Source organism: Azotobacter armeniacus, from assembly GCF_054779355.1.
This window is the reverse complement of the sequence record NZ_BAAGYK010000116.1, coordinates 1-57238: the sequence shown is the minus strand read 5'-3', so window position 1 is coordinate 57238 and position 57238 is coordinate 1. Positions and strand designations below refer to the sequence as shown.

Sequence of the window (57238 nt, the reverse complement as noted above, 5' to 3'; positions counted from 1 at the left end):
AAACGCCCGCTGGTGATGTCCAGCACCGCCAGACCGAACAGCCGCTCGTCACCGAGCACCGCAGCCAGCAGGTTGTCGCGGCGCTCGTCGAGTAGCGCCTCGTCGCTGACTGTACCGGGGGTGATGATGCGCACCACCTGGCGTTCCACCGGGCCCTTGGTGGTGGCTGGATCGCCGATCTGCTCGCAGATCACCACGGACTCACCGAGCTTGACCAGCTTGGCCAGATAGCCCTCGACCGAATGGAAGGGAATCCCGGCCATGGGAATCGACTTGCCGGCCGACTGGCCGCGGGCGGTGAGGGTGATGTCAAGCAGCTTGGCGGCCTTCCTGGCGTCCTCGTAGAACAGCTCGTAGAAGTCGCCCATGCGGTAGAACATCAGTTGGTCCGGATGCTCGCGCTTGAGCTTCCAGTATTGCTGCATCATTGGGGTGTGCGCGGAGAGGTCTAATTTATCCATTAAAATCAATAAGTTACAATGGTGTCTGATTTCGGGGTAGGGTAGGTTCTGGAGGTTTGCGCCATCTGCCGGTGTGTTCCCGGCTGTTCCCGGCTGTTCCGGGCAGCTCCGGGGCCAGCCGCGGCCAGGGGGCTCCCGGACCGGCAGGATGGGTTGGCGGATCCTCGTGCTCGGGGGGCGTATTCAAGCACGGTTTCACCCATCCTGGCGCGAGCGGTACGGGCTTCGTTGTGGAGACGGTTCAAGGCACTCGCTCTCGGGGAGGCCATGCATGCCGCCGGGCGCTGCCCTTCACGGCATGTTGCGGCTTCGTCGATCCTCTGCCGGCCCGCCTGCAGCCTGCCTTCAGCCCAGCATCCGCCAGAAGGAGGTGCCCACGCCGACGAGGCTTTCCCCGGCGATCAGTCCTGCCGCCGCGGCGATCACGAAGCGTTCGGCGAGCGTGCGCCAGCGAGCCATCAGCAGCCAGGCGAGCAGGGCACCGCAGGCCATCATCAGTGACAGCGAGGCGGGAATCATGAAGGCCAGGCCAAGGGCTGCGCTGCTGGGCAGGAGGCGGCCTCGCCCGGCCCCGTCGAGGCCTTCGCAGATGCCCATCAGGCTGCCGGCCAGGACGGCGACGAGCATGGCCCAGAGTGCGCTCGGCGGAATCGAGTCCAGGCCATGACCCAGCGCTTCGGCCACCGCTTTCCAGGTGGCCACCGCCGGCGCTGGCCACTCCTCGGTCAGCAGCATGCCTTGCGGGTCGGGAATCAGCGCCTGGTAGGCCAAGACGCCGACGATGCTGCCGGTGAGAATGCCGAAGCACTGCGCGACCAGCTGCCGTTTCGGTTCGGCGCCGATGGCGTGCCCGGCCTTGAAGTCGTTCAGCAGGTCGGCGCATTGCCCGGCGGCGCCACCCGCGGTATTGGCGCTCATCAGGTTGAGCGTGGTCTCCCCGGGCGCGGCCAGGCCGAAGCCCAGCTGCGAGAGCTTGCCGAGGGCGCCGATCGGTGGGATGGCCGTCTCGCCCACCACCCGCGCCGCGACCGATGCCAGCACCAAGGCCAGCGGCAGGGTCAGGACGGCCATCAGCGGGGCGATGTCGAACAGCAGGATCTGCAGCGTCACCACCAGCCCCCCGGAAAGCGCCAGGCCCAGCAGTGGCAGCACGTCCGGTCGCGGACCCAGGCTGTCGGGCAGGCGCATGCCGCCATGGCGCATCCGGGATAGCAGTCGCGTCAGCAGGCTGGCGAGGGTCGCGCTGACCATCAGGCTGACGCCGGGCCAGAGCAGCCACTCCACCAGAAGCCCGAACTGCGGGCCGGAGCTGCCGGGCGGCAGCTCGATCCGGCCGCTGATGAGCAGCCAGGGCGCCAGGGCACCCCAGGCCAGAAGGGCGCCGAGCAACAGCGAAAGGCCTACGCGCAAGCCGATGATGCCGCCAAAGCCGACCAGCAGCAGGGAGGGATCGAGGGTGAAGGTCAGGCGCTCGAGAAGGGGCGTTGGCGCCCAGCGCGGCAGCTGCCAGAGAAAGCCGTCGATCCATTTCAGCCCGCCCGAGAGCAGCGCGGCGGAGGACAGCATGGCGATGCGTTTCACCGCCTCGCCGCCGTGGCTGAAGATGTCCTGCATGGTTTCCAGAGTCGCCATGCCGGCTGGAAAGCGTAGCGGCGAGTCGAGGATCAGCGGGCGACGCAGATACCAGGCGACCCAGATGCCGAGCAGGCTCACCGAGAAAACCCAGACGATCAGGGGCAGGGTGTCGATCTGCTGGCCGCTGATCAGGGTGTAGGCGGGGATGGGCGCGACCAGCCCGCCGGAGATGATCGACGCGGCGGAGGAGGCAGAGGTCTGGCTGATGTTGCTCTCGCGCAGTGTCCAGGGCTCGCCATGGCGAGCCCGGAGGCGCCAGAAGCTGAAGCCGAGCAGCAGAGCGATGATCGACATATTGAACGACCAGCCGATCTTCAGCCCGGAGTAGATGTTCGAAGGGGTCAGGAGGGCGCCGAGCAGGATGCCGGTGAGGAGCGAGCGGAGGGTCAGTTCGCGTTCGGCGGGCATGACGGGACTCTCTTGGCCGGGGCGGCGCGGGAGCCGCCGGTACATGAGTCCGGCCGATCATGCATGGCTTTCGGCAGCGCGTCGACCGCGAGAGTCGCTTCATCGCCAAAAAGCAGACGGGCTTTTCCGGGCGAGTGGCGGTCGCGGGATGCCGATGGTGCCTCATCAGGGGGTGGGGTAGACCGCACGTTGCCGCGCCGGCTCTTGCCTGCGGAGGGCACTGGTGTAGGGTATTGCCCTGCTGCGATTCAGCCCGGAGGCTACCTACCATGGATGAAATCACCCACTTGGCCCGTGAGCTTGGCGAAAGGCTGCTCGTACAGGGCGAGCAGGCGAGTACTGCCGAGTCCTGCACCGGCGGCGGCATCGCCGAGGCGATCACCCGCATCCCCGGCAGTTCGGCCTGGTTCGAGGCCGGCTACGTCACCTATTCGAACCGCCAGAAGACTGCCCAGTTGGGCGTACCGATCGATCTGCTCGAGCGGTTCGGTGCGGTCAGCCGGGAGATCGTCGAAGCCATGGCGCGCGGTGCTCAGGCGCGGAGCGGTGCCCGCTACGCTGTGGCGGTGAGCGGCGTTGCCGGGCCCGATGGCGGTTCGCCGGAGAGGCCGGTCGGCACCGTCTGGCTGGCCTGGGCCGACGGCAAGCGGCTGTTTGCGATGTGCCGGCGATTTCCCGGCGACCGCGACGAGGTGCGCCGACGAACGGTGCAGGCCGCCCTGGCCGGCTTGATTCGCCTGGTTGCCGGCGAGGCGCCCGAAGGAAGTGCTCGGCATCACGGAAATGGGCTGGCGTTGGGGTAGGCGAGCGGACTTTTCCTGTGCTCTAATACTGTCTACTTATACAGTCTGAGGTGGCCGCAAGGCTCTCCTGAACACGCGAGGTCTCTGATGGACGAGAACAAGAAGCGCGCCTTGGCTGCGGCCCTGGGCCAGATCGAAAAGCAGTTCGGCAAGGGCGCGGTGATGCGCATGGGCGACCACGAGCGCCAGGCGATTCCGGCCATTTCCACCGGCTCTCTGGGGCTGGATATCGCACTCGGCATCGGCGGCCTGCCCAAGGGGCGGATCGTCGAGATCTACGGCCCCGAATCCTCCGGCAAGACCACCCTGACCCTGTCGGTGATCGCCGAGGCACAGAAGCAGGGTGCCACCTGTGCTTTCGTCGACGCCGAGCACGCACTGGACCCGGACTACGCCGCCAAGCTCGGGGTGAATGTCGATGACCTGCTGGTTTCCCAGCCGGACACTGGCGAGCAGGCCCTGGAGATCACCGACATGCTGGTGCGCTCCAACGCGGTGGACGTGATCATTGTCGACTCCGTGGCGGCGCTGGTGCCCAAGGCGGAGATCGAGGGCGAGATGGGCGATGCCCACGTCGGCCTGCAGGCGCGCCTGATGTCCCAGGCGCTTCGCAAGATCACCGGCAACATCAAGAACGCCAACTGCCTGGTGATCTTCATCAATCAGATCCGCATGAAGATCGGCGTGATGTTCGGCAATCCGGAAACCACCACCGGTGGCAATGCCTTGAAGTTCTACGCCTCCGTGCGTCTGGACATCCGCCGTACCGGTGCGGTGAAGGAAGGCGACGAGGTGGTGGGCAGCGAAACCCGCGTCAAGGTGGTGAAGAACAAGGTGGCACCGCCGTTCCGCCAGGCCGAATTCCAGATCCTCTACGGCAAGGGCATTTACCGCAACGGCGAGATCATCGACCTCGGCGTACAGCTCGGTCTGGTGGAGAAGTCCGGCGCCTGGTACAGCTACCAAGGCAACAAGATCGGCCAGGGCAAGGCCAACGCGGCCAAGTTCCTTGAGGACAATCCGGAGGCTGGTGCGGCCATCGAGAAGAGCATTCGCGACCAGCTGCTTGCCGTATCCAATGCCCGGCCGGCGGCGGTGGCCGACGAACCGGCCGACGCGGACCTCGACTACTGATGAGTTCGTCGATGAGCCTGCTCGACAGCCCCGCCGCGGTGCGGCGAGCCGCCATGGATCTGCTGGCACGTCGCGAGCACGGCCGGGTCGAGCTGGCCCGCAAGCTGGGCCGGCGCGGTGCCCCGGCGGAACTGGTCGAGGCTGCCCTCGACCGTCTGGCGGACGAGGGGCTGCTCAGCGAGTCCCGCTATCTGGACGCCTTCGTGGCCAGCCGTGCCCGGGCCGGCTACGGTCCCCTGTGGATTCGCGAGGAGTTGGCCCGGCGCGGCCTGCCGCGGCAGGCGATCGAGCAAGCGCTGCTCGAGAGTGGGTTGGACTGGGCCGAGCTGCTGACCGATACCTGGCGACGCAAGTTCGCCGGCTGCCAGCCTGGCGATGCCCGCGAGCGTGCCCGCCAGGGGCGCTTCCTCGGTTACCGCGGTTTTTCCCCCGAGATGATCGGCCGCCTGCTGCGTGGCGGCGCATCCGACGACTGCTGAGCTTCGGCGCTTCCCTGGGGCGTTTGGCTGTGTCGCATCGGCGCTGCACAGGCTGAGGCGCAGCATCCCTCCTCTTTCCGCGCAAATGGCCGAAAGCTTTCTTCAGCAATTCGAGACGAGACGGCGCGAGGCTGTTCTATGCCGCGCGCCGATTGTCGATGGAATGAGTCGCTGCGTCTGTGCAGCGGCGGTGTAGACGCCTGCGGCCTGGCTGTCCGGGCCTGGCGGCGTCGTGCGGGTCAGACCTTGACGGCCCAGTTCTGCGAAAGGTTGATGAAGTTGAGCAGTTCGCGCAGCCGGCCGTGGTCACGGGCGTTGAAGACGAAGGCCAGGCGTACCAGGTGGAGGAGTTCTGGTTCGTCCTGTTCGGTGTCGCAATCGACTTGCTGTTCGAAGGTGCCGCTCAGGCAGAGGTCGGTGAACTCGCTGCGCAGGTGCTCCAGTGCCTCTTCGTTCAGAGCGTGATGCAGGCGGATGACGAAGCGGTCCTTGATCCAGCGGCTGGAGTGGTAGTTGCGGTAGAACTGGGCGATTTCCTCGGCCGCGTCTTCGGCGCAGTTGGCCAAGTGGAGTAGGTGCATGTCGCTGGGCAGGATGTAGCGGTTGTTTTCCAGCTGCTTGCGGATGAACTGCAGGGCGTCTGCCCAGTAGGTGCCGCCCGGTTCGTCCAGCAGAACCACCGGAACCAGCGGGCTCTTGCCGGTCTGGATCAGGGTCAGCACTTCCAGCGCCTCGTCCAGGGTACCGAAGCCGCCCGGGCAAAGGATCAGCGCGTCGGCTTCCTTGACGAAGAACAGCTTGCGCACGAAGAAGAAGTGGAAAGACATCAGATTCGGCGTGCCTTCGACCGTGGCGTTGGCATGCTGTTCGAAGGGCAGGGTGATGTTGAAGCCGAGGCTATTCTCCAGCCCGGCACCTTCGTGGGCGGCGGCCATGATGCCGCCGCCGGCCCCGGTGATGACCATCAGGTTGTGGCGGGCCAGGGTGCGGCCGAGCTCGCGGGCCTGGGCGTACAGCGGGTGCTCGGACGGCGTGCGAGCCGAGCCGAACACGGTGACCTTGCGACGGCGCTTGAACTGCTCGAGGCGGCTGAAGGCCAGCTCCATTTCCCGCAGGGTCTGCAGCATGATCTTGGCGTCCCAGCGGTTGCGATCGGCCTGGGCCATGCGGATGACGGTGTAGAGCATCTCCCGATAGAGCGGGAGGTTGGGACTGGTCTCGGGAACGGTTTCATCGACCAGGGTATCGACGAGGGCATTGATATCAACGCCACTGGTCTGGAAATGACGAGAGAGGAACTCGTCCGGTTCAAAAGGCATGGACTTCTCCTTGGGCGCGGAATCTTGGCGATGCCGTGGACGGCATCGCTCCGATGACGGGCCTGGTCGTCATGACGGCCCGGTGTGGCGGCGGTCGGTCCATTAATTATTCCGGCTCGCGCAGCCATCTTACTGCCGCTTTGCCTCAGATTGCTATTTGCTCGCCGCGCTCGGGAATATTGGCCGTCCAGTTCAGGCGTTCGTGCAGGACTTGCTGCAGGACCTGCATTTTCTCCAGCTCCCCGTGGACCAGATAGAGCTCGGGGCGGTGGTCGAAATGCCTCACCCAGTCGAGCAGCTGCGACTGGCCGGCGTGGGCGGAGAAGCCGCCGAGGGTGTGCACCTGGGCGCGCACGGCGATGCGCTGGTGAAGAACCTTGACGCTGCCGGCGCCGTCAACGATGCGCCGCCCGAGGGTGCCCCGCGCCTGGAAGCCGGGGAACACCAGGTGGCATTCCTTGCGCCAGAGGTTGTGCTTGAAGTGGTGGACGATGCGTCCGCCGGTGCACATGCCACTGCCGGCAATGATGATGGCGCCGCTCTTGATCCGGTTGATCGCCATCGACTCCTCGGGGGTGGGCGTGCTGTGCAGGATCGGCAACCAGTCCTCGGCGCGCTTGACGCCTTTGGCTTGCAGCAGGCTGCGGTCCACCGGATCGAACTGTTCGGCGAAGCGCGAATAGATGGCATTGGCGCGGATCGCCATGGGGCTGTCGAGGAACACTGCCTGCTGGGGCAGGCGACCCTCCTGGTAGAAGCGGCCCAGGTAGAAGAGCAGATCCTGGGTGCGGCCCACGGCGAAGGCAGGAATCATCACGTTGCCGCCGTCGCGGTGGGCGGTCTGCAGGATTTCGGCGAATTCCTCGAGGGTTTCCTCGCTGCGGCGGTGCTCGCGGTCGCCGTAGGTGGATTCGAGTAGCACCACATCGGCCCGGGACAGCGGCGTCGGGTCGCGCATCAGCGGCGTGCAAGTGTTGCCGAGGTCGCCGGAAAACACCAAATGGCGGGTCAGGTGGTGATCGTGCAGCTCCATCTCGACGATGGCCGAGCCGAGGATGTGTCCGGCCTCGTGGAAGGTGACGATCACCCCGGGGGCCACCTCCAGAGCGCTGCCATAGGGCTGCGGGCGGCACAGGGAGAGTGCCTTCTCGGCGTCAGCAGTGGTGTAGAGCGGCTGCACCGGCGGCTTGCCGAGGCGTGCCCGCCACTTGTTTTCCCATTCGGCGTCGTTTTCCTGCAGGTGGGCCGAGTCCAGCAGCATCAGGTTCATCAACTCGCAGGTGGCCTCGGTGGCGAAGATCGGCCCGCGGTAGCCGCAGGCGGCCAGGCGCGGCAACAGTCCGCTGTGGTCGATGTGCGCATGGGAGATGACCACGGCGTCGAGGCTGCCAGGATCGAAGGGAAAAGGCCGGGCGTTGCCTTCCTCCTCCTCGCGGCGTCCCCCCTGGCGCATGCCGCATTCGAGCAGCACACGGCTGCCATCGCGCGTCTCGATCAGGTAGCAGGAACCGGTCACTTCTTGAATCGCGCCGAGAAAGCTGAGCAGAGCCATGATATTTCCTTGACTGCGGATGGTGCGGGCAGAATGTCGGCGATGGCCATCGGCCTGCCCTGATGTGAGTCATCATAGACGCCGACGAACTAATCGATATATGCACCGCTCCTTGCTCCTGATCGGTCTGAGATCTGTGGCCGAGGCGAAGCAGGGAGGGCCGCAGCCTCACCCCTGTGCTCCAGGCGCCTGACGGAGCCCTCGGGCCTCGCGCCGCTCGACGACGGCGCGGATCAGCACATAGAACACCGGGGTCAGCAGCAGGCCGAAGACCGTCACCCCGATCATCCCGGAGAACACCGCCACGCCCATGGCATGGCGCATCTCGGCGCCGGCGCCGGAGGACAGCACCAGCGGCACCACGCCCATGATGAAGGCGACGGAGGTCATCAGGATCGGCCGCAGGCGCAGGCGGCAGGCCTCCAGTACGGCGGCGACGCGGTCCAGACCCTCCTCCTGCTTGTCCTTGGCGAACTCGACGATGAGGATGGCGTTCTTGCACGCCAGGCCGACCAGCACGATCAGGCCGATCTGGGTGAAGATATTGTTGTCGCTGCCGGCCAGGATCACCCCGGCGATGGCCGAGAGCAGAGTCATGGGCACGATCAGGATCACCGCCAGCGGCAGGCTCCAGCTCTCGTACTGGGCGGCCAGCACCAGGAAGGCCAGCAGCACGCAGAGCGGGAAGACGAAGAGCGCGGTGTTGCCGGCGAGGATCTGCTGGTAGGTCAGCTCGGTCCACTCGAAGCTCATGCCGACCGGCAGCTCCGCGTGCAGCAGCCGCTCCATCGCCGCCTCGGCCTGGCCGGAGCTGTAGCCGGGGGCAGCGGCGCCGTTGATCTCGGCGGTGAGGAAGCCGTTGTAGTGCATCACCCGGTCGGGACCGGCGCTGCCTTCGATCCGGACGAAGGTCGACAGCGGTACCATCTCGCCGCGGTTGTTGCGCACCTTGAGCTGGCCGATCTGCGACGGCTCCAGGCGGAACCGCTGCTCGGCCTGGACGTTGACCTGGTAGGTGCGGCCGAAGCGGTTGAAGTCGTTGGCATACAGCGAGCCCAGGTACACCTGCAGGGTGTCGAAGATGTCGCTGATGGCCACGCCATGGGTCTTGGCCTTCTCGCGGTCGATGTCGGCGCCGACCTGGGGCACGTTCACCTGGTAGCTGGTGAACAGGCCGGCCAGCTCCGGCACCTCGCGGCTCCTGGCGATGACGTTTTGCACCTGGCGGTACAGCTCCTCGTAGCCGAGACTGCCGCGGTCCTGGATCTGCACGCGGAAGCCGCCGATGGTGCCGAGGCCCTGCACCGGCGGTGGCGGGAAGATGGCGATGTAGGCATCCTGGATTTCGGTGAACTGGGCGTTCAGCTCGGCGGCGATGGCGCCGGCGGAAAGTGACGGATCCTTGCGCTCGTCGAAGGACTTCAGCGGGGTGAAGACGATGCCGCTGTTGGGGCTGTTGGTGAAGCCGTTGATCGACAGGCCGGGGAAGGCCACGGTGTCGGCCACGCCCGGATGCCGGCCGGCGATGGCCGACATGCGCTGGATCACCGCCTCGGTGCGGTCGAGGGTGGCGGCGTCCGGCAGCTTGGCGAAGGCCACCAGATACTGCTTGTCCTGCGGCGGCACGAAACCGGTCGGGGTGCTGGAGAAGCCCAGCCAGGTCAGGCCCATCAGCCCGGCGTAGACCAGCAGAGCGATTCCGCTGCCGCGCAGCACACGGCGCACGGTGCCGACGTAGCCGTGGCTGGTGCGCTCGAACAGGCGGTTGAAGGGGGCGAACAGCCAGCCGCCAAAGAGCTTGTCGAGGCCACGGGAGAAGCGGTCCTTGGGTGCATCGTGGCCCTTGAGCAGCACGGCGGCCAGGGCCGGCGACAGGGTCAGCGAGTTGAACGAGGAAATCACCGTGGAGATGGCGATGGTCAGGGCGAACTGCTGGTAGAACTGCCCGGTGAGGCCGGAGATGAAGGCGGAGGGCACGAACACTGCGCAAAGCACCAGCGAGGTGGCGATGATTGGCCCGGTGACTTCCTTCATGGCGCGTTTGGTGGCTTCGACCGGCGTCAACCCCAGGCCGAGATTGCGCTCGACGTTCTCCACCACCACGATGGCATCGTCCACCACGATGCCGATGGCCAGCACCAGGCCGAACAGCGACAGGGCGTTGAGGGAGAAGCCGAACAGGTGCATCACCGCGAAGGTGCCGATCAGCGACACCGGCACCGCCGCCAGGGGGATGATCGAGGCGCGCCAGGTCTGCAGGAACAGGATCACCACCAGCACGACCAGGGCGATGGCCTCCAGCAGGGTGTGCACCACTGCCTCGATGGAGCCGCGCACGAACACGGTCGGGTCGTAGACGATGGAATAGTCGACGCCCTGGGGGAAGCTCTGCTTCAGCTCGGCCATGCGCGCGCGCACCGCGTCGGAAATCTCGATGGCGTTGGAACCGGGGCGCTGGAAGATCGGGATGGCCACCGCCGGGTGGTTGTTCAGCAGCGAGCGCAGGGCGTACTGGCTGGAGCCCAGCTCGATGCGGGCGATGTCCTTAAGACGGGTGATCTCGCCGTCCGGGCCTGCGCGGACGATGATGTTCTCGAACTCCTCTTCGCTGACCAGTCGGCCCTGGGTGTTGATCGACAGCTGGAAGCCGGTGTCGCCGGGGGCGGGCGGGGCGCCGAGGGTGCCGGCGGCGACCTGGCGGTTCTGCTCGCGGATGGCCTCGACCACGTCCATGGCGGTGAGACCGCGCGAGGCCACCCGGTGCGGATCGAGCCAGACGCGCAGGGAGTAGTTGCCGAGGCCGAACAGCTGCACGTCGCCCACGCCGTCGAGGCGCGCCAGCTCGTCCTTGACGTTGAGCGCGGCGTAGTTGGACAGGTAGAGCATGTCGTAGCGCTCGTCCGGCGAGGTCAGGTGCACCACCATGGTCAGGTCCGGAGAGGCCTTGTCCACGGTCACGCCGAGGCGCTGCACTTCCACCGGCAGGGTCGGCATGGTGCGGGTCACGCGGTTCTGCACCTGCACCTGGGCGTTGTCCAGGTCGGTGCCGAGGGCGAAGGTGATGGTCAGGGTCAGCTTGCCGTCGGCGGTGGCCTGGGACGACATGTAGAGCATCCCCTCGACGCCGACGATGGCCTGCTCCAGCGGCGAGGCGACAGTCTCGCCGATCACCTTGGGGTTGGCGCCGGGGAAGTTGGCGCGCACCACCACGGTGGGCGGCACTACTTCCGGGTATTCGCCGATTGGCAGCTGGAACAGCGCGATGGCGCCGCCGATCAGGGTTAGCAGCGAAAGCACGGCGGCAAAGATCGGCCGCAGAATGAAGAATTGCGAGAAGTTCATGGCGGCCGACCTCAGCTGCGGGGCGCGCCGGACGGCTTGGCGTCCGGTCCGGCCATGCGGGGTGCGGCGGAGCCATCCACTGCCTGGCGCTGGCGGGCCAGGGCGGCGAGGGTGTCGGCATCGGCCATAGGCACGTTCTGCGGCTCCACGGGGGCACCGGGCAGGGCGCGCTGCAAGCCATTGACCACGACTCGCTCGCCCTTGGCCAGGCCCCGGCGGACGATGCGCAGGCCCTCCAGCTTCGGCCCCAGCTCGACGGCGCGGTAGTTCACGATGTTGTCCTTGCCGAGGACCAGGACGAACTTTTTGTCCAGATCGGTGCCGACCGCCGTGTCCTGGATCAGGGTGGCGGCATAGGTATCGCTACCGACCAGCCTGAGGCGCGCATAGAGGCCGGGGGTGAAGCGCCCATCGGTGTTGTCGAACACCGCGCGGCCGCGGATGGTACCGGTGCGCGGGTTGACCTGGTTGTCGAGAAAGTCCAACTGGCCCAGGTGCGGCTTGCCGTTCTCGCCGGTCAGGCCGAGGTATACCGGGGCGGCGGCGCGGGCATCTCCGCCGTTGCGCCGGGCCCGCTCGGCGTATTTGAGGAAGATACGCTCGTCGGCGTCGAAATAGGCGTAGACCCGGTCGGTGGAGACCACCGTGGTCAGCAGCGCCTGGCCGGCGTTGACCAGGTTGCCGGCGGTGATCTCGGCGCGGCCGACGCGGCCGTCGATGGGCGCGACGACGCGGGTGAAGCCCAGGTCGAGGCGGGCATTGTCCAGCTGCGCCTGGATCGCGGCGAGCGCCGCGCGGGCTTCCTGGGCGGCGCTGGCGCGGGCATCGGCCAGTTCGGCGGAGATGGCCTTGCTGGCGCGCAGGCGCTCGCCGCGCTGCGCTTCCTTGGCGGCGCGGGCGAGGCTGGTGCGGGCCTGCTGCAGCTCGGCTTCCAGACGCTTGACCTCGGCCTCGAAGGGGCGCGGGTCGATCTGGAACAGCAGCTCGCCCTTCTTCACCAGACCGCCCTCGGCGAAGGCCACCCGGTCGATGTAGCCGGACACCCGTGGGCGGACCTCCACCGATTCCGGAGCTTCGAGGCGTCCCGAGAGCTCGTCCCATTCATTGATCGGCTGCTCGATGACTTCGGCGACGCTGACCCGGGCGGGTGGCGGCGACGGGGCGGTTTCCGGGGCCCTGCTGCAGGCGTTCAGCGCCAGCAGGGCGCCGATGGCCAGGGAAAGGCGCCAGGGCCGGGATGGGAACTGTTCCATGTGTGACTCCGCCGGTCGTATGTATGAGTGTGCGGAGTCTGGGGGGGCATGCTAGGCGGCGACGAATCGAATGCCGCGAAGTTGATTATCAGCCGGAGTGATGGGCGGGAGCTGTCTAGGCCAGGCTGTCCGGGTCGCCGCAGAACATCTGGATGCGCGAGCGCAGCCAGCGCTCGGCCGGATCGTTGTCCTGGGCGCCGCGCCAGACCATGTGCAGTTCGAAGGCTGGGGTCGGTAGGGGCAGCGCCTCGGCGCGCACACCGCCCACCGCGGTCAGGGCCGTGGCGGTGTAGTCGGGCACGCTGGCGACGATGTCGGTGCCAGCGAGCAGAGTGCCCAGGCCGTTGAACTGGGGAACGGCCAGCACCACTCGGCGCGTGCGGCCCAACTTGGCCAGTTCATTGTCGATGAAGCCGCAGAGGTCGCCGGCGAAGGATACCAGCGCATGGGGCCGCGCGCAGTAATCGTCCAGGCTCAGCGCGCCGGGGATGGCATCGGCCCGCAGCAGTCGCGGCATGCTCCGGCGCAGCACCCGGCGCTTGGCATTGGCCGGCAGCTCCTCGGTGTAGCCGACGCCCACCGAGATCTCGCCCGAGGCCAGCAACTGCGGCATCAGCAGGTAGTTGGCGCGGCGCACCACCAGGGCGATGCCGGGCGCCTCGGCGCGCAGGCGGCGCAGCAGCGGCGGCAGCAGGGCGAACTCCACGTCGTCGGAGAGGCCGATGCGGAACACCGCCGCACTGGTCGCCGGAGCGAAGTCGGCTGCCCGGCTCACGGCGGTGGAGATCGAGTCCAGGGCGGGGGACAGCAGGGCGAAGATCTCCTGGGCTCGGGCGGTCGGCTCCATGTTGCGGCCGGTACGGATGAACAGCGGGTCGTCGAACAGGTTGCGCAGGCGAGCCAGGGCCGCGCTGATCGCCGGTTGGCCGAGAAAGAGTTTCTCTGCCGTGCGGGTCACGCTGCGCTCGTGCATCAGCGACTCGAAGACAATCAGCAGGTTCAGGTCGAGGCGGCGCAGATCGTTGCGATTCATGGGAGCTCGTCCGTTGGGCTGAGAGAAAGGTGCAGGCAGGGCTGGCGCACGTCAAGGGCGCGGCCGACAGGCCCGGGAGGGCGGCGGATCAGCGACGTGCATATCGACTATCGAGGCGCGGCAGGTGGAGTTGCCGGGGTGGCCCGGCTAGAGTCCGGGGCAATGGCTTCGAGACTGAGGTGGATGTAAACGATGTCCCGCATGATCCGTTTCCATGAATTCGGCGATGCCGGCGTGTTGCGCCTGGAGGAGCTGCCGACTCCGCGGCCGGGGCCGGGCGAGGTGCTGGTGCGGACCCAGGCGCTGGGCCTGTGCTGGTACGACGTGCTGTGGCGGCAGAACCTCGCCCCCGAGCGGGCGCGGCTGCCGGCCGGGCTGGGCTATGAACTGGCCGGTCGGGTGGAGGCGCTAGGCGAGGGGGTCGCCGATCTCGCTCCCGGCATGGCGGTCGCCAGCTTCCCGGCGCACTCGCCGAACCGCTATCCGGCCTGGGGCGATCTGGTGCTGATGCCCCGCACCAGCCTGACGGCCTATTCCGAGACGCTCTCCGCACGGCAGGCGGCGGTGCACTATACGCCCTACCTGTATGCCTACTTCGCCCTGGTCGGCCTGGCCCGGCTGCGCCCCGGCCAACGGGTGCTGGTCACCGAGGCCGGGCACTGCCTGGCGCCGCAGGCGGTGCAGCTGGCCAAGGCCCTCGGCGCCGAAGTGATCGCCGCCACCAGCCGGCCGGCAAGCCGGGAGTTCATCCGCCGGATGGGCGCCGACAAGGTCATCGTCACCGAGGAGCAGGATCTGGTGCTGGAAGTGCAGCGCCATACGCGCGGCGAGGGCGTCGAAGTGGTGCTGGATCAGTGCGGCGGGCCGCAGATGAAGCTGCTCGGCGATCTGGCCGCGCTGCGCGGCAAGCTGATCCTCTACGGACTCAACGGCGGCAACGATGCGAGCTTCCCGGCCTGCGCGGCCTTCCAGAAGCACCTGCAGTTCTTCCGCCACTGCATCCTGGACTTCACCGGCCATCCCGAGCTGGGCATAGAGCCCGACCGCGAGGTCGTCCAGGCGGCGCTGCGGCATATCGACGAGCTGACCACGCAGGGACTGTTGCGACCGCCCATCGACCGGGTGTTCACCTTCGAGAATTTCATCGTGGCGAACCGCTACCTGGAAGGCTGCCCCGATCGCGGGCGCGTGGTGCTCGAGTTGCCGGTCGGCTGATGGGGCGTGCCGGTGAGTCCCAGCGGCGGGAAGATGGCATAGACTGCAATGGATATTCACGATGGAGCCCGCAATGTCTCAGATTCTCCCGCCCCTCGCCGAGCTGGACGAGCACGCCCGGGTCGAGCCTTCCTTTGCCCAGTGGCGCCAGGGCTATGGTCCCCTGCAGCATGCCGCTGAAACCCAGGCCGGGGTGTTCCGCCTGGCTCACCAACTGGTCCAGGCCAGCCTGCAGCCGGATGTGGCCAGCGTCTACCGCCTGCTGCACGCACTCGACCGGCTGACCGCTGCGGGTCTCTGGCTGGTGGTGCACATGACCTATGCCCGGCGCGTGCGCCTGGATGGTGCGCCGCTCGCGGCCGAGGACTTCAAGGCCAGTCCGGAGGGCCATACCGGCGGCGCGCTGAACATGGTGCCGGCCTATGCCGGCTACCTCGCGCTGAACGTCCTGAGCGGCGAGAACCGCGGCTGGCTGATGGGCCAGGGACACTGCGTGGCGGCCATCGATGCGCTGAATCTGCTGACCGGTAACCAGTTGCCCGAGCAGGCCCGCGCCTATCCCTGCGACGAGGCCGGCATGACCCGCCTGGTGCAGGATTTCTACGGCTACCGGCAGGCCGCCGACGGCCGTCCGGCCGCGCCGCTGGGCAGCCATGTCAACGCCCATACCGCCGGCGGGATCGCTGAGGGTGGCTACCTGGGCTTCGCCGAGCTGCAGTATGCGCACCTGCCCCTGCCCGGGGAGATCCTGGTGGCCTTCCTCTCCGACGGCGCCGCCGAGGAGCAGCGCGGCAGCGACTGGATGCCGCGCTGGTGGCGCGCCGAGGACTGCGGCGTGGCGTTGCCGGTGATGATCGCCAACGGTCGGCGCATCGAGCAGCGCACCGAGCTGGGCAGCCACGAGGGGCTGGAGGGTTTCCGCCAGCACCTGCGCCGCTGTGGCTTCGACCCGATCGGCTTCGACGGCCGCGATCCGGCGGCCTTCGCCTGCACCCTCTGGGAAATGCAGCAGCGCCTGGGGAGGCGGGTGGAGGAGCTGGAGCGGGGCATCCTGCGCTACCCGCTGCCGATTCCCTACGGCATTGCCGAGACGGTGAAGGGCTTCGGCTTCTACGGCGCCGGCAGCAATGCCGCGCACAACTTGCCGCTGCCGGGCTGTCCGCGGCGCGACACCGATTCGCGGGAACTGTTCAACCACCATGCGGCGGCGTTGTGGGTAGCGCCCAAGGAGCTCTCCGCCGCCTGCGCCCTGTTCGCCGCCGCGCGCCAGGGACGCCCACTGGCGCGCGACAACCCGTTGGCCGTGCGCCACCCACCGGCGCCGGCGATGCCCGCACTGCACTACTGCAAGCCGGGCGAGCAGAACTCGCCGATGACCGCGCTGGACCGTTTCTTCGTCGATCTGGTGCTGGCCAATCCGGGGCTGCGCCCGCGGGTCGGCAATCCGGACGAGCTGGCCAGCAACCGTCTGGGCGGCGTGCTCAAGGCGCTCAAGCACCGTGTCTGCCAGCCCGAAAGCGAGCTGGAGGCGCTGGATGGCAAGGTCATTACCGCGCTGAACGAAGAGGCGGTGGTTTCCGCCTGTCTGGGCAACCAGGGCGGGCTCAATCTGGTGGCCAGCTACGAGGCCTTCTGCGTGAAGATGCTCGGCGCGGTGCGTCAGTGCCTGATCTTCGCCCGCCAGCAGAAGGAGGCCGGCCGCCCGGCCGGCTGGCTGGGCTGGCCGCTGGTGGCCACCTCGCATACCTGGGAGAACGGCAAGAACCAGCAGTCGCACCAGGACACCACCTTCAGCGAGGCGCTGATCGGCGAGATGGGCGACATGCTGCGGGTGCTCTTCCCGGCCGACCACAACAGCCTGCTGGCCCTGCTGCCGTCCCTCTACGAGGCGCGCGGGCAGTTGGCCTGTCTGGTCGTGCCCAAGCGCGAACGCCCGGTGCTCTTCGATCGCCTGCAGGCCGAGCAGCTGGCCCGCGAGGGGGCGCTGATCGTCGAGGAGCTGGTCGGCGTCGAGCCGCTGCTGCTGATCGCCAACGGCAGCTATCAACTGGCGGAGATGCGCCGCGCGGCCGAGCGCCTGAAGGCAGCCGGTCAGGCCTACCGGCTGGTCTATCTGCAGGAGCCGAGACGCTTTCGCGCACCGCGTGATCACTGGGAGGCGGCCGCGCTGGCCGATGGCGAGCTGATCGCCCGGCTGTTCCCGGACAGCCATGGGCGCCGAGTACTGCTGACCCACATGCGTCCGGAGGTAGCCCGCGGGCATCTCTGGCCGATCCTGCCAGACGCGCGCCGTGCGCTGGCGCTCGGCTACCGCAACGCCGGCGGCACCTTGGACGAGGCCGGCATGCTGTTCGCCAACCGCGCCAGTTGGGCCCATGTCCTGGAGGCCTGCGCCACGCTGCTGGAGGTGCCGGTCACTGTGCTGCTCACCAGAGAGGAGGCCGACATCCTCGCTGGCCACGGCGATCCGGGGCAGTTGCGCGCCCCCGGCGGAGGCGCCTGAGCGACGCCTGTCGCGTCGCCGGCTGCGCCGCTTACAGGTTGCAGTCGGCGGCGCTGTAGCGTTCGGTGGTCACCGGACGGTTGCTCTGGTATTCGCTGAACTGGTAGCGCAGCACCGCACCCTTGGCGAGCAGCTGGCGAAAGCCTCGGTTGCTGCACACGCTGCCCAGCAGCTGTTTGCGCACGGCATCGGGATGGGCGCGCATCTGCTGGGCGTGCGAGGGGCGCACGCTGAGGTGGTTGATCAGCTCGTTGCCTTCCACTGTGTAGCCCTGGTCGAGGATGTCCTCGTTGATCGCCCGCGGGGTACCCGCGCTGCTTTCCTTGGCCACTTTCTCCAGCATTCGGCTCAGCTCGAACTCCTTCAGGGAGGCTGCCAAGGCAGTCGTCGGCAGAAGGAGGCAGAGGGCAAGGGCAGTCGGTCGCAACATGGGAATCTCCTGAAGGTGGGTTGCCGGCGATCCGGGCCGATATTCCGGCAAGTCGAGGCGTCGCATTATAGGTGCGTCGGCGGCGGCGACAATTGCGGTAGACTGGGTTTGTCCGGGTGCTCTGCTAGACTGCGGCTTCCGATTCCTGCCTGTACCAACCACTGTGCCAATCCCCCGTGACCTTTGCGCTGCACCCGTGAACCATGCCGTGTCCCGCCTGCGCGAGGAGCGCCTGGCGCGCAGCCTGAAACCCTTCCAGGCTCGCGGCTCACGGACGCCACGCTGCCCAGCCTGCCGGGTACCGGTCAGCCATTGCCTGTGCGCCTGGCGCCCGCGGGTCGAGGCTGAGTCTGGTGTCTGCCTGCTGATGCACGATATCGAGCCGCTCAAACCGAGTAATACCGGCTGGCTGATCGCTGACGTGGTGGCCGATACCGCCGCCTTCGGCTGGTCGCGTACTGGGGTGGATGCGCGTCTGCCGACGTTGCTCGGCGATCCGCAGTGGCAACCCTACGTGGTGTTTCCCTGCGAGTACGCGGCGCCACAGCGGATGGTCGGCGAGGTGGGCCGGGAGGCGGGCCGGCGGCCGCTGTTCATCCTCCTTGACGCCACCTGGACCGAGGCGCGTAAGATGTTCCGCAAGAGTCCCTATCTCGATGACCTGCCGGTACTCGGTCTGCAGCCGGAGCAGCTGTCGCGCTACCGTCTGCGCCGCTCGAGGCGCGACGATCACCTCTGCACCGCGGAGGTTGCCGCGCTCTGTCTGGAGCTCGCTGGCGACCGGCGTGCAGGCGAGGCGCTGGCGGCCTACCTGGAGGTGTTCACTGCGCACTACTTGGCGGCCAAGCGGAGTTGTCCCGCGGACCTCGACGACGAGATCCATCGGCGTCTGCGCGCCTTTCTTTGACGCTGCTCATCGGCGGAGCTACATGCCGGGCAAGCGAAGCGGTCCCGCCCGTCCAGAAAAACGCGTAAACTGCTGTTTTCCGCCTGAATGACCGGCTGCGCCCGTTCTGCGGGTGTGGAGCCACTGGCAGGTTGCTTGTCCTGTCCCGGCTCGCTGTCGCATCAGGTCTTTATAACAAGAAACGAGATCTGCCAATGCTTTCTTATGAAATTCTGATCGCCGACGACCATCCGCTGTTCCGCAGTGCCTTGCAGCAGGCCCTGACCCTCGGGCTGGGCCCCGTGGTGCGGCTGGTGGAGGCGGACAGCATCGCCGCGCTGGAGGTCCGCCTGGAGGAAAAGGCGGACTGGGACTTGGTTCTGCTCGATCTCAACATGCCCGGCGCCCACGGCTTTTCCGGGCTGGTCCTGCTGCGCGGGCAGTACCCGCAGATTCCGGTGGTGATGATTTCCGCCCAGGAGGACGCCGCAGTGGTGGCGCGGGCCCGTGAATTCGGCGCAGCCGGTTTCATCCCCAAGTCCAGCGCCCTGGAGACCCTGCAGCAGGCGGTGCGTGCAGTGCTCGACGGCGACGAGTGGTGGCCGCCACAGATCCAGGAGACGATCAGCGTTTCCGCCGAGGCGAAGGCCGCCAGTGCTGGCCTGGCCAGCCTGACGCCACAGCAGTTCCGAGTGCTGAGCATGGTCTGCGACGGCCTGCTGAACAAGCAGATCGCCTACGAGCTGAGTGTCTCCGAGGCGACCGTCAAGGCCCACGTGACAGCGATCTTCCGCAAGCTCGGGGTGCGCACTCGCACCCAGGCGGCCCTGCTGCTGCAGCAGCTGGAATCGCTGCCGGTCTGACCGTTCCCGGCGCAGCCGCCACTCGCTAGGCGATCGGCGGCAGGATGATCTCGTCGCTGCGCCGCACCCCGATTGTCAGTGCTCGGCATTGCTCGAGGAATTCGCGCATGGCCGCGGTATGCAGCTTCTGCCTGTGCCAGAGGAAGCAGAACTGTCGCTTCAGGTCCAGCTCCGGGGTTTCCACCGGCACCAGGCTGCCGCGGCGGAAGGCATCGCGCAGCGCCAGGCGGGAGATGCAGCCGATGCCCAGGCTGGACTCGACCGCCCGCTTGATCGCCTCGGTATGCTCCAGCTCCAGGCGGATGTTCAGCGCCGGGCGATGATGGCGCATGGCCTGGTCGAAGGTCAGGCGGGTGCCCGAACCCTGTTCGCGGAGAATCCAGGCTTCGCCGGCGAGCTCGTCCAGGTTTGCCCGGCCGCGCTGTGCCAGCGGGTGCTGCGGGGCGCAGAACACTACCAGTTCGTCTTCCACCCAAGGCTGCAGCTCCACGTCGGGATGCTGGCAGCTGCCCTCGATCAGGCCGAGATCCAGCTCGTGGTTGGCCACCTGCTGGACGATGTGTGCGGTGTTCTGCACATGCAGCCGGACCCGCGACTGCGGATGGCGCTGCATGAAGGCGCCGATCAGCAGGGTCGCCAGGTAGTTGCCCACGGTCAGGGTGGCACCGACGGCCAGCGAACCGAAGCCCTCCTTGCCGTCGAGCAGATCCTCTATTTCCCGTGCCTGGTTGAGTAGCGCCATCGCCTGGGGTAGCAGCTGCCGACCCAGGGCGTTGAGTCTGAGACGCTTGCCGACGCGATCGAAGAGTTGGCAGTCGGATTGACGTTCCAGCTCGGTCAGCGAGGTACTGGCCGCAGATTGGGAAAGGGCGAGGGATTCGGCGGCGCGGGTGACACTTTCCAGGCGTGCCACAGCGGCGAAGACTTCGAGCTGGCGCAGGGTGAATCGCATATCTATATAACCGATTATCTATATCTTGATAATTTGCTTAACAGATAGTTTGCCGCCTCCTAGAATTGACGGCAATCGTACTGCCAGGCAGCGCCACATTTCGAAGGAGCCCCGAATGAGCAATCTGAACGTAGAGCGTGTCCTCAGTGTTCACCACTGGAACGATACCCTGTTCAGTTTCAAGACCACCCGCAACCCCGGCCTGCGTTTTGAGAACGGTCAATTCGTGATGATCGGTCTGGAGACCGAAGGGCGCCCCCTGATGCGGGCCTACAGCATTGCCAGCCCGAACTATGAGGAGCATCTCGAGTTCTTCAGCATCAAGGTGCAGAACGGCCCGCTCACCTCGCGTCTGCAGCACCTGAAGGAGGGCGACGAGCTGATGGTCAGCCGCAAGCCCACCGGCACCCTGGTGACCGGCGACCTGCTGCCCGGCAAGCACCTCTACATGCTCAGCACCGGTACCGGCCTCGCGCCCTTCATGAGCCTGATCCAGGATCCGGAGGTCTACGAGCGCTTCGAGAAGGTGGTGTTGCTCCACGGCGTGCGTCAGGTCGACGAGCTGGCCTACCAGCAGTTCATCATCGAGCACCTGCCGGAGAACGAGTATTTCGGCGATGCGGTGAGGGAGAAGCTGATCTACTACCCCACGGTCACCCGCGAGCCCTACCGCAACCAGGGACGTCTCACCGACCTGATGCGCAGCGGCAAGCTGTTCGAGGATATCGGTCTGCCGCCGCTCAACCCGCAGGACGACCGCGCGATGATCTGCGGCAGCCCGAGCATGCTCGACGAGAGCTGCGAGGTGCTGGACAGCTTCGGCCTGAAGATATCGCCGCGCATGGGCGAGCCGGGCGATTACCTGATCGAGCGCGCCTTCGTCGAGAAGTAGGCTGCTTTCCCACCCCGCGAAGCCCGGCCTGTCCGGGCTTCCTTGTTTTCAAGGCGCGCCGCTCATGCCGGCAGCACCTCCAGCACGCGGATCCGCTCCGGCTGCGGGTAGTGCCAGCGCACCTCCACATCCCAGAAACGCACCCCGTAGCGGCGCGAAGGCTCCGGCACCTGATAGGCTGGCCGCGGATCCTGGGCCAGGCACTGCTCGATCAACTCGACCAGCGGCTCGCCCAGGCGCGCAGCATGCGCTTGCGCCTGCTCCAGCGCCGGCTCGCTCCAGTCCAGCGATATCGCCGGCGGCGGCGCTTCGGCGATGGCGTTGCGGGCTGCAGGGAGGCAGTCGGCATAGGGCACGTAGGGCTTGACGTCGAGTACCGGTGTGCCGTCCAGCAAGTCGATGCCGGACAGCCACAGGCGGTCCGCCTCGACCTTCTCCAGCTTGACCACCGATTGGCCGATACCGTTCGGCCGGTGGGTCGAGCGGGTAGCGAACACGCCGAGCGAGCGGTTGCCGCCCAGGCGGGGAGGGCGGACCTTGAGGCGCGGTCTGTCCTCCAGCGCCTGATGGAAGAGAAACAGCAGCCAGACATGACTGACCCGTTCGAGACCCTCGATGGCCTGTCCACGATCGAAGGGCGGCAGCAGCTCCAGCACGCCGCGGGCGGCCGGCGCCAGTTGCGGCTGGCGCGGAATGGCGAATTTTTCCTTGAAGCAGGAGCGCAGGTAGCCGATCGGCGAAACGGAATGGGACATGGTGACAGGCGCATTCGGGCGGGCCGCCATGGTAGCGCATTCGATGCACGGCTGCCCCGTCAGGGGGAGCTGTCGGCCTTGTGCGGGTCGTTCTTGCGCAGACCGCGGACGTTCATCAGCGCCAGACACAGTTGCAGAACGATCAGGGCCCAGGCATGGGCATGCCAGCCCCAGAGGATCCATAGCGCGTTGCTGAGCAGAAAGCACCAGAAACCGATGGTGCGCCTGCGCAGGTTCAGCGAACCGATCAGCCAGGCTGCCACCACGGTGACAACCATTGCCGGCCATTGGGTCAGATCGAGCCAGTCCACCTGAGCATCCTTCCCGTCGTGCCAGCCGGCCGAGGGAAGCGAGCAGGCCGGAGGCTTCCACTCATTGATAGCCTCCAGCGCAGTGGACGCTCAGCGGAGCGCCCGCCGTGAGCCGGCGGGCTTGGAGCACGGACTTACTTCAGCTCCACCAGGGTTTCGGCGATCTTCTGCTTCCACAGCGCCGGACCGGTGATGTGCACCGATTCGCCCTGGCTGTCGACGGCCACGGTGACCGGCATGTCCTTGACCTCGAACTCGTAGATGGCCTCCATGCCCAATTCCGGGAAGGCCAGGGTCTTCGAGCCCTTGATCGCCTGGGCGACCAGGTAGGCGGCACCGCCGACGGCCATCAAGTACACGGCCTTGTTGTCCTTGATCGCATCGATGGCAATCGGGCCGCGCTCGGACTTGCCGATCATGCCCAAGAGGCCGGTGCTTTCGAGGATCTGGCGGGTGAACTTGTCCATGCGGGTCGCGGTGGTCGGGCCGGCCGGGCCGACCACCTCGTCGCGCACCGGATCGACCGGGCCGACGTAGTAGATGAAGCGGCCCTTGAGGTCCACCGGCAGCTGCTCGCCCTTGTTCAGCATGTCGACCATGCGCTTGTGCGCGGCATCGCGACCGGTGAGCATCTTGCCGTTGAGCAGCAGGGTCTCGCCCGGCCTCCAGCTCAGCACTTCCTCCGGAGTGACGGTGTCCAGGTTGACGCGGCGGGCGCTTGGGCCGGCTTCCCAGACAATTTCCGGGTAGGCGTCCAGCGGCGGGGCTTCCAGACTGGCCGGGCCGGAGCCATCGAGCACGAAGTGGGCGTGACGGGTGGCTGCGCAGTTGGGGATCATGCACACCGGCAGGGACGCGGCGTGGGTCGGGTAGTCCTTGATCTTCACATCGAGCACGGTGGTCAGGCCGCCTAAGCCCTGGGCGCCGATGCCCAGCCGGTTGACCTTGTCGAACAGCTCGAGGCGCAGCTCCTCAATACGGTTCTGCGGGCCACGAGCCTTCAGCTCATGGATGTCGATCTCGTCCATCAGCGACTCCTTGGCCAGCAGCGCAGCCTTCTCGGCGGTACCGCCGATGCCAATGCCGAGCATGCCCGGCGGGCACCAGCCGGCGCCCATTTCCGGCACGGTCTTGAGCACCCAGTCGACGATCGAGTCGGAGGGGTTAAGCATGGTCATCTTCGACTTGTTCTCGGAGCCGCCGCCCTTGGCCGCAACATCCACTTCCACCTTGTCGCCGGGGACGATGGAGTAGTGGATAACCGCCGGAGTGTTGTCCTTGGTGTTCTTACGGCTACCGGCCGGGTCGGCCAGGATCGAGGCGCGCAGGACGTTTTCCGGCAGGTTGTAGGCGCGGCGCACGCCCTCGTTGATCATGTCGTCTACACTCAGGGTGGCGCCGTCCCAGCGGACATCCATCCCGACCCTGACGAACACGGTGACGATGCCGGTGTCCTGGCAGATCGGGCGATGGCCGGTGGCGCACATGCGAGAGTTGATCAGGATCTGGGCAATGGAATCGCGGGCAGCCGGCGACTCTTCGCGCAGGTAGGCCTCGTGCATGGCCTGGATGAAGTCGACGGGATGGTAGTAGGAGATGAACTGCAGGGCATCGGCGACGCTTTGAATCAGGTCGTCTTGCTTGATCACGGTCATGCTGCGCTCCTTTAATTGGGCAGGAACTTCGATGCGCCGAACCCATGTCCGGTGCGGAAAATCGCCGCAGTATAACGTGCCTCGGATGACCGGGAGCAATCGCTTGGGCCAAAGGCGTAGTACGGCTAGGCAGACGGTTCGGCGGCCGGTAGAGTGCTCCACTGGTGTTGCCACGGGATGGACCCCATGAGCACTTCGACTGCGCGGCTGGAGCCGAAAGCCTTGCAACGTCTGTTGCTGAACCGCTTTGCCATGGCTTTGGGAACCTACGCCCTGGCGTTGCTGCTGCTAACGCTGGCATTCGCGACCGGTCATGGCCAGGTTCCGTTCGCCATGCTGCTGCTCGGCGCCGTTCCGTTCGTTCTGAGCCAGTTGGTCTTCTTCCTGCTGCTGCGCAGTGGGCGCAACCTGCGCTTCCGGGATCCCGGGATGACCGAGGCGCAGGTGCTGGTTGCCCTGTTCTGGCAGACCAGCCTGCTCGGCTGCCTGGACGACGAAGCCCGCGGCACCTTGCTGGCATTCTATGTACCGATCCTGCTGTTCGGCCTCTTCCAGCTGCGCCCGCGCGCCTTCATCCGCTGTGCGGCCCTCGCCTTTGTCGGTCTCGTCAGTCTCGAGTTGTGGGATACCTACCGCTTGCAGCCGGCCTCCCCCGAGCCGCCTCTCCTGCAACTGGCGACCCTGTTCGCCGTACTCTTCTGGCTCTGCCTGTTTGGCCGCTACATCAATGCGATGCGCCAGCGGCGCCATGCTCTGGTGGCGCACCAGAACACCCGGCGCGGGATGATGCGCCAGCTCGAGGATCAGGCCTCCACCGACGAGCTGACCGGGCTCTGCAACCGGCGGCATTTCCTGCGCCTGGCCGAGCGCGAGCTGATCCGCCTGCCGGCGCAGGCCCAGTACGGCCTGGCCCTGATCGACCTCGACCATTTCAAGCAGATTAACGACCGCTATGGACATGCTGTCGGGGATCGGGTCCTGCAGACCTTCGCGACGCTGGCACAGGCCTGTCTGCGCGAGGGCGACGTGCTGGCCCGCTACGGCGGCGAGGAGTTCGTGCTGCTGCTGCCCAATGCCAACCTGGACCAGATCTCGGTCTGCTGCGAACGGCTGCGCGAGGCCTTTGCTGCCGCCGAACCCCTGGGGCTGCCGCTAGGCGGTCTCAGCCTGTCGGTCGGCATGACCCGCCTGCAGCATGGCGACAACCTGGACCTCGCCCTGCAGCGTGCCGACCAGGCCCTCTACTGGGCCAAGCACAACGGCCGGAACCGTTGCGAGGCGAGCTGGGAGTCCATCGACGCCGATACCACCGGTCGCCGCTCGCCATCCTCATGAAATGCAATGGCCGCCCGCAGGAGCGGCCATTCGGCTCAGACCAGCGGCTCGCCCACGTGCAGGATCTTCATGCCGTTGGTGCCGCCGGTAGTGTTGTATCTGTCGCCCTTGGTGAGGATCACCCAGTCGCCCGGCTCGACCACTCCACGCTTGAGCAATTCGTCCACCGCCGCCTGGCTGAGCTTTTCCGGCGGCACGCTCGCAGGGTCGAAGGGCACCGTGTAGACGCCGCGGAACAGCGCTACCCGCGCCTGGGTTTCGCGGTGCGGCGAGAAAGCGAAGACCGGCACCGAGGAACGGATGCGGGACATGATCAGCGGGGTATAGCCGCTCTCGGTGAGGCTGATGATCGCCTTCACGCCGGGGAAGTGGTTGGCGGTATATATGGCGGCCAGGGCGATGCTTTCGTCGCAGCGTTCGAAGGTATGGCCGAGGCGATGGCTGGAGCGAGTGCTGGTCAGGTGCCGTTCGGCGCCCAGGCAGATACGTGCCATGGCCTGTACTGCCTCCACCGGGTATTCGCCGGCGGCGCTTTCCGCCGAGAGCATCACCGCATCGGTATTGTCGAGCACCGCGTTGGCCACGTCCGAGACTTCCGCACGGGTCGGCATCGGGCTGTGGATCATCGACTCCATCATCTGTGTCGCGGTGATCACCGCCTTGTTGTAGCGGCGCGCGTGGAGAATGATCTTTTTCTGGATACCGACCAGTTCGGCGTCGCCGATTTCCACGCCGAGATCGCCGCGCGCCACCATCACCGCATCGCTGGCACGGATCAGGCCGTCGAGGGCCGCGTCGTCGGCCACCGCCTCGGCGCGCTCGATCTTGGCCACCAGCCAGGCCTTGCCGCCGGCCTCGTCGCGCAGGCGCCGGGCTAGCTCCATGTCGGCGGCGTCGCGGGGGAAGGACACTGCCAGGTAATCCAGGTCCAGTTCCGTGGCCAGCTTGATGTCGACCTTGTCCTTGGCGGTCAGGGCCGGCGCGGTGAGACCGCCGCCACGGCGGTTGATGCCCTTGTGGTCGGACAGCGGGCCACCGATCAGCACCGTGCAGTGTAGTTCGTCGGCAGTTTTCTCGCGGACCTGCATGACCACTCGGCCGTCGTCGAGCAATAGCTCGTCGCCGGTGTTGCAGTCCTTCACCAGATCCGGGTAGTCGATGCCGACCACCTCCTGGGTGCCCGCATCGCGCGGATGGGTGACGGAGAAGCGGAAGCTGTCGCCTTCCTTCAGTTCGATGCGCTTGTTGGCGAACTTGGCGATGCGGATCTTCGGCCCCTGCAGGTCGCCGAGCAGGGCGACGAAGCGGCCATGCTTGGCGGCCAACTCGCGGACCAGATGGGCACGGGCGCGGTGTTCGTCCGCGGTGCCGTGGGAGAAGTTCAGGCGGGCGACATCGAGCCCGGCGAGGATCAGTTGCTCGAGCCGTTCGGGCGAACTGCTGGCAGGACCGAGGGTGGCGACGATTTTGGTGCGGCGAAACGTCATGCGGAACTCCTTATGGGACGCTGTCGCCGAGGCTACTACGCCAGGGGGCTGTAGTCATTGTCATGCCGCACTACTTTCCTCGGGCTGCGGCTTGAGCACTAGGAGGTCGCACGCCACCGCCTCCAGCACCCGCTCGGCAGTATTGCCGATCAGCGCATTGTCCAGATGGCCGCGGGCGACGGCGCCCATCAGCAGCAGATCGATCTGCCGGTCGCGCACGAAGCGGGGGATCAGCTCCTCCGGATAGCCCTGCTCCAGGTGGCGGTGACTGGCGGGAATCGCGTAGGGCGCGAGCAACTGCTCGAAGGCCAGGCGGTGCTGCCGGCTACCGCGCTCGACATAGGCGTCGTAGGTGGCGACCAGCTCGGCATCGAAGACCAGGCTGCGCGGCAGTGGCGCGTAGCAGTGCAGGTAATGGGCGTCCAGCTGCAGGCGCTCGGCCAGCTCGCGAGCACTGTCGATCAGGCGATGATCGAGATGAGCCGGCTTGTCGGCACTATGCAGCGGATCGAGGGCTGCGCACAGGCGCCGGCCCCGCCACTGGCCGTGATGCACCAGCCAGAGCGGTGCCGGACAGTGGCGCAGCAGTTGCCAGCAGGTGTTGCTCAGCAGCAGGCGCTTGAGCAGGCCGTGGCTGTGGGTGGCGGCCCTGAAGACCAGATCCGGTTTCAGCTCCTCGACCCTGGCCAGGATCGTCCTGTGCAGCGGCTTGCCCCAGCGTACCTCGACCTGCACCTGCAAGCCCTCGGCGCGCAGCGGCGCGGCCAGCTCTTCGAGTCGCGTCTGGCGGTGGGCGAGCAGCGCGGTGCGCGCCTGCTCGGTCTGCCGGCTGTCGAACAGCAGGCTGCCATCCAGGGCCGGCTCGAATTCACAGACCAGCAGTTCCAGGGCTGCGCCGGTATTGCGAGCCAGCCAGGCGGCCCGCTCCAACGCCGGCTGAGCCTCCCGGGTGGGGTCGATCACGACGAGCAACTGGCGCAGGTTCATCATTGTCTCCTTGGCTCTTGGCATTTCGCAGTGCATCCGGGCGGCGACCTGGATGTCCGATGCGTAACAGACTAACCCAAGCGCGATATCCCGTAGCGACGGGAGCATAAAAGCCAAACGGCTGGTCTGATAATGGAACACTGGTTCCTAACCGACCTTGCGGTCATACTCAAGTCCCGGACTAGCGATTTGTCATTCATTATGCCTATCCAGCGCCGCATCGAGCGTCACCAGCTTCCTTACTACCTCAAGGTGTTCAATCGGATCACCGACAAGCCCATGGGTTACATCGGCAACATTTCCCGGGAAGGTCTCATGCTGATCAGTCCATGGCCGATGCTGGTGCTCGCCGAGTTCGACATGCGCCTGAAGATCCCGGGACGCGAAGGCCCGCCGTACCACATCGACTTTTCCGCCATCTGCCGCTGGACCCGGGAGGACGTGACGCCTGGCAACTTCGACTCGGGCTTCGAGCTGGCCGATCCGCCCGCCGAATACCTCGAGCTGGTCGAGGTCCTGCGCCAGTACTTCACCTTCCGTCCCAGCGCCGCGTCGGCCTGAGCCGGCCAGCGCCTACAGCACTCCGGCCCGCTTCCAGGCCAGATAGCGGCCCACCAGCTCGGGGCCCAATTCGGCGGGGCGCACGTCGAGCAGCGGGATGCCCGCCGCCGCCAGGCGCTCGTGCAGAGCTGCGCGGGTGTTCAGATAGTCGACCGTGCCGCAATAGGCCACGGCGTCCGCATGATTTTCCACCGGCATGCGGCACAGCCGGTCGAGCACTTCCTCACGCAAGCTGGCGACCAGCACCCGATGGCGGCGGGCCAGGCGGCGGACTGCCGTCGGCAGCTCGCCGTCGTCCTCGTCGCGCAGGTTGCTCAGGATCACCACCAGGGCGCGGCGGCGTTGGCGGCGCAGCAGCAGGTCCGTCGCGGCGGCGAAATCCGCCGGGCGGCGGGTGGTCTGCAAATCGTGGACGGTGTTGAGCAGGATGTTCAACTGGGCGCCGCCCTTGGCCGGGGCCAGGTAGCGGTCCTGCTCGCCGGCGAGGGTCGCCAGCCCCACCGCGTCGCCCTGGCGCAACGCCACGTAGGTGAGCAACAGGCAGGCGTCGAGGGCGTGGTCGAAGTGGGCGAGCTCACCGTCCCGGCTGCGCATATGCCGGCCGCAGTCGAGCAGGAAGAGGATCTGCTGGTCGCGCTCGTCGTGGTATTCGCGAACGATGGGTGTGTGCTTGCGCGCTGTCGCTTTCCAGTCGAGCTGCCGCAGGGTGTCGCCGTCGCGGAACTCGCGCAGCTGGTGGAAGTCCTGGCCGAGGCCGCGGCGCGGTAGCTGGCGCACGCCGAGGCGGCCGAGCCAGGTGTCCACCGCCATCAGCTGGGCCCGGTAGAGGCGGGTGAAGTCCGGGTAGACGCGGGTCTCGCCAGGCAGTTCCAGATGGCGGCGTCCCTGCCACAGCCCGAGCAGGCTGGGCAAGGCGATCTCACAGCGCAGGAAGCGGAAATGCCCGCGCTCGAGGGGGCGGATCCGGTAGCTGCACTCGGTATGCACGCCAGGCAGCAGTTTCAGGCGCAGCGGCAGAGGTTCGCCGGCCATGCCGGCCGGCAGGTGGTCGAAGATTTCCACGGATAGTGCCAGACGGTAGTCGTGCTCCAGGCTCAGATGCACCTCGCTCCAGCGGCCCTGTGGCAGATGGCCTGGCAGCCGGCGTCTCAGGCGGGGCGAGGGGCGCCAGTGCAGCCAGACGGCATCGAGGCCAGCGAGCAGCAGCAGGGCGAGCAGAAGCCCCCACCAGAGCGCCTCGAGGGTCGGCGACCCCTGGCCGTGCAGGGCCGACTGGGCACCGAGCGGCAGGGCGGCGAGGAACAGTGCAGCGAGCAGGGCGAGGAGCCGGCGCGACGGCTTCATGGCCGCGGCACCGCGACCTGGTCGAGCAACTGCTGCAGCACCTGGTCCACCGACAGACCCTCGATGTCCAGCTCCGGCGCCAGGCATACGCGGTGGCGCAGCACGGCTAGGGCGCAGCCCTTGATGTCGTCGGGGAGCACGAAGTCGCCGCCGCGCAGCAGGGCGCGGGCCCGGCTGCAGCGCACCAGGTCGATCGATGCGCGCGGCCCGGCGCCCAGGGTCAGGCCGGACCACTCGCGGGTATGGCGCACCAGGCGCACGGCGTAGTCGAGCACCTGCTCGTCGAGCGGTAGCTCGCTGGCCAGTTGCTGCAGCGCCAGCACGTCGGCGGCTTGCAGCAGGGGACGCAGCGAGGCGACCTCGAGCATGTCGGCGCGGGTCGAGTGGGCAACCTGGCGGACCAGGGCCAACTCGTCCGCGGCCTCCGGGTAGTCCATGCGCAGCTTGAGCATGAAGCGGTCCAGTTCGGCCTCCGGCAGCGGGTAGGTGCCTTCCTGCTCGATCGGGTTCTGTGTGGCCAGCACCAGAAACGGCTGCGGCACCGGCAGGGCGCGGCCTTCCAAGGTTACCTGGCGTTCCTGCATGACCTCCAGCAGGGCCGCCTGGGTCTTGGCCGGGGCACGGTTGATCTCGTCGGCGAGCAGCAGATGGGTGAACACCGGCCCCTTGCGCAGCCTGAACTGTTCGCTGTGCAGGTCATATACGGCATGCCCGGTGACGTCGCTGGGCATCAGGTCGGGGGTGAACTGTATGCGCCCGAAGTCGCCGCCGAAGCAGCGTGCCAGGGCCCGTACCAGCAGGGTCTTGCCCAGTCCCGGAACGCCTTCGACGAGGACGTGGCCGTTGGCGATCAGCGCGGTCAGCAGGTCGTCGATGGCCGCCTGCTGGCCGATCACCGCCTTGCGGATCTCCTCGCGCAGGGCCTGGAGCAGCTGGCCGGCCTGCTGGCGGGAGAGCGTCGGGGGAGAGCTGGCATCGTTCATAGGGCGTTCCTGAGTCGTTGCAGGTCGGCGACCTGGCGGGTGAAGTCGGCGGCGGACAGCGCCTTGCCTGGCGGCCGCATGAGCTGGCCGATGTGCTCCGCCGGCATCTGCCCGAGCCGGGCGAGTAGCTGCCACTGCCCGTCTTCGGGCAGTTCGGCGAAGCGCGGGGCGCGGTGTCCGGCGCGGCGCCGAATGTCCTGCTGCAGTCCTTGCAGCAGGCTGGCCTGGCCGCAGCGGCGGAGCAGGAAATCGGCACCGGCGCGCAGGTGCTCCTCCAACTGCCGGCGCGCCGGGCGGGCGGCCGGCAGCGGCGGGCCCTGGCGCAGGCCGGCGTGCCACAACAAGCCACCGACCAGCAGGGCCAGCGCCAGCAGGGCCGCGGGGAAATGGCGCAGCAGCAGGGTCGCCAGGCCGTCGCTGGCGACCCGGTAGACCAGGGTGACTTGGCTGTCCCGGCTCAGGTACCAGAGCAGCCAGGCGTGGTCATGGGCGCCGATTCCCGGAGTCTCCCAGATCCAGGCGTCGGTCAGCACCGTGGCGCTGCCCCGCCCGTGATGCACCTGCAGCAGATGGGTGGCCTCGCCGCTGTTGGCCCAGGCATAGGCGCGGTTGCGGCTGTCGTATAGGTGAAAGGCATTGTCGAAAGCCAGATAGGCCGGCGTCTTTTCATTCAGCAGGTAGAAGCGGGCCAGTTCCGACCGGCGTCGAACCATGTCCCATGGCTCGCCGATGGCCAGATCCGTGCTGAGATACTGCTGGATGCCCAGCCCGTCCAGTAGCAGGTCGCCGCTACGACCGGCCTTCTCGTCCCATAGCCGCTCGGCGACGAATACCAGGCGCCCGCCGGCCGCTGTCCACTCGAGCACCCGCTCGGCCTGGCGCGGGCTCATGTGCCCGCGTCCGCCGAGCAGCAGCAGGGTTTGGGCGTGCCCGGGGCGGGCCGCAAGGGCTTCCAGTCCGCCAGCGCGACGCACCTCGAGGCCCTGGTGGCGCAGGAAGAGTTCGGCGGCCAGGTAGGGATTGGCGCGAGCTTGCGGCGTCGGGCCGCGCTCAACGATTTCCCGGTAGGGATGCAACTGGCCGAGCAGCCAGGCCCCCAGCAGCGCCAGGGCCAGCCCGACGCTTGCTCCGACGAGGTGGCGTCGTTCGCTCATGCCGCTCGCCCGGCGCCGAACTGGCGCCGCCAGGCGGCGAGCAGTTCGTCCTTCAGTCCGGCCGGCGGCGGACGCCGGCCATAGGCGAGATTCTGCCAGTGCCGGGTCAGGGTTTCGGCAAGGTTCTGCAGCTCGCGCTGGTTCAGCCGGCGGATCCGACGCAATATCTCGCCCTCGGTATCGGCCTCGCTCAGCGGCAGGCGGTAATCCTCGCGCAGGCGTTCGAGCAGGCCGCGGTAGAGCAGGGCGAGCGCCTGTCCGGGATCGCCGGCCCACAGCCGCTCGGCCTCCTCGGCGATGTCCGAAGGCAGCGCAGGCGGCTCGGGCCGGGATGCAGAATGTGCGACCGGTGGCGGCGGGGGACACCGGGCGGACGGCACGTTGCGTCCGGCGAAGGCCGCCAGCCAGTCGCGGTAGCGCCAGGCCAGCAGCACCGCACCGGCGCTGGCAGCCGTCCAGAGGAGGATTTCCAGAGCCCCGGCCAGCCAGCGGGCGAGGCCAAGGGGAGCGAACGGCTGGGCGTCGGCGTCCGGTGCCTGCGGCGGCTCGCCGAACCGCCAGCGGGTGGTCTCCTTGCGCTGGCTGAAGGGCGGTTGCCCGAGCAGGGCCCGGATGTCCGCGCGGGCCACCTGGCGGTTCGGCGCCTGGGCTGGCGGCTGGGCGAAGGCCGTGCCGGGAAGCTGCGTGAGTACGAGGCCGGCGGCGAGCAGCAGGACGCCGGCCGCGCCGTTCAGGCGCCGGCGCAGGCGGTGGAAGGCCACTTCGAGGTCCCAGGCCTCGAGGTGCACACGGCGATTCAGGTAGAGGCTGAAGCCGCAGGCGACATACAGCGGCTCCCAGACCATCAGCACCAGGGCATAGAGCCCGTTGGTCAGATGCTCCAGCCAAAGCCAGTCCGGCGGCGTGCTGTCCAGCAGGTGCTGCCAGTCGAGGTCGACGCTCGCCTGCGCCGGCAGCAGCAGATAAAGGAAGGCCAGCAGGCCGAGCCAGAGTGCCAGCTCCAAGTGCAGGCCGACCAGGGTCAGCCAGCCGGCGCCGCGCTTGCCGCTTCCTGCCGCGAGAACTGCGCGGCGCTGCTGCAGTTCCTTGCTGGTGAGCCCCTCGAGCAGCAGTACCGGCAAATCGAAGCTGCGTGTCAGGCTGAAGCGGCGCCGGGTCAGGCTGGCCAGCAGTTCCGCGCGGAACAGGCTGGGCAGGGCGCGCAGGGTTTCGCCCAAGCGCGGCGTCTCGCCGAACAGGGCGCGGGAGAGGATGAACAGCGGCAGGCGCTCGCCGAGAGGCTTCAGCCACCAGAAGATCAGCAGGGCCCAGCCGGGGCTCTCCCAGAGCAGCAGGCTGAGCAGGGCCAGCAGCGGCAGTCCGGGCAGCGCCCAGGCGAGCATCAGCAGGCCGGCATGGCGCCGTGCCAGCAGTACGCCAAGGTCCATGGCTTCCCAGGGGCTGCGTGGTCGGAGGACCGCGACGCTGTCAGTCGGGCGCATGGCGTGCGCGTCCTGCCAGCAGGAAGTAGGCCGCCACCAGCAGCCAGAGCAGGATGCCGACCGCGTACTTGAGCGGCGCCCCGGTGAAGGTCATGGACGACCAGTAGGCCTCGACGAAGGCAGCGATCAGCAGGAGTAGCAGTACTCCAGCGACCAGCCGCACGCTGCGTGCCGCGGCCTGGCGCAAGGCCTCGCTGCGCGGCAGACGGCCGGGGGCAAACAGGGCCCAGCCGAGCTTGAGACCGGCGGCGCCGGCGAAGGTAATGGCGGTCAGCTCGAAGGCGCCGTGGCCGATCACGAACGCCCAGAAGGTGTCGGTGTAACCAATGCCGGTCAGATGGCCGGCCACCGCACCGATGGACAGGCCGTTGATGAGCAGGAAGAACAGACTGCCGAGGCCGAACAGCAGGCCGCTGGCGAAGGTCTGGAAGGCAATGCCGAAGTTGTTCATGACGTAGTAGCCGAACATCATCCAGTCGGTGGCGGAGCTGCGTTCGCCGAAGCGGCCGAGGCGGCTGGCGTCGGGATCGTACATGGCCTCCAGCTGCGCCACCTGATCGGGGGCGAGCAGGCTGTAGACCAGCTCTGGAAACAGGTAGACGAGCAGGCCCATGACGAACAGGCTGCCGTAGAACAGCAGGCTGGCGGCCAGCACCAGGCGCCATTCCTCGCGCACCAGGCGCGGGAAGCCGCCGAGCAGGAAGCCGATGCATTGCGCACCTAGGCGACTGCGGTGGCGGTAGAACTGGCGGTGGCCGCGCAGCGCTAGCTGCTGCAGTTGTTCGACCAGCCGGCTGCCGTAGCCGCGCTCCTCGGCCAGCGCCAACTGACGGCAGAGACGCCGGTAGGCGGCGGGGAAGTGAAGGCTGTCCGGCCCGGGTCTGCCGTGCTCGAGGGCTTCGAGCTGGCAGGCGAAGTCCCGCCAGTCGGCCTGGTGACGCCGTTCGAATGGGCTCTGCTTCATAGCGGGCCCATGAGTTCGCGGGCGATGCCGAGGAGCCGGGCCTCGGCCTGCTCCTCTGGCACCCGCAGCGACCCGGCGAGAATTCCCGCCAGTTCGCGGCGGCGCCCGGCGGACAGCCTGGCCTGGCGTTCGGCGAAGGCGAGCAGGGCGCGCTGCTCGTCCGCCTGCAGGGCGAAGGGCGCCGGCTGCGCAGAGACCTCGGGCAGGGATGGGCGCGGCTGCGGTCGTTCCCGGTAGACCACCAGGGTGCCGGCGGCCAAGTCGCCCAGGCGCTTGAATGCCGGATGGGTGAGACAGCTGAGGATGCCCAGGGTGTAGCCGAACGGCAGCAGATCGACGAAGCGCAGCAGGTTGCGGGTCAGCGAGGCGGCCCAGCCGACCGGGGTGCCGTCGTCGAGCAGCACCTGCAGGCCGAGCAGCTGCTTGCCGGGCGAGCGGCCCTGGTTGAGCACCTCGAAGAGCACCATATACCACCAGGTGATGAGGAAGAAGAGCAGGCTGGCCAGGCCCATGCCTAACTCGCCGAACTGGCCGAGGCCGAAGAAGGTCAGCAGCAGGAGCAGACCGCGGATCACCAGATCGACGGCGAAGGCGAGGGCGCGTGGCACCAGGCCGGCCGGATGCAGCATGAGGTCGATACCTTCCGGTGTCTCCACCGGGTAGCGGGTATCCAGGGGCGCCTGCCGGGCTGCGCCGACACAGGGCTGGGCGAGGGGCGCAGACATCGGTTGACCGTGCTCGGGAAAGCCCGATGCTAGCCAGCCTCCGGCTGCCAGGCAACCGCGCCGGCCCGGTCCAGGGCGAATGTTAGACTTGCGCCACTCCATCGATGGGAATCCCCTCAGTGACCTCCAGCATATTCTGGTATGACTACGAAACCACCGGCATCAATCCGCGCTGTGACCGTCCCCTGCAGGTGGCGGGGATCCGCACCGACCAAGACCTCAACGAGATCGACACGCCGCTTAATCTCTACTGCCGACCAGCTGACGACATCCTGCCGCATCCGGCGGCCTGCCTGGTCACCGGCATCACGCCGGACCTGCTGGCCGAGCGCGGGCTATGCGAGGCCGAGTTCGTGACCCGCTTGCACGCCGAGCTGGCTCGCCCCGGCACCTGTACGGCAGGCTACAACAGTCTGCGCTTCGACGACGAGATCAGCCGTTACTCGTTCTACCGCAACTTCTTCGATCCCTACGCGCGCGAGTGGCAGGGCGGCAACAGCCGCTGGGATCTGATCGACCTGCTGCGCACCGCCTACGCCCTACGCCCCGAGGGCATCCACTGGCCGCAGGAAGAGGGCCGGGTCACCCTCCGGCTGGAGCGGCTGACTGCGGCCAACGGCATTGATCACGGCCAGGCCCACGATGCCCTGGCCGACGTGCGCGCGACAATCGCCCTGGCTAGGCTGCTGCGCGAGCGCCAGCCCAGGCTGTATGGCTATCTCTACCAGCTGCGCAGCAAGCAGCGGGTGCTGGAGCAGATCAAGCTGTTGCATCCCCTGCTGCATGTCTCCGGGCGTTTCGCCGCCGAGCGCAGCTACTTGGCGGTGGTCCTGCCACTGGCCTGGCATCCGTCCAACCGTAATGCCCTGATCGTCTGCGACCTACAGGTCGACCCGGCGCCGCTGCTCGAGCTAGATGCGAAAGTTCTGCGCCGGCGCCTGTATACCCGTCGCGAAGAGCTGGCGGCCGATGAATTGCCGGTACCCCTGAAACTCGTGCATATTAATCGTTGTCCGGTATTGGCGCCCTTGTCGGTATTGCGGAAAGAGGATATCGGGCGTCTGCAACTGGACATGGCCGAATGCCGAAATCGCGCGGACTTGTTGTGTGCGGCAAAAAGCCTCTGGCAGGAAAAACTGCCTCAAATTTATGTCGGCGATGAATTTCCCGTCAGTGAGGACCCGGAGCAGCAGTTGTATGGCGGATTCTTCGGTGAGCGGGACCGGCGTCTTTGCGAACAGGTGCGCCGTGCCGAGCCCCAAAGTCTGGGCAGGAAAAACTGGGAATTCGACGACGCACGCCTCTCCGAGTTGCTGTTCCGCTATCGGGCACGCAATTTCCCGGAAACTTTGACGGTGGTCGAACGCGAGTGTTGGAGGGAATTCTGCCAGCGGCGTCTGAACGACGCTGCCTGGGGAGCACCCAATACGCTGGAGGACTTCAATACGCAGCTGGAACAAATGCTCGCGCAGGCGGGCGGCGAACAGCTGGCAATACTCGCGGCCTGGCGTGAATATGCACGGCAGTTGCGTGAGCGCTATGCCGTGTGAGGTATTGGGCTAAATCAGGACTGATAAAGGAACGCCGGCAGAACCGGCGTTTCTTTTGCTATCCGGCAATTTCCTGCTCAGTCGAGCAGAGTGGCCCAGCCCTCGACGACATCGGCGCCATACTGGGCTTTCCATTCCTTCAGGGTTTTATGATTGCCCCCTTTGGTTTCTATGGTTTCACCGGTATAGGGATTCTTGTACTGCTTGACCTTGCGTGCGCGCTTGGTGGGCGCAGGGGCGGGCTTGGCGCTGCGCCCACCACGCGCGGTCTTGGCATCCGGATCGAGTAGGGCATTGACGTCACGCAGGGACTTTTGATATTCCCCCATTAGCTTGCGCAGTTTGCCTTCGAATTCCAGTTCCTTCTGCAGCTTGTCGTCTTGGGAAAGATTCTTCAGGCGCTCCTGAAGCTCCTTGATGGCCTCTTCGGTGGCGCGGTATTCGTTGATCAGGGACATTTTACTTACCTTGAACCCCCGGCGGGGTGACTAGACGAGTTCTGGGACAATGATAGTCAGGCATTGTTGGCAAGTAAATAACCTAGAAAACTTTGTTCAACTTTAATTGCAGCCTTTGTCGCAGCCTGCAGAAAGTCGTGGCAGAAATAGCCGGAGCGAAATTTTATAGATCGCTAATACTTGGGCGAAGTCGGCGGTGGCGCGAGTCTGGCCATGAGGGCAGGCAATAGAGTCGCCGGCGTGGTCGTCGAGGTGAATGCTGAAAAACTCGAGTCCGTAGCCGTCGGGCTATTAAAGGTGTTTGGGCAACAGTTCCGTCGCGTCTTGTTTGATGTGCCGGCTCAATCTGGGGCAGCATTGCGATATTCATCATTTATCCGACGGCGCAGTGCTATTCGGCTGTGGCCCGGAGTATTGCGGGAGCTTGTCCGGCCGATTTTCCCATGCTGCCTGGGGGTTACTGAAGTTTTCCAGCGCTGTGGCTAAAATGGTGTTTTCGCGAGTTCTGGAGTTGCCCCCATCATGCATACATTTCGGCTGGTGATCGCCTGCCCCGACCGGGTCGGCATCGTCGCCAAGGTCAGTAACTTCCTGGCCACCTACAACGGCTGGATCACCGAGGCGAGCCACCATTCGGATACCCAGAGCGGCTGGTTCTTCATGCGCCATGAAATCCGCGCGGATTCCCTGCCGTTCGACCTAGAGGAGTTCCGCCACGCCTTCGCCCCGATCGCCCGCGAGTTTTCCATGAAGTGGCGAGTCGCCGATTCGAGCCGGCTCAAGCGCGTGGTGCTGATGGCCAGCCGCGAATCGCACTGCCTGGCCGACCTGCTGCACCGCTGGCACAGTGGCGAGCTGGATTGCGAGATTCCCTGCGTGATAGCCAACCATGACGAGCTGCGCAGCATGGTCGAGTGGCATGGCATTCCTTATTACCATGTTCCGGTCGACCCGCAGAACAAGGAGCCGGCCTTCGCCGAGGTGTCCCGACTGGTCCGGGAGCATGCCGCTGACACCGTGGTGCTGGCTCGCTACATGCAAATCCTGCCGCCGCAACTGTGCCGCGAGTTCGCCATGCAGGTCATCAACATTCACCACAGCTTCCTGCCGTCCTTCGTCGGTGCCCGGCCCTATCACCAGGCCTCGCTGCGGGGGGTGAAGCTGATCGGCGCGACCTGCCACTACGTCACCGAGGAGCTGGACGCCGGCCCGATCATCGAGCAGGACGTGGTGCGCATCACTCACCGGGACAGCGTCGAGGACATGGTGCGGCTGGGCAAGGACGTGGAGAAGATGGTGCTGTCCCGTGGACTACGCTATCACCTCGAGGACCGGGTGCTGGTGCACGACAACCGCACGGTGGTGTTCGCCTGAGGCTGTTCTGACTCAGGCGGGGCCGGAGTCTCCGTTCGGGCAGCGGTTTCCAGCTCATGCGAGACCGCCTCGAAGAGCTTTTCGCCCACGGGCGTTCATTCCAGGCAAGAGCCATGCCCGATGCCACTGTCTTCATCTTCGGTGCCGACCCTTCCGGGGCCGGTTTCCCAGTTCTTTCGCCTGGCGCCCGCGAAGGTTTGCTGCTGCTCGACCTGAAGGATTTCAAGGCGTTGCTCGATTACCTGCGGGACGATCCACAGCGCCTCGGCGAGGACCGTGCACTGTTTACCCCACCCTCGGCCCAGGCGCTGCTGCGTCGTCTGGCGACCCTCGAGCAGCAGAGCGTCGAGGCGTTGTTCGGCGAGCCGGCCCTGCAACTGGACGATCCGCTGCAGCCGGAGGCGGGCGGCCGTGGCGTCGTCCATCTGCTCGACGCCAGCCGCCTGGTGCACGAGTCATCCAAGGTCTACGCGACCTTCCTGCTCTGGCTGCTGGCCGAGCTGTTCGAGCAGCTGCCCGAGCGCGGCGATGCCGAGTGGCTGCTGCTGGGGCTGTTCTTCGACGAGGCCCACCTGCTCTTCGCCGCGCCGAAGGCCCTGCAAGAGCGCCTCGAACAGGTGGTGCGGCTGATCCGCTCGAAGGGCGTGGGCGTGTATTTCGTCACCCAGTTGCCGGGCGACCTGCCGGACGGCATCCTCGCAGCACGGCCTGCGTGCTTACACTGTGCGCGAGCAGAAGGCCCTGCGTGCGGTCGCCGAGGGGTTTCGCTCCAACCCGGCCTTCGAAATCCTGGAGGCGCTGGCCGGCCTGGGCATCGGTGAAGCCTTGGTCGCCACTCTGGAGGAGAAGGGCGCGCCGGCCATGGTGCAGCGCGTGGCCATCGCCCCGCCGCAGTCGCGCATCGGTCCGCTGAGCGAGGCCGAGCGCATCGAGTTGATCCGCCAATCGCCGCTGCGCGGACGCTATGACCAGCCGGTCGACCGGAACTCGGCCTACGAACTGCTCGGCAGTTTGCTCGATCGGACTATGAAGAGCGCCGTCCGTCGGCCGCCAACCAGCTCGGCCGGGAGCTGATGAGCGGCCTGCTGGGCTCGCTGCTGGGCGGCAAGCGCCGCTGAGCGGGGCGAGGCGCAAGCGGGCAGCCGGCAAACCGGGCGTCGGCGAAGCGCCTTGGCGGGGCTGGCGGGATTGTCGGAAAATCCCGCGCCAAGCCTCCGCCGCGGAGACACTCTCTGCCGGGCCGACCATCGGGGGCAGCTCATGCTTGTCGACAGCCGCATCAAATTCCGCCATCTGGTCAGCTTCCTCGAAGTGGCCCGCCAGCGCAGCTTCGCCAAGGCGGCGGACGCCCTGGCCGTGTCCCAGCCGGCGATGTCCAAGACTCTCAAGGAGCTGGAGGAGATCCTCGACGCCCGACTGTTCGAGCGCAGCAAGTCCGGGGTTTCGCTGACCCCGGCGGGGATCACCTTCCTGCGCTATGCCGGGCCCTGCGTGCAGGCCCTGCGCGACGGCGTCAACACCCTGCGCGGCGACAGCCAGGCCGGCGGGGTGGTGCGCGTCGGGGTGCTCTCGACGGTGGAGAGCCAGGTGGTGCCGGAAGTGGTGCTGCGCCTGCACCGCAACCACCCGGCGCTGGTGGTCAGCGTCGCCACTGGCCTCAGCGCCTACCTGCTTTCGCAGCTACGGGGCGGCGAACTGGACCTGGTGGTGGGACGGATGACCGACAGCCCGGAAATCCGCGGGCTGACCTTCGAGCACCTGTACAGCGAGTCCATGGCGCTAGTGGTCCGGCCCGGGCACCCGCTGCTTGATGCCGATCTGTCCGACTTGGCGCCGCTGGGCGACTACCCGCTGATCCTGCCGCTGGCCGGGACCACCATCCGCCAGTATGCCGATAGCTTCTTCGTCCAGTGCGGCATTCCCCTGCCGGCACAGCGCCTGGAAACCCTCTCGCCGGCGCTGAGCCGCCGCTATGTGCTGTCCAGCGACGCGCTCTGGCTGGCGCCGCTGGATGCGGTGCGCCTGGACCTGCAGGCCGGCGAACTGGTCGAGCTGGCGTTGGGCGCGCGCGAAGCCGGCGGCTCGATCGGCTTCTGCTGGAACTCGGCGCTGCCGCTGCCGCTGGCCGCGCAGTGGTTTTGCGACGAGCTGCGGCAGGTAGCCAAGGAGCTGAGTGGGGGGAATTGATACATAACCATTTGGTTATGTTTGCGGGCGTTCTTTTCAATTTTCATCGGGACGTGGCGGTGTGACACTTTGCCTCGCATAGCCGCCTTGCGGTCTGGCGACTCCACAATCCCTGTCGGAAACCACCGGTCCGGACTTCACCCATCTGAAGATGGGCAAGTACGACAACGACCTGCTGCTCAACTTCAACCACGGCGGCCTGCCGGTCGGCGAGCGCGTCATCATGTGCGGCCGGGTGCTTGACCCGTACGGCAATCCGGGTCCACACACCCTGGTGGAAATGTGGCAGGCCAACGCCGGTGGCCGCTACCGTCACAAGAACGACAGCTACCTGGCGCCGCTGGACCCGAACTTCGGTGGTGTCGGTCGCACCCTGACCGACGCGGACGGCTACTACTATTTCCGTACTATCAAGCCAGGTCCCTATCCTTGGCGCAATGGCCCGAACGAATGGCGCCCGTCGCACATCCACGTGTCCATCAGCGGCCCGTCGATCTCCACCAAGCTGATCACCCAGATGTACTTCGAGGGTGACCCGCTGATTCCGAAGTGCCCGATCGTCCGCGCCATCGCCAACCCGGCTGCCGTCGAAACCCTGACTGGCCGCCTGGACCTGAGCAGCAACGTGCCCATGGACTGCCTGGCGTACCGTTTCAACATCGTGCTGCGTGGCCGGCGTCAGACCCGTTTCGAGAATCAGTGAGAAGGAGCCGGCCATGAAATACGAACTGCTGCCGGAAACCCCCTCGCAAACCGCCGGTCCCTATGTGCACATCGGCCTGGCCGGCGCCGCTGCCGGCAACCCGACCCGCGAACAGGAAATCTGGAACGAGATGGCCAAGGATGACGCCGCAGACGAGCACATCATCCTGATCTGCAAGGTCATCGACGGTAACGGTCACCTAGTCCGCGACTCCTACTTGGAGCTCTGGCAGGCCAACCATGAAGGCGTCTACGACACTGCTTACGATCTGGAGAGGTCCTTCAACGGCTTCGCCCGCACCGCGACTATCTTTGATGCCGGCGAATGGACCGTGAAGACCATCAAGCCGGGCGTGGTGAAGAACGCCGCCGGCAAGCCGATGGCGCCGCACATCAGCGTGTCGCTGTTCGCCCGCGGCATCAACATCCAGCTGCAGACCCGCCTCTACTTCGACGACGAAGTCGAGGCCAACGCCGCCGATCCGGTGCTGAACCTGATCGAGCAGCCGGAGCGTCGCAAGACCCTGATCGCCAGACGTTGCGAAGTGGACGGCAAGACCTCCTACCGCTTCGACATCCGCATCCAGGGCGAAGGGGAAACGGTGTTCTTTGACTTCTGAGGTCATGCACCGGCCGGCGCCCGCGCAAGCGGTGCGCCGGCACTTTGTAGAGCGACTGGCGGCGTCGGGCTTTCAAGCCGACGCCGCGCAGTCGTTTGCGCTCGACCAACTGGCCGAGTGGCTGGAAGAGCTGCTGGGTGGCCGGCGCAGCTGGCTGCGCCGGCCCGTCACCGGCCTTTACCTGTGGGGTGGGGTGTGGCAAGAGCTTCGTCATGGACTGCTTCTTCCAGGCCGCGCCGCTGACAGCCAAGCGCCGCGTGCACTTCCACGCCTTTTTGCAGGAGCTGCAGGTGCGTCTGCTGGCCCACACGGGGCAACCCGATCCCCTGGCGCGGGTCGCCGGGGAACTGGCTGGCGAGGTGCGCCTGCTCTGCTTCGACGAACTTCACGTGCATGACATCGGCGACGCCATCCTCCTCGGGCGTCTGCTCGAGGCACTGCTGCAGGCGCGGGTGGGGGTGGGGCTGGTGATCACCTCCAACTATGCGCCGCTAGCGCTCTGTCCGAACCCGCCGCCCGCCGCCCGCCGCCCGCCGCCCGCCTGGGCAACGGCAGCGTCTGCTTCGTCGGCATCGGCCTGCCGTCCAAGGCTGCCAACCTGGCCCGGCTGACCCACGCTCCGGAAGTGGTGCTGATCTACGAATCCGGCCCGATCGGCGCCAAGCCTTCCGTGCTGCCGTTGTCCATCGGCGACGGCGAGCTGGCCGAAACCGCCGACACCGTGGTCCCGACCGGCGAGGTCTTCCGCTACTGGCTGCAGGGCGGGCGCATCGACGTCGGCTTCCTCGGCGCGGCCCAGGTCGACAAGTACGGCAACATCAACACCACGGTGATCGGCGACTACCACCAGCCGAAGGTGCGCCTGCCCGGCGCCGGCGGCGCGCCGGAGATCGCAGGCAGCGCGAAGAAGGTGCTGATCATCCGCAAGCAGTCGCACCGCACCTTCGTCGACAAGCTGGCCTTCATCACCTCGGTTGGCCACGGCGAGGGCGGCGACCACCGCAAGCAGCTCGGCCTGCTCGGTGCCGGTCCCGTGGCGATCATCACCGCCCTGCACCCGGGCGTGACCCGCGAGCAGGTGATCGAGAACACCGGCTGGCAGATCCGCTTCGCCGACCGGGTGGCGGTGACCGAGGCGCCGACCGAGACCGAGCTGGTCGCCCTGCGCGATCTGGAAGCCCGTACGGCCGCTGCCCACGGGTGAGGAATGAGCCGCGACGTCTTCATCTGCGACGCCGTGCGCACGCCCATCGGCCGCTTCGGCGGCGCGCTGGCCGCGGTGCGTGCCGACGACCTGGGCGCGATTCCGCTGAAAGCCCTGCTCGAGCGCAACCCGCAGCTCGATCCTGAAGCCATCGACGATGTGTTCTACGGCTGCGCCAACCAGGCCGGCGAGGACAACCGCAACGTGGCGGGCATGTCGCTGCTGCTCGCCGGCCTGCCGGAGACGGTGCCGGGCGTGACCCTCAACCGCCTGTGCGCCTCGTGCATGGACGCGGTGGGCACTGCTTTCCGCGCCATCGCCAGCGGCGAGATCGAACTGGCCATCGCCGGCGGCGTGGAGTCCATGTCCCGTGCGCCCTTCGTGATGGGCAAGGCCGACAGCGCCTGGTCGCGCAACATGAAGATCGAAGACACCACCATGGGCTGGCGCTTCGTCAACCCGCTGCTGAAAGCCCAGTACGGCGTCGAGGCCATGCCGCAGACCGCCGACAACGTGGCCGAGGACTACGGCATCTAGGACGCCTTCGCCCTGCGCAGCCAGCAGCGCGCCGGTCGCGCCCAGGCGGGAGGCTTCTACGCCGAGGAAATCGTCCCGGTGGTGATCAAGGGCAAGAAGGGCGACACCGTGGTGGCTGCCGACGAGCATCCGCGTCCGGACACCACCCCCGAAGCCCTGGCCAAGCTCAAGCCGGTCAACGGCGAGGGCAAGACCGTCACCGCCGGCAACGCCTCGGGCATCAACGACGGCGCTGCCGCGATGATCCTGGCTTCCGCCGAAGCCATCGCCAAGTACGGCCTCAAGCCCCGCGCCAAGGTGCTCGGCATGGCGGCCGCCGGCGTCGCCCCGCGCGTCATGGGCATCGGCCCGGTGCCGGCGGTGCAGAAGCTGTGCGAGCGCCTGAACCTGGCGGTCGCCGACTTCGACGTGATCGAGCTCAACGAAGCCTTCGCTGCCCAGGGTCTGGCCTGCCTGCGCGAGCTGGGCCTCGCCGACGACGACGCCCGGGTCAACCCCAACGGCGGCGCCATCGCCCTCGGCCATCCGCTGGGCATGAGCGGCGCGCGCCTGGTGCTGACCGCCCTGCACCAGTTGGAGAAATCCGGCGGCAAGAAGGGCCTGGCGACCATGTGCATCGGCGTCGGCCAGGGGCTGGCGCTGGCCATCGAGCGCGTCTGACGCGACGCCCCGGTGTGGCACCGCTGGCGGACAAGCGCTGCGCGCGTTGTCCGCCCTACGGAAATGGTGCGGTGTGGGTTACGGCGTAGGGTGGACAACGGCGCAGCCTTGTCCACCATGACTGCAGGGCCGTACAGCCATCGCTTTCTGTTTCAGGACGAATCGACTTGAGCAACCAACTCTTCGATGCCTACTTCACCAGCGCGCCGATGCGCGCGGTGTTCTCCGACCACGGGCGGCTGCAGGGCATGCTCGACTTCGAGGCCGCGCTGGCGCGGGCCGAGGCGAAGGTCGGATTGATTCCCGAGGCCGCCGTGGCGCCGATTGCCGGCGCCTGCGTGGTCGAACGCTTCGATGTCGCCGCCCTGGCCCAGGCCATCGCCACGGCCGGCAACTCGGCGATTCCGCTGGTCAAGGCCCTCGGCCGGCAGGTCGCCGCCGTGGATGCCGAGGCCGAGCGCTACGTGCACCTGGGCGCCACCAGCCAGGACGCCATGGACAGCGGCCTGGTGCTGCAGCTGCGCGCTGCCGTCGCGCTGTTCGAAACCGAACTGGAGCAACTGGCCGAGGACCTTGCCGTCCAGGCTGAGCGTCATGCCGACACCCCCCTGGCCGGCCGTACCTGGCTGCAGCACGCCACCCCGGTGACCCTCGGCATGAAGCTCGCCGGCCTGCTCGGCGCCATCACCCGCCAGCGCCAGCGTCTGGCCGAGCTGAGGCCGCGCCTGCTGGTTCTGCAGTTCGGCGGCACCGCCGGCACCCTGGCGGCGCTGGGCGACCAGGCCCTGCCGGTGGCCGAGGCATTGGCCCGGGAACTCGACCTGACCCTGCCCGAGCAGCCCTGGCACACCCAGCGCGACCGCCTGGCCGAATTCGCCGGCTGGCTCGGTCTGCTCGCCGGCACCCTCGGCAAGCTCGGCCGCGACCTTGGCTTGCTGATGCAGACCGACGTCGGCGAGGTGTTCGAGCCGTCGGCACCGGGCAAGGGCGGCTCCTCGACCATGCCGCACAAGCGCAACCCGGTCGGCGCCGCCGTGCTGATCGGCGCCGCCACCCGCGCGCCGGGTCTGGTCGCGACCATGCTCGCCGCCATGCCCCAGGAGCACGAGCGCAGCCTCGGCCTCTGGCATGCCGAGTGGGAAACCCTGCCCGAACTGTGCTGTCTGCTGTCCGGTGCGCTGCAGCAGGCCCGTCTGCTGCTGCCGGGACTGGAAGTGGACGCCGCGCGCATGCGCGAGAATCTCGACCTGACCCGGGGCCTGGTGCTCGCCGAGGCGGTGAGCATCGCCCTGGCCCAGAGGCTGGGCCGCGAGCGTGCCCATCATCTGGTCGAGCAGTGTTGCCGCCAGGCCGTCGCCGAGGGCCGCCACCTGCGCGCCGTGCTCGGCGACCACGCCGAAGTGACGGCCGAGCTGTCCGCCGCCGAGCTGGACCGCCTGCTCGATCCGGCCCATTACCTTGGCCTGGCGCAGCGCTGGGTCGCCCGTGCCGTGGCCGAACACCGCGCCACCCACCGCTGAAGGAGCTTCCAATGCCGACCGTGCAACTCGCCGATGGCGCACTGAACTACCGGATCGACGGCCCCACGGGCGCGCCAGTGCTGGTGCTGTCCAACTCCCTGGGCACCGACCTGCGCATGTGGGACACCCAGATCCCGGCCTTCGCCGAGCACTTCCGCGTGCTGCGCTACGACACCCGTGGCCACGGCCATTCGCTGGTCAGCCAGGGTCCCTACAACATCGAGCAGCTTGGCCGCGACGTGCTGGCGCTGATGGATGCCCTGGGCATCGCCAAGGCTTCCTTCTGCGGCCTGTCCATGGGCGGGCTGATCGGCCAGTGGCTGGGCGTCAACGCCGGCGAGCGCCTGCACAAGCTGGTGCTGTGCAACACCGCGGCGAAGATCGGCAACGACGAGGTCTGGAACACTCGTATCGACACCGTGCAGAAGGGCGGCCAGCAGGCCATGCGCGACCTGCGCGACGCCTCGATCGCGCGCTGGTTCACCCCGGAATTCGCCGCCGCCCAGCCGGGCAAGGTCGAGCCGATCGTCGGCATGCTGGCGCAGACCGCGCCCGAGGGCTATGCCGCCAACTGCGCGGCGGTGCGCGATGCCGACTTCCGCGAGCAGCTCGGTGTAGTTGCGGTACCGACGCTGATCGTCTGCGGCACCCAGGACGCGGTGACCACCCCGGAGCATGGCCGCTTCATGCAGGAGAGCATCCCGGGCGCCGAGCTGGTCGAGTTCCACGCCGCGCACCTGTCCAACGTCGAGGCCGGCGAGGCCTTCACCCTGGCGGTGCTGGATTTCCTCCTCAAGTAAGCACAGGGCGTAGGGTGGGCAACGGCGCAGCCTTGCCCACCGAGGCAGCGGCGGACAAGCGCTCCGCGCGTTGTCCACCCTACGAAAATACGGCAGGCCGTAGGGTGGAAAACCCGCGCAGCGGTTTTCCACCATCTGCTCTGCCTCTATCAATGCTTTGCTCGTTCCTGGCGAGCCGAGCGGGAGTACCGCAATGGACGAAAAGCAACGCTACGACGCCGGCATGCAGGTGCGCCGCGCGGTGCTCGGCGACGCCCACGTCGAGCGCAGCCTGAAGAACCTGGCCCCGTTCAACGAAGAGTTCCAGGAGATGATCACCCGCCATGCCTGGGGCGACATCTGGACCCGTCCGGGCCTGCCGCGCCATACCCGCAGCCTGATCACCATCGCCATGCTGATCGGCATGAACCGCGAGGGCGAGCTGAAGCTGCACCTGCGGGCGGCGAAGAACAACGGCGTGACCCGCGACGAGATCAAGGAAGTGCTGATGCAGAGCGCCATCTACTGCGGCATCCCGGCGGCCAACGCGGCCTTCCACTTGGCCGAGGCGGTGTGGAGCGAGCTGGGCGTGGAATCGCTGGGCTGAGCCGATGTCCGCGAGCCGCCGGTCTGCCTCCTGCTGGCGGGCGAGGGCGCTGTCGCCAGCCTGCGCATGGGAATCCGGCCCGCCTGTCTGGCGGGCCATGGAAGGGAGAGTCAGAACAGCGAAATCGGATAATTGACGACCACGCGGTTTTCGTTCCAGCTGGTGTTGGTGCCCCAGTTGGCGCGCTTGGTGGAGTTGCGCAGCTTGACGGAGAGGTTTTTCAGCGAGCCGCTCTGGAAGACGTAAGCCAGTTCGTTCTCGCGGCTCCAGGTCTCGCCATTGGTCACGCCATCCCTGTGCACGTTTCTGCCGTCGATGTAGCGGCTCATGAAGGTCATGCCGGGAATGCCAAGGCCCGCGAAATTATAGTCATGGCGGATCTGCCAGGATTCTTCCTTGGGATTGTTGTAGGGGCCGGCATAGACGTCGTTGGGCAGGGGGTCGGCACTGGTGCCGTTTACCTGCAGCCAGCGGTCCTTGCCGGTGAGTTTCTGGTAGGCGAAGGTGAAGGTGTTGCTGCCGGCCTTGAGTGCGAAGCGGCCGAAGAAGGTCTTGTTGTCCAGATCGCCAGCGAGGGCCTGGCCGTCTTCCTCGCCGTCGAAGAGACCCAGCTTGGCGTTGAGCGATACGTTTTTGCTAAACGGCTGGGTATGGCGGATCTCGAAGTAGCGCTGTTTGTAGAGGTCCTCTAGTTGCGCGAACCAGGCGCTGAGCATGGTCCTGCCTTCGTTGAAGGTGTACTCGACGCCACCGAAGTTGAAGCGGTCGGAACTGCCGCCTTTAATGCCGTCGATCGTCATGTCCTCCATGCTGGCATCGTTACGCGGACTGGTCTCGCGCATTTGTCCGGCATAGATCGTCACATTCTTGATTTCCTTGGAGGTGAGCATGCCGCCCTGGAATGTCTGCGTCAGGCCGCGTCCGTCGTCCGAGCTCAGAATGGGCAGTACCGGATTCCATTCGCCGACCTTGATTTCGGTATCGGAATAACGTGCCTTGAAAGCGACGCCGAAGCGACCGAAATCGTCGGCCGGGTCGCCGTCCTTGCCGACCGGCAGCAGCTGGGTGCCGCCGGTGCCCTTGCCGCCGTCGAGCTTGACCGACCAGAGCCCGAGCAAATCGATACCGAAGCCGACCGGACCTTCGGTGTAGCCCGACTTGACGTCGAGGATGAAGCTCTGCGTCCACTCCTCGACCTTGCCCCGGGTAGCCCCGTGGTCGTAATCACGATTCAGATAGTAGTTGCGCAGGTTCAGTGTGCCCTTGGCATCTTCGAAGAAAGCGGCCTGGAGCGGGCCGGACGAAAGGGATGCGGCTATCGCAAAGGGGAGCGCGATACGGCAAGGCTTCACGAGCCGAACAAGTGTGATTCTCATTGTTGTTGTTCCTGAAAAGGTGACTTCTGGGCATGCAGGCGCCCCTCCGCCATGGCGGACGTCTACACATTCGGGGGCTTCGGCGCGATGGCTACTGCCGGGGCGGGCTGGGTCTGAGCATGGGGAAGGGGCCTCGAAAGCATTGTTGTTGTTATCGAAAGAGCCCCCGTTCACACGCTGGGGCTGCTTGGGCTATCGGCATTCAGGGTGGTCCTGATGGCGATGTGTCGATGCTAGTAACAAAAGCTTTCAGCAGCCTTTCATGAGACTTTCAGAGCCAGCCCTTTCAAGGTCTTTGGCCGAACGCCGATCGGCTGCTTGCCGGCAAGGCTGTAGGAGCAGATTTATCTGCGATTGGCGGCAAGAGCAGAAGCATCGCGAATAAATTCGCTCCTACCGAAGCGGTATCAACCTCACTCCCCCGGCTCTTCCCCCATGGGAAAGTGCAAGACCTTGAAAGGGGTGACTTTCAGAGCTTGTTCGCCGATTGGCGGCATTGGTTCGTGGCCGTTGTCTGTTCGTTGGGTCGGGAGAGCTGTTCTCGGCGGCGCCGTGCCGAAGCCTTCCTTCTTCCCGGCGATCCTGCGAAGAACCAAAAAAGGCCCGCCGTGGAGGCGGGTCAAACCCTCGCAGAAGCAAAACGGTGACAGTCAGAACAGAGAGAGCGGGTACTGGGCGATGAGGCGCTGCTCGTTGAACTGGTTGTTGCTGCCATAGTCGCGGCGCATGGTGGTGTTGCGCCAGCGCAGGGTCAGGTTCTTCGCCGCGCCGCTCTGCACCACGTAGGCCAGCTCGCTCTCGCGGCCCCATTCTTCGCCGTCGTCGACGGCGCCGGTATGGATGTTCTTGCCGCTGATGTAGCGGGTCATGAGGGTCAGCCCCGGCACGCCCATGGCGGCGAAGTTGTAGTCGTAGCGCAGCTGCCAGGAGCGCTCGCGGGCGTTGTCGTAGCTGGAGTTGTAGCTGTCGTTGGCCAGGGTGCCGCCGCTGGTGCCGTTGACCCGCAGCCACTTGCTGTCGCCGCTGACCCGCTGCAGGCCCAGGTAGAAGGTGTGCGCGTTGTACTTGAGGGAGAACAGTCCGGACAGCACCTTGTTGTCCAGATGGCCTTCCAGCGCGCTGCCGTCGTCCTCGCCGTCGAAGTAGCCGATGTTGGCGCCCAGGCTCCAGTCGTTGCCGAGCGGCTGGGTGTGCAGCAACTGGACGTAGCGCTGCTTGTAGATGTCCTTCAGGCGGGCATACCACATGCCGACGGTGGTTCGCTTGTCGTTGAAGCTGTACTCCGCACCGCCGAAGTCGAAGTCGTCCGACTTGCGGTCGCTGGTATAGGGACTGGTGCCGAACAGCGTCATGTCCTCCATGCTGCCGTCGTCGCGCGGGCTGTTGCCGGTGATGTGGCCGGCATACAGGGTCAGGTTCTTGATGTCCCTGGAGGTGAGCATGGAGCCGCGGAAGATCAGCGGCAACGAGCGGCCATCGTCGGAGCGCAGGATCGGCAGCACCAGCGCCCATTCGCCGACGCGCAGTTCGGTTTCGGAATACTTCATCTTGCCGGATATGGCCAGGCGGCCGAACTGGTCGGCGGGCTTGCCGTCCTTGTCAAGCGGCAGCAGCTGGGTGCCGCCGGTGCCCTTGCCGCCATCGAGCTTGAGCGAGTACAGGCCGAGCACGTCGATGCCGAAGCCGACTGGGCCTTCGGTGTAGCCGGACTTGAGGTCGAGGATGAAGTTCTGGGTCCACTCCTCGGCCTTGCTGCGGGTGGCGTTGTTGCCGTTCTCCGTTGGTTTTCGTAAGGCATGAGCAGCTCCTCCGGCCAGACACGGGGTGGCAGGGGGGTAAGGCGATGGTCCTTGGCTGGCAGGGGGCCGGCAGGGTCTCAATTGTCGATAGAAAGCCCGATCAGCGGGGATGCGCTGGGAAACGGATATAACGGAGAGGCGGTGAAGCGGAAATGCGCGGCATCGAAAAATTCCTTTTGAAATTATTGTTGGAATCGGGAGGCTCTGGCATGGTCCCAAATAGGGAATTATGGTTGCCGCCTGCCCACGGAGGGGTCAATCGGGGGGGGGCGCTTTGGTGCGGTAATCGCACCAATAATTAACTGTTTGGTACATTTGTGTTGATCGACTCGAAGTGCCGCCTAATAATTGTTCCGGATTCCCCCCTTCGCCAGTCCGACCTGCCCGCCATATGGCTTCGGCAGCCGCTGGTGGCCGACTGCTCCAATGTGGAGGATTCATGCACTTTTCCATCGCCACCGTCTCGCTCAGCGGAACCCTGCCGGAAAAGCTCGAGGCGATCGCCGCCGCCGGCTTCGACGGCGTGGAGATCTTCGAGAATGACCTGCTCTACTACGGCGCCAGCCCGCGCGAGGTGCGCAAGCTGGCGGCCGACCTGGGCCTGGCCATTACCCTGTTCCAGCCGTTCCGCGACTTCGAGGGCTGCCGCCGCGACCGCCTGGAGCGCAACCTTGACCGCGCCGAGCGCAAGTTCGACCTGATGCAGGAGCTGGGCACCGATCTGGTACTGGTGTGCAGCAACGTCGCTGGCGACTCTCTCGGCGATCGGCAGATCCTCGTCGACGACCTACGGCTGCTCGCCGAGCGTGCCGGCGCGCGCAACCTGCGCATCGGCTACGAGGCGCTGGCCTGGGGCCGTCACGTCAACACTTGGCAGCAGGTCTGGGATCTCGTCAGGGAAGCTGATCACTCCAGCCTGGGCATGATCCTCGACAGCTTCCACACCCTGTCGCTGAAGGGTGATCCGAGCGCCCTCGCCGAGGTGCCGGGGGAAAAGATCTTCTTCGTACAGATGGCCGACGCGCCGCTACTGGCCATGGATGTGTTGGAGTGGAGCCGGCATTTCCGCTGCTTCCCCGGGCAGGGCGAGTTCGACCTGCCAGGCTTTCTCGCGCCGATTCTCAGGAGCGGCTACCGCGGCCCGCTGTCGCTGGAGATCTTCAACGACGGCTTTCGCGCCGCACCGACCCGCAGCAACGCGGTGGGCGGCTACCGCTCGCTGCTCTACCTGGAGGAGAAGACTCGCCTGCTGCTAGAGCAGCAGGGGCAGCCAGTGGAGCCCGGGGAGCTGTTCGCGCCGCCGCCGGCCAGTCGCTACGACGGCATCGAGTTCCTAGAGTTCGCCGTCGACGACACCCATGCCGTCCGGCTGACTCAGTGGCTGACCCGCCTCGGCTTCGTCGAGGCCGGCCGGCATCGCTCGAAAAACGTCAGCCTGTTGCGCCAGGGCGACATCAACCTGGTGCTCAACGCCGAACCGTATTCCTTCGCCCACGGCTACTTCGAGGCCCACGGCCCGTCGCTGTGCGCCACCGCGTTGCAGGTGCGTGACAGCCATCGGGCGCTGGAGCGCGCCTGCGGCTTCGGCGGCCAGCCGTATCGCGGCCTGGTCGGCCCCAACGAGCGCGAGATTCCCGCAGTGCGTGCGCCGGACAGCAGCCTGATCTATCTGGTCGACCGCGATGCCGAAGGCCACAGCATCTATGAGACCGATTTCGAGCTGAAGGGCGCTGCCGACGGCGGCATCCTCGAGCGCATCGACCACGTGGCCATGGCCCTGCCGGCCGAGGCCATGGATTCCTGGGTGCTGTTCTACAAGAGCCTGTTCGACTTCGAGGCCGACGACGAGGTGGTACTGCCCGACCCCTATGGGTTGGTCAAGAGCCGTGCGGTGCGCAGCCGCTGCGGCTCGGTGCGCCTGCCGCTGAACGTTTCGGAGAACCGCAACACGGCCATCTCCCGCTCGCTATCCACCTATCGCGGTTCCGGCGTGCACCACATCGCCTTCGTCTGCGGCGACATCTTCGCCGCCGTCGAACGGGCCAAGGAGGCCGGCGTGCGCTTGCTGGAGATCCCGCTGAACTACTACGACGATCTGGCCGCACGCTTCGACTTCGACGACGACTTCCTCAGCAAGCTGGCCTATTTCAACATCCTCTACGACCGCGACGCCCAGGGCGGCGAGCTGTTCCATGTCTATACGGAGCCGTTCGCCGAGCGTTTCTTCTTCGAGATCCTGCAGCGCAAGGACTACGCCGGCTACGGGGCGGCCAACGTCGCCGTGCGCCTGGCGGCCATGGCCCAGGCGCGCAGCGGGCACAGCAAGTCCAAGCTGTGAGGCGGCAAAGCCACGGCCTTTCTGTCGTGGCTTTTCTCCTGCTGTGCGGCCATGAATAATGGCGGTCATTCTTCTCATGCAAGATGCCCCCTCCATGCCGGACACCAAGCCTGTCGTCGACCCTGCTGTGCGTCTCCGCCAGCCCCGCAAGAACAACCCGGAAAAGACCCGCCAGGGCATTCTCCTCGCGGCGATCCGCGAGTTCGCCGAGCAGGGTTTGAGCGGCGCGCGGGTAGACGCCATCGCCGAGCGTACCAGCACCTCCAAGCGGATGATCTACTACTACTTCGGCAGCAAGGAGCAGCTCTACCTGGCCGTGCTGGAGAAGCTCTACGGCGATACCCGCGCCACCGAGGCCGCACTTCGGCTCGACGAGTTGGATCCGGAGGCGGCGATCCGCCGGCTGATCGAGTTCACTTTCGACCACCACGACGTCCACGTCGACTTCATCCGGGTGGCGAGCATCGAGAATATCCATCACGGCGAGCATATCGCCCAATCGCAGGTGATCCGTTCTCTGAGCAAGTCGATTGTCACCGAAATTGCCGCGATCCTCGCCCGTGGCGTCGCCGAGGGCGTGTTCCGCGCCGGCATCGATCCGCTCGATCTGCACCTGCTGATCAGTTCGTTCTGCTTCTTCCGCGTGTCCAACCGCTACACCTTCTCGACGATCCACCAGCTTGACCTCGGCGAGCCACAGACCAAGGCACGGCACAGGGAGATAATCTGCGAGGCGGTGATTCGGTATGTCATGGCGTGAGAGGGGCTTCAGGCCGGTTTTGGGGAAAGTGAGGCAGCCGCGTTTTGCGCGGGCTGGGGGCTACTGGTCTGGAGATCTCTTACCGCGGAGACGGCGCTGAGGCCGATGCGCGGCCTGACGGAGCGCCTGCGGTCTGTTTTTCATGCCGGACCTCAATCTAGGCTGGCGAAATGCGCCATCATCCGTCCGGCATCGGCCTGGGCGCCGCTGAACAGCTCGAACGCCTTGACTGCCTGGAACACCGCCATGTTGCTGCCATTGAGGGTCTGGCAGCCGAGGGCGCGAGCGGTGCGCAGCAGCTCGATTTCCCGCGGGAAGTAGATGATCTCCGCCACCCACAGGCCGGCGTGCAGCAATTCGGCCGGCAGGGGCATGCCCGGCAGCTTGGCCATGTCCACCGGCGTGGTATCGACCAGGCCCTGGGCCTCGGCCATGGCGGCGGGCAGATCGCTGCCGGCGATCGCCCGGCCGGCACCGAAGCTGGCGTTGAGGTTGGCGGCCAGGTTGGCGGCTCGGCTCGACGTCGAAGACGGTCAACTGGCGCACACCGGCCTGCAGCAGGGCGTGGGCCACAGCAGCCCCGGCCCCGCCGGCGCCCATCTGCACCACGCGCTTGCGCGCCACTCCCGGCAGGCCGCGGCGGAGGCCCTCGGCGAAGCCCTGGCAGTCGGTATTGTGGCCGATACGCTTGCCGTCCTTGAACACCACGGTGTTCACCGCGCCGATGCCGAGGGCTTCCGCCGACAGCTCATCGAGCAACGGGATGACTGCCTGCTTGCAGGGGAAGGTGATGTTCAGGCCGGTGAAGCCCATGCGCTGGGCGGCGCTCAGCAACTCCGGCAGAGCCTCGCTGCTCGCGCCGAGCTTGTCCAGGTCGATCAGTCGGTACAGGTAGCGGATACCCTGGGCATCGCCCCCGTGCTCGTGCATGGCCGGGGTGCGCGAGCCCTGGATGCCGGCTCCGATCAGACCAGCCAGGATGCTTTGCGGTTTGGCGCTCATGGACTCAATCCCTCTTCAGAAGCTGACTGAAATGTTGCAGGGCCAGGCGATAGCCATGGCTGCCGAGGCCGCAGATCACACCGACGGCGATGTCCGACACGAAGGAATGGTGGCGGAAGGGCTCACGTTTGTGCACGTTGGAAAGGTGCACCTCGATGACCGGCAGTTCGCTGGCGATCAGGGCGTCGCGGATGGCGACCGAGGTATGCGTCCAGGCGGCGGGATTGATCAGGATGCCGGCGCAGCGACCGCGGGCCAGGTGGATCTACTCGATCAACTCGCCCTCATGGTTGGTCTGGCGGAGCTCCACGGCCAGACCGCATTCCTCGGCAGTGCGTGCGCAGAGGTCGGCGATGTCGGCCAGGGATTCACGTCCGTAGGTGGCTGGCTCGCGTGTGCCGAGAAGGTTGAGGTTGGGGCCGTTGAGCACGAGGATTGTGTGTGTCACGCGATTCTCCATTGTTATTAGGGTGGTGGAGGTTTGCAGATAAATTGTACCAATTGGTTAATTCGGTCAGTTACTGGGAATCGCTCAGGGGTAAGGTGCCGGGCGGCAGACTGCAGGCGCCGCCGGCCTGGAAGGTCTGTAACTGTGATGGCACGGGCTTCTGGCGAGTTTCCAGAGTAATCGGCGGCGATGATACAAAGCGTGCGGTTATCGCTCCGGGCAAGCCGGGTCTAGTACGAATGCTTTTATTGCGGGAGAGAAAGCCTTGAGGGGGAAGATTGCACTTCACCTGCCGGCCTGCTTCTGGTAAAAAGAGCACCGCTCGCGGGCGTCGTATAATGGCATTACCTGAGCTTCCCAAGCTCATGACGAGGGTTCGATTCCCTTCGCCCGCTCCAATACTATGTTTTCGGATGCTCCCAAGTTCCCCCGGAAACGCCGCAAACCCAGAGAAACCGGCCCTTGTAGCCGGTTTTTTTGTGCCTGAGTTCTCCCGCGTTCTCCCGTGTATGCCTAGGCACCGTGTATGCCTCCTTGTATGCTTCCGTGTAACTCGAACTTAGGCATACAAGGAAGTGAAGCGAAGCGAGATCAAGCGCCGCCCCCTGGCCGATACCACCCTGGCCAGTCTGGAGCCGGAAGCCACTGCGTACAGGGAGCTGGACGGCGACGGCCTGTACTTCCGGGTGAAGCCCAACGGCACCAAGTCCTGGGAACTGCGCTACAAGAAGCCGGACAGCAAATGGAGCTGGCACGGGCTGGGAGGCTATCCCGATCTGTCCGGCGCCATGGCCCGTGAAAAGGCGCGGGAAGCAAAGCGCCTGGTGGCCAGCGGCACCGATCCGGTACAGCACAAGGTCGCCCAGCGAGAGGCCAAGGAGGTAGCCAGCGCCAACACCTTTGCCGCCGCTGCCGAGTATTGGTTTCAGCGAAAGGCGCAGGACGGACGCGCCGACAGCACCCTGCGCCTCATGCGCGGCTATCTGGACAACGACGTGCTGCCCGCCCTGGGCGACAAGCTGCTGACCGAAATCACCCGCCGCTCCTGCGCCGACCTACAGGAGCGCATCGAGGCCCGAGGCGCGCTGAACACCCGCGACAAGATTCGCGTCGCCCTGCGCCAGATATTCAGCCAGGCCATTGCCCGTGGCCTGTGCGAGAACAACCCGGCCAGCGAGCTGGGCGCGATCGCCGCACCGACCCCGAAGGCCAGGCAATACCCGCACCTGTTGGAGCCTGAGTTGCCGGCCTTCCTGCAAGCCCTGCGCCGTAGCACCAACCGCACCCCGGCTCGTGTCGCCACCTGGCTTGTGCTGTGGACGGCCAGCCGGCCCAGTGTTGTGCGCTATGCCGAGTGGAGCGAAATCGACTTCGAGCGTGCCCTGTGGAGCATTCCCGCCGACAAGATGAAAGCGCGCCGGGATCACGTCACCCCGCTGTGCCGGCAAGCCCTGGAGGCTCTGCGCGAGCTTCACCGCATGACCGGGCGCGGTCGCTACCTGTTCCCCGGCATCGGTGCAAAGAAGCCCGTCATCAGTGAAAACACCATCAACCTGACGCTGAACAAGGTGGGGTACAAGGGCCGCCTGGTAGGGCATGGCAGCCGCCACATGGCCAGCACCCTGCTAAGGGAGCACGGCTGGGAAAAAGACTTCGTGGAAGCCCTGCTGGCGCACAAGGAGCAAGGCGTGGCTGGCGTCTACAACCAAGCCGCCTACCTGGAGCAGCGCCGCGCCATGCTCCAGTGGTATGCCGATTATCTGGACGCACTGGAAGCCGGAATGACCCCGGCACAGCGCGCCGACTTCGACGCCCTGGTAAACACCACCGGAACCAACGTGGTGACGCTCAAGCGCGCATAACCGACCAGATACCCACCGATTCCCAATCCGGCGTAACCCATGCGAAAAGTACGGGTATAATGCGCCATCACTGTCGATTCATACAGACACCGAGTTACCGGCCAGCCTAGCCCGACGGGGCGAAAAGCGGGTTCCCCATCCGCCCGGCTGGTCGATCTATTCAATGGGGAGCGCCTGGGGAGGCGGGATGACTTCACGGCAGGGCCGCGTCAGGCTGGATAGGATCGCCGCAGAGTGGGCGGAAGAAAGCGTAATTAACCCGCCCATGCTGGCATCGGAGTTGGCCGCAGTCCTGCGCTCGGTATCGCCAGAAAACCAGCCCATCCATGAAGCGTATGTGTCTGCGCTACTGAGCAGCAATCCGTCTGGCGCTGGCGCCATCACATTCGGAGCGCTCGCTGCCTATTTCGATGAAGTTGGCCAACGCTAAGGACGCGCAGCTACAGAAAGCCCTAGCACTACAGTTGCATTTTTGAAATGAGATGAGCCCGCCTGGCCCCGGCCTGATGAGCCCTTCGCCAACATGACCAGGCAATGATCTGTGCCGGATCGA

At 66.5% G+C, this 57238-nt stretch carries 44 protein-coding genes, 1 tRNA gene and 6 pseudogenes (1 of these 51 cut by a window edge); 26 read left to right on the top strand and 25 right to left on the bottom strand.

Annotation, left to right across the window (positions count from 1 at the left end; translation table 11 throughout):
* Together mutS and ACYVD0_RS15490 are read right to left on the bottom strand one after the other, a co-directional pair.
* A protein-coding gene (gene mutS / locus ACYVD0_RS15495) for a DNA mismatch repair protein MutS (protein ID WP_460427637.1) crosses the window boundary here: on the bottom strand, positions 1-461 show its start. 2098 nt of this gene lie to the left of the window's left edge; 461 of the gene's 2559 nt are visible here — the first part of the coding sequence; its start codon is at positions 459-461; its stop codon lies beyond the left edge, outside the window.
* 345 nt (positions 462-806) lie between these two features.
* The gene (locus ACYVD0_RS15490; RefSeq protein WP_460427636.1) at positions 807-2504 is read right to left on the bottom strand and encodes an OPT/YSL family transporter; all 1698 of its coding nucleotides are present in this window, start codon (positions 2502-2504) and stop codon (positions 807-809) included.
* A gap of 269 nt (positions 2505-2773) precedes the next feature.
* On the opposite strand from ACYVD0_RS15490, the gene ACYVD0_RS15485 reads away from it, so the two are divergent.
* The 3 genes from ACYVD0_RS15485 (at position 2774) to recX (ending at position 4920) form a co-directional block, all read left to right on the top strand.
* The gene (locus ACYVD0_RS15485) at positions 2774-3307 is read left to right on the top strand and encodes a CinA family protein (protein WP_460427635.1); all 534 of its coding nucleotides are present in this window, start codon (positions 2774-2776) and stop codon (positions 3305-3307) included.
* An 87-nt stretch (positions 3308-3394) separates the two neighbouring features.
* Positions 3395-4441 carry a recombinase RecA gene (gene recA / locus ACYVD0_RS15480; protein ID WP_460427634.1) on the top strand — a complete coding sequence of 349 codons (1047 nt, stop codon included), beginning with the start codon at positions 3395-3397 and terminating at the stop codon, positions 4439-4441.
* Positions 4442-4452: 11 nt separating this feature from the next.
* On the top strand, positions 4453-4920 hold the full coding sequence (gene recX / locus ACYVD0_RS15475) for a regulatory protein RecX (RefSeq protein ID WP_460427633.1): 468 nt from the start codon (positions 4453-4455) through the stop codon (positions 4918-4920).
* Between the two features lie 239 nt (positions 4921-5159).
* Here the strand turns inward: recX and ACYVD0_RS15470 are convergent, their stop codons facing one another.
* The 5 genes from ACYVD0_RS15470 to ACYVD0_RS15450 form a co-directional block, all read right to left on the bottom strand.
* Positions 5160-6239 carry an LOG family protein gene (locus ACYVD0_RS15470; RefSeq protein WP_460427632.1) on the bottom strand — a complete coding sequence of 360 codons (1080 nt, stop codon included), beginning with the start codon at positions 6237-6239 and terminating at the stop codon, positions 5160-5162.
* Positions 6240-6384: 145 nt separating this feature from the next.
* Positions 6385-7791: an MBL fold metallo-hydrolase RNA specificity domain-containing protein gene (locus ACYVD0_RS15465; protein WP_460427631.1), complete on the bottom strand. Its 1407-nt coding sequence runs from the start codon at positions 7789-7791 to the stop codon at positions 6385-6387.
* 168 nt (positions 7792-7959) lie between these two features.
* A complete protein-coding gene (locus ACYVD0_RS15460) occupies positions 7960-11133 on the bottom strand; it encodes an efflux RND transporter permease subunit (RefSeq protein WP_460427630.1) in 3174 nt (1057 codons plus the stop codon).
* 11 nt (positions 11134-11144) lie between these two features.
* Positions 11145-12386, bottom strand: coding sequence for an efflux RND transporter periplasmic adaptor subunit (locus tag ACYVD0_RS15455; protein ID WP_460427629.1), 1242 nt, complete (start codon positions 12384-12386; stop codon positions 11145-11147).
* Positions 12387-12501: 115 nt separating this feature from the next.
* Positions 12502-13419, bottom strand: coding sequence for a LysR family transcriptional regulator (locus tag ACYVD0_RS15450; RefSeq protein ID WP_460427628.1), 918 nt, complete (start codon positions 13417-13419; stop codon positions 12502-12504).
* 192 nt (positions 13420-13611) lie between these two features.
* Between ACYVD0_RS15450 and ACYVD0_RS15445 the strand changes: the two genes are divergently transcribed.
* Positions 13612-14634, top strand: coding sequence for a zinc-dependent alcohol dehydrogenase family protein (locus ACYVD0_RS15445; RefSeq protein ID WP_460427627.1), 1023 nt, complete (start codon positions 13612-13614; stop codon positions 14632-14634).
* Between the two features lie 73 nt (positions 14635-14707).
* Complete coding sequence (locus tag ACYVD0_RS15440) at positions 14708-17137, top strand: phosphoketolase family protein (RefSeq protein WP_460427626.1); 2430 nt, start codon at positions 14708-14710, stop codon at positions 17135-17137.
* A 31-nt stretch (positions 17138-17168) separates the two neighbouring features.
* On the opposite strand, the gene ACYVD0_RS15435 is transcribed toward ACYVD0_RS15440, so the two are convergent.
* Positions 17169-17567 carry a quorum-sensing-regulated virulence factor family protein gene (locus ACYVD0_RS15435; protein ID WP_460427625.1) on the bottom strand — a complete coding sequence of 133 codons (399 nt, stop codon included), beginning with the start codon at positions 17565-17567 and terminating at the stop codon, positions 17169-17171.
* A 196-nt stretch (positions 17568-17763) separates the two neighbouring features.
* Here ACYVD0_RS15435 and ACYVD0_RS15430 point away from each other — a divergent pair, with 196 nt between their 5' ends.
* Both ACYVD0_RS15430 and erdR read left to right on the top strand, forming a co-directional pair.
* Positions 17764-18474 carry a tRNA-uridine aminocarboxypropyltransferase gene (locus ACYVD0_RS15430; RefSeq protein ID WP_460427624.1) on the top strand — a complete coding sequence of 237 codons (711 nt, stop codon included), beginning with the start codon at positions 17764-17766 and terminating at the stop codon, positions 18472-18474.
* 194 nt (positions 18475-18668) lie between these two features.
* Complete coding sequence (erdR, locus tag ACYVD0_RS15425) at positions 18669-19316, top strand: transcriptional regulator (protein ID WP_460427623.1); 648 nt, start codon at positions 18669-18671, stop codon at positions 19314-19316.
* 25 nt (positions 19317-19341) lie between these two features.
* Here the strand turns inward: erdR and ACYVD0_RS15420 are convergent, their stop codons facing one another.
* The gene (locus tag ACYVD0_RS15420) at positions 19342-20268 is read right to left on the bottom strand and encodes a LysR family transcriptional regulator (RefSeq protein WP_460427622.1); all 927 of its coding nucleotides are present in this window, start codon (positions 20266-20268) and stop codon (positions 19342-19344) included.
* A gap of 115 nt (positions 20269-20383) precedes the next feature.
* Here ACYVD0_RS15420 and fpr point away from each other — a divergent pair, with 115 nt between their 5' ends.
* On the top strand, positions 20384-21160 hold the full coding sequence (fpr, locus tag ACYVD0_RS15415; RefSeq protein WP_460427621.1) for a ferredoxin--NADP reductase: 777 nt from the start codon (positions 20384-20386) through the stop codon (positions 21158-21160).
* 62 nt (positions 21161-21222) lie between these two features.
* Here the strand turns inward: fpr and tsaA are convergent, their stop codons facing one another.
* The 3 genes from tsaA to ACYVD0_RS15400 form a co-directional block, all read right to left on the bottom strand.
* Positions 21223-21915 (bottom strand): tRNA (N6-threonylcarbamoyladenosine(37)-N6)-methyltransferase, encoded by a 693-nt coding sequence (gene tsaA / locus ACYVD0_RS15410; RefSeq protein WP_460427620.1) that lies wholly within the window; start codon positions 21913-21915, stop codon positions 21223-21225.
* Positions 21916-21974: 59 nt separating this feature from the next.
* The gene (locus ACYVD0_RS15405) at positions 21975-22226 is read right to left on the bottom strand and encodes a hypothetical protein (RefSeq protein WP_460427619.1); all 252 of its coding nucleotides are present in this window, start codon (positions 22224-22226) and stop codon (positions 21975-21977) included.
* A 134-nt stretch (positions 22227-22360) separates the two neighbouring features.
* Positions 22361-23881: a fumarate hydratase gene (locus tag ACYVD0_RS15400; RefSeq protein WP_460427618.1), complete on the bottom strand. Its 1521-nt coding sequence runs from the start codon at positions 23879-23881 to the stop codon at positions 22361-22363.
* Between the two features lie 186 nt (positions 23882-24067).
* On the opposite strand from ACYVD0_RS15400, the gene ACYVD0_RS15395 reads away from it, so the two are divergent.
* Positions 24068-25216 carry a GGDEF domain-containing protein gene (locus tag ACYVD0_RS15395; RefSeq protein ID WP_460427617.1) on the top strand — a complete coding sequence of 383 codons (1149 nt, stop codon included), beginning with the start codon at positions 24068-24070 and terminating at the stop codon, positions 25214-25216.
* A gap of 35 nt (positions 25217-25251) precedes the next feature.
* Here ACYVD0_RS15395 and pyk read toward each other — a convergent pair whose 3' ends face one another.
* Together pyk and ACYVD0_RS15385 are read right to left on the bottom strand one after the other, a co-directional pair.
* Positions 25252-26703, bottom strand: a complete 1452-nt coding sequence (pyk, locus tag ACYVD0_RS15390) for a pyruvate kinase (RefSeq protein WP_460427616.1) — start codon at positions 26701-26703, stop codon at positions 25252-25254.
* A gap of 60 nt (positions 26704-26763) precedes the next feature.
* Positions 26764-27690: a universal stress protein gene (locus ACYVD0_RS15385; RefSeq protein ID WP_460427615.1), complete on the bottom strand. Its 927-nt coding sequence runs from the start codon at positions 27688-27690 to the stop codon at positions 26764-26766.
* Between the two features lie 201 nt (positions 27691-27891).
* Here ACYVD0_RS15385 and ACYVD0_RS15380 point away from each other — a divergent pair, with 201 nt between their 5' ends.
* Complete coding sequence (locus ACYVD0_RS15380; protein WP_460427614.1) at positions 27892-28251, top strand: PilZ domain-containing protein; 360 nt, start codon at positions 27892-27894, stop codon at positions 28249-28251.
* A 12-nt stretch (positions 28252-28263) separates the two neighbouring features.
* Here the strand turns inward: ACYVD0_RS15380 and ACYVD0_RS15375 are convergent, their stop codons facing one another.
* The 6 genes from ACYVD0_RS15375 to ACYVD0_RS15350 are packed head-to-tail and all read right to left on the bottom strand — an operon-like array spanning position 28264 to position 34902.
* A complete protein-coding gene (locus tag ACYVD0_RS15375) occupies positions 28264-29595 on the bottom strand; it encodes a DUF58 domain-containing protein (RefSeq protein ID WP_460427613.1) in 1332 nt (443 codons plus the stop codon).
* A complete protein-coding gene (locus ACYVD0_RS15370; protein ID WP_460427612.1) occupies positions 29592-30578 on the bottom strand; it encodes an AAA family ATPase in 987 nt (328 codons plus the stop codon). Before ACYVD0_RS15370 ends, ACYVD0_RS15375 begins: the two co-directional genes overlap by 4 nt.
* The gene (locus ACYVD0_RS15365; RefSeq protein WP_460427611.1) at positions 30575-31732 is read right to left on the bottom strand and encodes a DUF4350 domain-containing protein; all 1158 of its coding nucleotides are present in this window, start codon (positions 31730-31732) and stop codon (positions 30575-30577) included. Before ACYVD0_RS15365 ends, ACYVD0_RS15370 begins: the two co-directional genes overlap by 4 nt.
* Positions 31729-33213: a DUF4129 domain-containing protein gene (locus ACYVD0_RS15360; protein ID WP_460427610.1), complete on the bottom strand. Its 1485-nt coding sequence runs from the start codon at positions 33211-33213 to the stop codon at positions 31729-31731. Before ACYVD0_RS15360 ends, ACYVD0_RS15365 begins: the two co-directional genes overlap by 4 nt.
* Complete coding sequence (locus ACYVD0_RS15355; RefSeq protein ID WP_460427609.1) at positions 33200-34177, bottom strand: stage II sporulation protein M; 978 nt, start codon at positions 34175-34177, stop codon at positions 33200-33202. The genes ACYVD0_RS15360 and ACYVD0_RS15355 overlap by 14 nt, the downstream gene beginning before the upstream one ends.
* Entirely contained in the window at positions 34174-34902 is a 729-nt protein-coding gene (locus ACYVD0_RS15350; RefSeq protein WP_460427608.1) for an RDD family protein, read from the bottom strand. The genes ACYVD0_RS15355 and ACYVD0_RS15350 overlap by 4 nt, the downstream gene beginning before the upstream one ends.
* A 119-nt stretch (positions 34903-35021) precedes the next feature.
* On the opposite strand from ACYVD0_RS15350, the gene sbcB reads away from it, so the two are divergent.
* The gene (gene sbcB, locus ACYVD0_RS15345; protein ID WP_460427607.1) at positions 35022-36452 is read left to right on the top strand and encodes an exodeoxyribonuclease I; all 1431 of its coding nucleotides are present in this window, start codon (positions 35022-35024) and stop codon (positions 36450-36452) included.
* A 77-nt stretch (positions 36453-36529) separates the two neighbouring features.
* Here the strand turns inward: sbcB and mvaT are convergent, their stop codons facing one another.
* Positions 36530-36910 carry a DNA binding protein gene (gene mvaT, locus ACYVD0_RS15340; protein WP_460427606.1) on the bottom strand — a complete coding sequence of 127 codons (381 nt, stop codon included), beginning with the start codon at positions 36908-36910 and terminating at the stop codon, positions 36530-36532.
* A 522-nt stretch (positions 36911-37432) separates the two neighbouring features.
* Between mvaT and purU the strand changes: the two genes are divergently transcribed.
* The 11 genes and pseudogenes from purU to pcaC all read left to right on the top strand — a co-directional run bounded on the left by purU (position 37433) and on the right by pcaC (position 47100).
* Positions 37433-38284, top strand: a complete 852-nt coding sequence (gene purU, locus ACYVD0_RS15335) for a formyltetrahydrofolate deformylase (RefSeq protein WP_460427605.1) — start codon at positions 37433-37435, stop codon at positions 38282-38284.
* 188 nt (positions 38285-38472) lie between these two features.
* Positions 38473-39286, top strand: a pseudogene (locus ACYVD0_RS15330) (helicase HerA-like domain-containing protein); the annotation flags it as partial.
* A 258-nt stretch (positions 39287-39544) separates the two neighbouring features.
* Entirely contained in the window at positions 39545-40471 is a 927-nt protein-coding gene (gene pcaQ, locus ACYVD0_RS15325; RefSeq protein ID WP_460427604.1) for a type 2 periplasmic-binding domain-containing protein, read from the top strand.
* A 94-nt stretch (positions 40472-40565) separates the two neighbouring features.
* Positions 40566-41174 (top strand): annotated as a pseudogene (gene pcaH / locus ACYVD0_RS15320) (protocatechuate 3,4-dioxygenase subunit beta); the annotation flags it as partial.
* A gap of 13 nt (positions 41175-41187) precedes the next feature.
* Positions 41188-41793 (top strand): protocatechuate 3,4-dioxygenase subunit alpha, encoded by a 606-nt coding sequence (gene pcaG / locus ACYVD0_RS15315; RefSeq protein WP_460427603.1) that lies wholly within the window; start codon positions 41188-41190, stop codon positions 41791-41793.
* Positions 41794-41797: 4 nt separating this feature from the next.
* Positions 41798-42305: pseudogene (gene zapE / locus ACYVD0_RS15310) on the top strand (cell division protein ZapE); the annotation flags it as partial.
* The gene (locus tag ACYVD0_RS15305; RefSeq protein WP_460427731.1) at positions 42293-42997 is read left to right on the top strand and encodes a CoA-transferase subunit beta; all 705 of its coding nucleotides are present in this window, start codon (positions 42293-42295) and stop codon (positions 42995-42997) included. The pseudogene zapE and the gene ACYVD0_RS15305, both read left to right, overlap by 13 nt.
* Positions 42998-43000: 3 nt before the next feature.
* Positions 43001-44194 (top strand): annotated as a pseudogene (gene pcaF, locus ACYVD0_RS15300) (3-oxoadipyl-CoA thiolase).
* Between the two features lie 167 nt (positions 44195-44361).
* Positions 44362-45714: a 3-carboxy-cis,cis-muconate cycloisomerase gene (locus tag ACYVD0_RS15295; protein ID WP_460427602.1), complete on the top strand. Its 1353-nt coding sequence runs from the start codon at positions 44362-44364 to the stop codon at positions 45712-45714.
* 11 nt (positions 45715-45725) lie between these two features.
* Entirely contained in the window at positions 45726-46514 is a 789-nt protein-coding gene (gene pcaD, locus ACYVD0_RS15290; RefSeq protein WP_460427601.1) for a 3-oxoadipate enol-lactonase, read from the top strand.
* 193 nt (positions 46515-46707) lie between these two features.
* The gene (gene pcaC / locus ACYVD0_RS15285) at positions 46708-47100 is read left to right on the top strand and encodes a carboxymuconolactone decarboxylase family protein (protein ID WP_460427600.1); all 393 of its coding nucleotides are present in this window, start codon (positions 46708-46710) and stop codon (positions 47098-47100) included.
* Between the two features lie 110 nt (positions 47101-47210).
* Here pcaC and ACYVD0_RS15280 read toward each other — a convergent pair whose 3' ends face one another.
* Positions 47211-48476 (bottom strand): OprD family porin, encoded by a 1266-nt coding sequence (locus tag ACYVD0_RS15280; RefSeq protein ID WP_460427599.1) that lies wholly within the window; start codon positions 48474-48476, stop codon positions 47211-47213.
* A 650-nt stretch (positions 48477-49126) separates the two neighbouring features.
* Complete coding sequence (locus ACYVD0_RS15275) at positions 49127-50356, bottom strand: OprD family porin (protein ID WP_460427598.1); 1230 nt, start codon at positions 50354-50356, stop codon at positions 49127-49129.
* A gap of 358 nt (positions 50357-50714) precedes the next feature.
* Between ACYVD0_RS15275 and quiC the strand changes: the two genes are divergently transcribed.
* Positions 50715-52613, top strand: coding sequence for a bifunctional sugar phosphate isomerase/epimerase/4-hydroxyphenylpyruvate dioxygenase family protein (quiC, locus tag ACYVD0_RS15270; protein ID WP_460427597.1), 1899 nt, complete (start codon positions 50715-50717; stop codon positions 52611-52613).
* 94 nt (positions 52614-52707) lie between these two features.
* Positions 52708-53373 carry a TetR/AcrR family transcriptional regulator gene (locus ACYVD0_RS15265; protein WP_460427730.1) on the top strand — a complete coding sequence of 222 codons (666 nt, stop codon included), beginning with the start codon at positions 52708-52710 and terminating at the stop codon, positions 53371-53373.
* A gap of 152 nt (positions 53374-53525) precedes the next feature.
* Here ACYVD0_RS15265 and ACYVD0_RS15260 read toward each other — a convergent pair.
* Both ACYVD0_RS15260 and aroQ read right to left on the bottom strand, forming a co-directional pair.
* A pseudogene (locus tag ACYVD0_RS15260) lies at positions 53526-54375 on the bottom strand (shikimate dehydrogenase).
* 4 nt (positions 54376-54379) lie between these two features.
* Positions 54380-54835: pseudogene (aroQ, locus tag ACYVD0_RS15255) on the bottom strand (type II 3-dehydroquinate dehydratase).
* A gap of 312 nt (positions 54836-55147) precedes the next feature.
* Here aroQ and ACYVD0_RS15250 point away from each other — a divergent pair.
* Both ACYVD0_RS15250 and ACYVD0_RS15245 read left to right on the top strand, forming a co-directional pair.
* Positions 55148-55221 (top strand) — tRNA-Gly (locus ACYVD0_RS15250).
* A 177-nt stretch (positions 55222-55398) separates the two neighbouring features.
* Complete coding sequence (locus ACYVD0_RS15245) at positions 55399-56685, top strand: tyrosine-type recombinase/integrase (protein ID WP_460427596.1); 1287 nt, start codon at positions 55399-55401, stop codon at positions 56683-56685.
* Positions 56686-57238: the final 553 nt, after the last annotated feature.

Excerpts from the sequence above, each read along its gene's own strand:
- ACYVD0_RS15490 (WP_460427636.1), bottom strand. The coding sequence starts at position 2,504 with ATGCCCGCCGAACGCGAACTGACCCTCCGCTCGCTCCTCACCGGCATC.
- ACYVD0_RS15485 (WP_460427635.1), top strand. The coding sequence starts at position 2,774 with ATGGATGAAATCACCCACTTGGCCCGTGAGCTTGGCGAAAGGCTGCTC.
- recA (WP_460427634.1), top strand. The coding sequence starts at position 3,395 with ATGGACGAGAACAAGAAGCGCGCCTTGGCTGCGGCCCTGGGCCAGATC.
- recX (WP_460427633.1), top strand. The coding sequence starts at position 4,453 with ATGAGCCTGCTCGACAGCCCCGCCGCGGTGCGGCGAGCCGCCATGGAT.
- ACYVD0_RS15470 (WP_460427632.1), bottom strand. The coding sequence starts at position 6,239 with ATGCCTTTTGAACCGGACGAGTTCCTCTCTCGTCATTTCCAGACCAGT.
- ACYVD0_RS15465 (WP_460427631.1), bottom strand. The coding sequence starts at position 7,791 with ATGGCTCTGCTCAGCTTTCTCGGCGCGATTCAAGAAGTGACCGGTTCC.
- ACYVD0_RS15460 (WP_460427630.1), bottom strand. The coding sequence starts at position 11,133 with ATGAACTTCTCGCAATTCTTCATTCTGCGGCCGATCTTTGCCGCCGTG.
- ACYVD0_RS15455 (WP_460427629.1), bottom strand. The coding sequence starts at position 12,386 with ATGGAACAGTTCCCATCCCGGCCCTGGCGCCTTTCCCTGGCCATCGGC.
- ACYVD0_RS15450 (WP_460427628.1), bottom strand. The coding sequence starts at position 13,419 with ATGAATCGCAACGATCTGCGCCGCCTCGACCTGAACCTGCTGATTGTC.
- ACYVD0_RS15445 (WP_460427627.1), top strand. The coding sequence starts at position 13,612 with ATGTCCCGCATGATCCGTTTCCATGAATTCGGCGATGCCGGCGTGTTG.
- ACYVD0_RS15440 (WP_460427626.1), top strand. The coding sequence starts at position 14,708 with ATGTCTCAGATTCTCCCGCCCCTCGCCGAGCTGGACGAGCACGCCCGG.
- ACYVD0_RS15435 (WP_460427625.1), bottom strand. The coding sequence starts at position 17,567 with ATGTTGCGACCGACTGCCCTTGCCCTCTGCCTCCTTCTGCCGACGACT.
- erdR (WP_460427623.1), top strand. The coding sequence starts at position 18,669 with ATGCTTTCTTATGAAATTCTGATCGCCGACGACCATCCGCTGTTCCGC.
- ACYVD0_RS15420 (WP_460427622.1), bottom strand. The coding sequence starts at position 20,268 with ATGCGATTCACCCTGCGCCAGCTCGAAGTCTTCGCCGCTGTGGCACGC.
- fpr (WP_460427621.1), top strand. The coding sequence starts at position 20,384 with ATGAGCAATCTGAACGTAGAGCGTGTCCTCAGTGTTCACCACTGGAAC.
- tsaA (WP_460427620.1), bottom strand. The coding sequence starts at position 21,915 with ATGTCCCATTCCGTTTCGCCGATCGGCTACCTGCGCTCCTGCTTCAAG.
- ACYVD0_RS15400 (WP_460427618.1), bottom strand. The coding sequence starts at position 23,881 with ATGACCGTGATCAAGCAAGACGACCTGATTCAAAGCGTCGCCGATGCC.
- ACYVD0_RS15395 (WP_460427617.1), top strand. The coding sequence starts at position 24,068 with ATGAGCACTTCGACTGCGCGGCTGGAGCCGAAAGCCTTGCAACGTCTG.
- pyk (WP_460427616.1), bottom strand. The coding sequence starts at position 26,703 with ATGACGTTTCGCCGCACCAAAATCGTCGCCACCCTCGGTCCTGCCAGC.
- ACYVD0_RS15385 (WP_460427615.1), bottom strand. The coding sequence starts at position 27,690 with ATGAACCTGCGCCAGTTGCTCGTCGTGATCGACCCCACCCGGGAGGCT.
- ACYVD0_RS15380 (WP_460427614.1), top strand. The coding sequence starts at position 27,892 with ATGCCTATCCAGCGCCGCATCGAGCGTCACCAGCTTCCTTACTACCTC.
- ACYVD0_RS15375 (WP_460427613.1), bottom strand. The coding sequence starts at position 29,595 with ATGAAGCCGTCGCGCCGGCTCCTCGCCCTGCTCGCTGCACTGTTCCTC.
- ACYVD0_RS15370 (WP_460427612.1), bottom strand. The coding sequence starts at position 30,578 with ATGAACGATGCCAGCTCTCCCCCGACGCTCTCCCGCCAGCAGGCCGGC.
- ACYVD0_RS15365 (WP_460427611.1), bottom strand. The coding sequence starts at position 31,732 with ATGAGCGAACGACGCCACCTCGTCGGAGCAAGCGTCGGGCTGGCCCTG.
- ACYVD0_RS15360 (WP_460427610.1), bottom strand. The coding sequence starts at position 33,213 with ATGCGCCCGACTGACAGCGTCGCGGTCCTCCGACCACGCAGCCCCTGG.
- ACYVD0_RS15355 (WP_460427609.1), bottom strand. The coding sequence starts at position 34,177 with ATGAAGCAGAGCCCATTCGAACGGCGTCACCAGGCCGACTGGCGGGAC.
- ACYVD0_RS15350 (WP_460427608.1), bottom strand. The coding sequence starts at position 34,902 with ATGTCTGCGCCCCTCGCCCAGCCCTGTGTCGGCGCAGCCCGGCAGGCG.
- mvaT (WP_460427606.1), bottom strand. The coding sequence starts at position 36,910 with ATGTCCCTGATCAACGAATACCGCGCCACCGAAGAGGCCATCAAGGAG.
- purU (WP_460427605.1), top strand. The coding sequence starts at position 37,433 with ATGCATACATTTCGGCTGGTGATCGCCTGCCCCGACCGGGTCGGCATC.
- pcaQ (WP_460427604.1), top strand. The coding sequence starts at position 39,545 with ATGCTTGTCGACAGCCGCATCAAATTCCGCCATCTGGTCAGCTTCCTC.
- pcaG (WP_460427603.1), top strand. The coding sequence starts at position 41,188 with ATGAAATACGAACTGCTGCCGGAAACCCCCTCGCAAACCGCCGGTCCC.
- pcaD (WP_460427601.1), top strand. The coding sequence starts at position 45,726 with ATGCCGACCGTGCAACTCGCCGATGGCGCACTGAACTACCGGATCGAC.
- pcaC (WP_460427600.1), top strand. The coding sequence starts at position 46,708 with ATGGACGAAAAGCAACGCTACGACGCCGGCATGCAGGTGCGCCGCGCG.
- ACYVD0_RS15280 (WP_460427599.1), bottom strand. The coding sequence starts at position 48,476 with ATGAGAATCACACTTGTTCGGCTCGTGAAGCCTTGCCGTATCGCGCTC.
- quiC (WP_460427597.1), top strand. The coding sequence starts at position 50,715 with ATGCACTTTTCCATCGCCACCGTCTCGCTCAGCGGAACCCTGCCGGAA.
- ACYVD0_RS15265 (WP_460427730.1), top strand. The coding sequence starts at position 52,708 with ATGCCGGACACCAAGCCTGTCGTCGACCCTGCTGTGCGTCTCCGCCAG.